General features: G+C 59.2%; 49 protein-coding genes and 5 pseudogenes (1 of these 54 running past the window's edge). 26 read left to right on the plus strand and 28 right to left on the minus strand.

Features of this window, described 5'->3' with window-relative positions; translation table 11 throughout:
* The 4 genes and pseudogenes from HBH25_RS20450 to HBH25_RS20465 all read right to left on the minus strand — a co-directional run.
* A pseudogene (locus HBH25_RS20450) lies at positions 1-837 on the minus strand (hypothetical protein); the annotation flags it as partial.
* Between the two features lie 5 nt (positions 838-842).
* The gene (locus HBH25_RS20455) at positions 843-1,844 is read right to left on the minus strand and encodes a tyrosine-type recombinase/integrase (RefSeq protein ID WP_168085783.1); all 1,002 of its coding nucleotides are present in this window, start codon (positions 1,842-1,844) and stop codon (positions 843-845) included.
* A 63-nt stretch (positions 1,845-1,907) separates the two neighbouring features.
* A pseudogene (locus tag HBH25_RS20460) lies at positions 1,908-2,150 on the minus strand (Y-family DNA polymerase); the annotation flags it as partial.
* Positions 2,137-2,568: a LexA family protein gene (locus HBH25_RS20465; protein ID WP_168085785.1), complete on the minus strand. Its 432-nt coding sequence runs from the start codon at positions 2,566-2,568 to the stop codon at positions 2,137-2,139. The gene HBH25_RS20465 and the pseudogene HBH25_RS20460, both read right to left, overlap by 14 nt.
* Before the next feature lie 283 nt (positions 2,569-2,851).
* On the opposite strand from HBH25_RS20465, the gene HBH25_RS20470 reads away from it, so the two are divergent.
* The 3 genes and pseudogenes from HBH25_RS20470 to HBH25_RS23845 all read left to right on the plus strand — a co-directional run bounded on the left by HBH25_RS20470 (position 2,852) and on the right by HBH25_RS23845 (position 6,396).
* On the plus strand, positions 2,852-4,318 hold the full coding sequence (locus HBH25_RS20470; protein ID WP_168085786.1) for a M10 family metallopeptidase C-terminal domain-containing protein: 1,467 nt from the start codon (positions 2,852-2,854) through the stop codon (positions 4,316-4,318).
* 188 nt (positions 4,319-4,506) lie between these two features.
* Positions 4,507-5,538 (plus strand): annotated as a pseudogene (locus HBH25_RS23840) (HAMP domain-containing protein); the annotation flags it as partial.
* 108 nt (positions 5,539-5,646) lie between these two features.
* Positions 5,647-6,396, plus strand: coding sequence for a methyl-accepting chemotaxis protein (locus tag HBH25_RS23845; protein ID WP_420708523.1), 750 nt, complete (start codon positions 5,647-5,649; stop codon positions 6,394-6,396).
* A gap of 55 nt (positions 6,397-6,451) precedes the next feature.
* Here HBH25_RS23845 and HBH25_RS20480 read toward each other — a convergent pair whose 3' ends face one another.
* Positions 6,452-6,889 (minus strand): winged helix-turn-helix transcriptional regulator, encoded by a 438-nt coding sequence (locus HBH25_RS20480; protein WP_168085788.1) that lies wholly within the window; start codon positions 6,887-6,889, stop codon positions 6,452-6,454.
* A 128-nt stretch (positions 6,890-7,017) separates the two neighbouring features.
* Between HBH25_RS20480 and HBH25_RS20485 the strand changes: the two genes are divergently transcribed.
* Positions 7,018-7,785: an SDR family oxidoreductase gene (locus tag HBH25_RS20485; RefSeq protein WP_168085789.1), complete on the plus strand. Its 768-nt coding sequence runs from the start codon at positions 7,018-7,020 to the stop codon at positions 7,783-7,785.
* 103 nt (positions 7,786-7,888) lie between these two features.
* Here HBH25_RS20485 and HBH25_RS20490 read toward each other — a convergent pair whose 3' ends face one another.
* Positions 7,889-8,620: an SDR family oxidoreductase gene (locus HBH25_RS20490; RefSeq protein WP_168085790.1), complete on the minus strand. Its 732-nt coding sequence runs from the start codon at positions 8,618-8,620 to the stop codon at positions 7,889-7,891.
* A 99-nt stretch (positions 8,621-8,719) separates the two neighbouring features.
* On the opposite strand from HBH25_RS20490, the gene HBH25_RS20495 reads away from it, so the two are divergent.
* A complete protein-coding gene (locus HBH25_RS20495; protein WP_168085791.1) occupies positions 8,720-9,115 on the plus strand; it encodes a winged helix-turn-helix transcriptional regulator in 396 nt (131 codons plus the stop codon).
* Between the two features lie 84 nt (positions 9,116-9,199).
* Complete coding sequence (locus tag HBH25_RS20500; protein WP_168085792.1) at positions 9,200-9,937, plus strand: IclR family transcriptional regulator; 738 nt, start codon at positions 9,200-9,202, stop codon at positions 9,935-9,937.
* Here the strand turns inward: HBH25_RS20500 and HBH25_RS20505 are convergent.
* The 3 genes from HBH25_RS20505 to HBH25_RS20515 all read right to left on the minus strand — a co-directional run bounded on the left by HBH25_RS20505 (position 9,930) and on the right by HBH25_RS20515 (position 13,377).
* Positions 9,930-10,850, minus strand: coding sequence for an amidohydrolase family protein (locus tag HBH25_RS20505; RefSeq protein ID WP_168085793.1), 921 nt, complete (start codon positions 10,848-10,850; stop codon positions 9,930-9,932). The two genes, HBH25_RS20500 and HBH25_RS20505, sit on opposite strands and share 8 nt — an antisense overlap.
* Positions 10,851-10,960: 110 nt before the next feature.
* Positions 10,961-12,328, minus strand: coding sequence for an MFS transporter (locus HBH25_RS20510; protein ID WP_229631988.1), 1,368 nt, complete (start codon positions 12,326-12,328; stop codon positions 10,961-10,963).
* Between the two features lie 77 nt (positions 12,329-12,405).
* The gene (locus HBH25_RS20515) at positions 12,406-13,377 is read right to left on the minus strand and encodes a hydroxyacid dehydrogenase (RefSeq protein ID WP_168085794.1); all 972 of its coding nucleotides are present in this window, start codon (positions 13,375-13,377) and stop codon (positions 12,406-12,408) included.
* A gap of 228 nt (positions 13,378-13,605) precedes the next feature.
* Between HBH25_RS20515 and HBH25_RS20520 the strand changes: the two genes are divergently transcribed.
* A complete protein-coding gene (locus HBH25_RS20520; protein WP_168085795.1) occupies positions 13,606-14,283 on the plus strand; it encodes an RraA family protein in 678 nt (225 codons plus the stop codon).
* 97 nt (positions 14,284-14,380) lie between these two features.
* On the opposite strand, the gene HBH25_RS20525 is transcribed toward HBH25_RS20520, so the two are convergent.
* From HBH25_RS20525 to HBH25_RS20540, 4 genes are all read right to left on the minus strand, one after another.
* Positions 14,381-15,733 (minus strand): MFS transporter, encoded by a 1,353-nt coding sequence (locus HBH25_RS20525; RefSeq protein ID WP_168085796.1) that lies wholly within the window; start codon positions 15,731-15,733, stop codon positions 14,381-14,383.
* A 55-nt stretch (positions 15,734-15,788) separates the two neighbouring features.
* Positions 15,789-16,709 carry an SMP-30/gluconolactonase/LRE family protein gene (locus HBH25_RS20530; RefSeq protein ID WP_168085797.1) on the minus strand — a complete coding sequence of 307 codons (921 nt, stop codon included), beginning with the start codon at positions 16,707-16,709 and terminating at the stop codon, positions 15,789-15,791.
* Between the two features lie 238 nt (positions 16,710-16,947).
* Complete coding sequence (locus tag HBH25_RS20535; RefSeq protein ID WP_168085798.1) at positions 16,948-18,972, minus strand: hypothetical protein; 2,025 nt, start codon at positions 18,970-18,972, stop codon at positions 16,948-16,950.
* 28 nt (positions 18,973-19,000) lie between these two features.
* The gene (locus HBH25_RS20540) at positions 19,001-19,420 is read right to left on the minus strand and encodes a type III secretion system chaperone (RefSeq protein ID WP_168085799.1); all 420 of its coding nucleotides are present in this window, start codon (positions 19,418-19,420) and stop codon (positions 19,001-19,003) included.
* A gap of 273 nt (positions 19,421-19,693) precedes the next feature.
* Here HBH25_RS20540 and HBH25_RS20545 point away from each other — a divergent pair, with 273 nt between their 5' ends.
* Positions 19,694-22,207 (plus strand): hypothetical protein, encoded by a 2,514-nt coding sequence (locus tag HBH25_RS20545; RefSeq protein ID WP_168085800.1) that lies wholly within the window; start codon positions 19,694-19,696, stop codon positions 22,205-22,207.
* Between the two features lie 165 nt (positions 22,208-22,372).
* A complete protein-coding gene (locus tag HBH25_RS20550; RefSeq protein WP_168085801.1) occupies positions 22,373-22,813 on the plus strand; it encodes a rhodanese-like domain-containing protein in 441 nt (146 codons plus the stop codon).
* Positions 22,814-22,826: 13 nt separating this feature from the next.
* Here HBH25_RS20550 and HBH25_RS20555 read toward each other — a convergent pair whose 3' ends face one another.
* Positions 22,827-24,167, minus strand: a complete 1,341-nt coding sequence (locus HBH25_RS20555) for an aminotransferase-like domain-containing protein (RefSeq protein WP_168085802.1) — start codon at positions 24,165-24,167, stop codon at positions 22,827-22,829.
* Between the two features lie 549 nt (positions 24,168-24,716).
* Between HBH25_RS20555 and HBH25_RS20560 the strand changes: the two genes are divergently transcribed.
* The 7 genes from HBH25_RS20560 to ampC all read left to right on the plus strand — a co-directional run bounded on the left by HBH25_RS20560 (position 24,717) and on the right by ampC (position 30,537).
* Positions 24,717-25,421 (plus strand): serine O-acetyltransferase, encoded by a 705-nt coding sequence (locus HBH25_RS20560; protein ID WP_168085803.1) that lies wholly within the window; start codon positions 24,717-24,719, stop codon positions 25,419-25,421.
* A gap of 5 nt (positions 25,422-25,426) precedes the next feature.
* Positions 25,427-26,212 (plus strand): alanyl-tRNA editing protein, encoded by a 786-nt coding sequence (locus tag HBH25_RS20565; protein WP_168085804.1) that lies wholly within the window; start codon positions 25,427-25,429, stop codon positions 26,210-26,212.
* A complete protein-coding gene (locus HBH25_RS20570; RefSeq protein WP_168085805.1) occupies positions 26,209-27,396 on the plus strand; it encodes an MFS transporter in 1,188 nt (395 codons plus the stop codon). Before HBH25_RS20565 ends, HBH25_RS20570 begins: the two co-directional genes overlap by 4 nt.
* A gap of 15 nt (positions 27,397-27,411) precedes the next feature.
* Complete coding sequence (locus tag HBH25_RS20575) at positions 27,412-28,347, plus strand: pyridoxal-phosphate dependent enzyme (protein ID WP_168085806.1); 936 nt, start codon at positions 27,412-27,414, stop codon at positions 28,345-28,347.
* 191 nt (positions 28,348-28,538) lie between these two features.
* The gene (locus HBH25_RS20580; protein WP_168085807.1) at positions 28,539-29,033 is read left to right on the plus strand and encodes a M48 metallopeptidase family protein; all 495 of its coding nucleotides are present in this window, start codon (positions 28,539-28,541) and stop codon (positions 29,031-29,033) included.
* A gap of 13 nt (positions 29,034-29,046) precedes the next feature.
* Entirely contained in the window at positions 29,047-29,343 is a 297-nt protein-coding gene (locus HBH25_RS20585) for a winged helix-turn-helix domain-containing protein (protein WP_168085808.1), read from the plus strand.
* Positions 29,344-29,388: 45 nt separating this feature from the next.
* Positions 29,389-30,537, plus strand: coding sequence for a class C beta-lactamase (ampC, locus tag HBH25_RS20590; protein ID WP_168085809.1), 1,149 nt, complete (start codon positions 29,389-29,391; stop codon positions 30,535-30,537).
* Positions 30,538-30,541: 4 nt separating this feature from the next.
* Here the strand turns inward: ampC and cynR are convergent, their stop codons facing one another.
* Complete coding sequence (cynR, locus tag HBH25_RS20595) at positions 30,542-31,474, minus strand: transcriptional regulator CynR (protein ID WP_168085810.1); 933 nt, start codon at positions 31,472-31,474, stop codon at positions 30,542-30,544.
* Between the two features lie 66 nt (positions 31,475-31,540).
* Between cynR and cynS the strand changes: the two genes are divergently transcribed.
* Both cynS and HBH25_RS20605 read left to right on the plus strand, forming a co-directional pair.
* Positions 31,541-32,008 (plus strand): cyanase, encoded by a 468-nt coding sequence (cynS, locus tag HBH25_RS20600; protein WP_168085811.1) that lies wholly within the window; start codon positions 31,541-31,543, stop codon positions 32,006-32,008.
* Positions 32,009-32,017: 9 nt separating this feature from the next.
* Positions 32,018-32,491 (plus strand): nuclear transport factor 2 family protein, encoded by a 474-nt coding sequence (locus tag HBH25_RS20605; RefSeq protein ID WP_168085812.1) that lies wholly within the window; start codon positions 32,018-32,020, stop codon positions 32,489-32,491.
* A 126-nt stretch (positions 32,492-32,617) separates the two neighbouring features.
* On the opposite strand, the gene HBH25_RS20610 is transcribed toward HBH25_RS20605, so the two are convergent.
* The 6 genes from HBH25_RS20610 to HBH25_RS20635 form a co-directional block, all read right to left on the minus strand.
* Complete coding sequence (locus HBH25_RS20610) at positions 32,618-33,991, minus strand: hypothetical protein (protein ID WP_168085813.1); 1,374 nt, start codon at positions 33,989-33,991, stop codon at positions 32,618-32,620.
* 762 nt (positions 33,992-34,753) lie between these two features.
* The gene (locus tag HBH25_RS20615; RefSeq protein WP_168085814.1) at positions 34,754-36,082 is read right to left on the minus strand and encodes an MFS transporter; all 1,329 of its coding nucleotides are present in this window, start codon (positions 36,080-36,082) and stop codon (positions 34,754-34,756) included.
* Positions 36,083-36,163: 81 nt separating this feature from the next.
* Complete coding sequence (locus HBH25_RS20620; RefSeq protein WP_168085815.1) at positions 36,164-37,099, minus strand: hydroxymethylglutaryl-CoA lyase; 936 nt, start codon at positions 37,097-37,099, stop codon at positions 36,164-36,166.
* Entirely contained in the window at positions 37,096-38,286 is a 1,191-nt protein-coding gene (locus HBH25_RS20625; RefSeq protein ID WP_168085816.1) for a CaiB/BaiF CoA transferase family protein, read from the minus strand. Before HBH25_RS20625 ends, HBH25_RS20620 begins: the two co-directional genes overlap by 4 nt.
* Before the next feature lie 105 nt (positions 38,287-38,391).
* Positions 38,392-39,306, minus strand: coding sequence for a LysR family transcriptional regulator (locus HBH25_RS20630; protein ID WP_168085817.1), 915 nt, complete (start codon positions 39,304-39,306; stop codon positions 38,392-38,394).
* A 222-nt stretch (positions 39,307-39,528) separates the two neighbouring features.
* Entirely contained in the window at positions 39,529-40,224 is a 696-nt protein-coding gene (locus HBH25_RS20635; RefSeq protein WP_168085818.1) for a haloacid dehalogenase type II, read from the minus strand.
* Between the two features lie 393 nt (positions 40,225-40,617).
* Here HBH25_RS20635 and HBH25_RS20640 point away from each other — a divergent pair, with 393 nt between their 5' ends.
* Both HBH25_RS20640 and HBH25_RS20645 read left to right on the plus strand, forming a co-directional pair.
* On the plus strand, positions 40,618-42,345 hold the full coding sequence (locus HBH25_RS20640; RefSeq protein WP_168085819.1) for a hypothetical protein: 1,728 nt from the start codon (positions 40,618-40,620) through the stop codon (positions 42,343-42,345).
* A gap of 421 nt (positions 42,346-42,766) precedes the next feature.
* The gene (locus HBH25_RS20645) at positions 42,767-44,116 is read left to right on the plus strand and encodes an MFS transporter (RefSeq protein WP_324616917.1); all 1,350 of its coding nucleotides are present in this window, start codon (positions 42,767-42,769) and stop codon (positions 44,114-44,116) included.
* Between the two features lie 28 nt (positions 44,117-44,144).
* On the opposite strand, the gene HBH25_RS20650 is transcribed toward HBH25_RS20645, so the two are convergent.
* Positions 44,145-45,044 carry a LysR family transcriptional regulator gene (locus HBH25_RS20650; RefSeq protein ID WP_168085821.1) on the minus strand — a complete coding sequence of 300 codons (900 nt, stop codon included), beginning with the start codon at positions 45,042-45,044 and terminating at the stop codon, positions 44,145-44,147.
* Between the two features lie 98 nt (positions 45,045-45,142).
* On the opposite strand from HBH25_RS20650, the gene HBH25_RS20655 reads away from it, so the two are divergent.
* Complete coding sequence (locus tag HBH25_RS20655; protein WP_168085822.1) at positions 45,143-45,769, plus strand: RraA family protein; 627 nt, start codon at positions 45,143-45,145, stop codon at positions 45,767-45,769.
* A gap of 15 nt (positions 45,770-45,784) precedes the next feature.
* Complete coding sequence (locus tag HBH25_RS20660; RefSeq protein ID WP_168085823.1) at positions 45,785-46,654, plus strand: NAD(P)-binding domain-containing protein; 870 nt, start codon at positions 45,785-45,787, stop codon at positions 46,652-46,654.
* Between the two features lie 3 nt (positions 46,655-46,657).
* Here HBH25_RS20660 and HBH25_RS20665 read toward each other — a convergent pair whose 3' ends face one another.
* Positions 46,658-48,454, minus strand: a complete 1,797-nt coding sequence (locus tag HBH25_RS20665) for a sensor domain-containing phosphodiesterase (RefSeq protein ID WP_168085824.1) — start codon at positions 48,452-48,454, stop codon at positions 46,658-46,660.
* Positions 48,455-48,591: 137 nt separating this feature from the next.
* Positions 48,592-49,629 (minus strand): LLM class flavin-dependent oxidoreductase, encoded by a 1,038-nt coding sequence (locus HBH25_RS20670; RefSeq protein ID WP_168085825.1) that lies wholly within the window; start codon positions 49,627-49,629, stop codon positions 48,592-48,594.
* Between the two features lie 171 nt (positions 49,630-49,800).
* Here HBH25_RS20670 and HBH25_RS23850 point away from each other — a divergent pair, with 171 nt between their 5' ends.
* The 4 genes and pseudogenes from HBH25_RS23850 to HBH25_RS20685 all read left to right on the plus strand — a co-directional run.
* On the plus strand, positions 49,801-50,895 hold the full coding sequence (locus HBH25_RS23850) for a cache domain-containing protein (RefSeq protein WP_420708522.1): 1,095 nt from the start codon (positions 49,801-49,803) through the stop codon (positions 50,893-50,895).
* A 320-nt stretch (positions 50,896-51,215) separates the two neighbouring features.
* A pseudogene (locus tag HBH25_RS23855) lies at positions 51,216-51,734 on the plus strand (methyl-accepting chemotaxis protein); the annotation flags it as partial.
* Positions 51,735-51,936: 202 nt separating this feature from the next.
* The gene (locus HBH25_RS20680) at positions 51,937-53,343 is read left to right on the plus strand and encodes a purine-cytosine permease family protein (protein WP_168085826.1); all 1,407 of its coding nucleotides are present in this window, start codon (positions 51,937-51,939) and stop codon (positions 53,341-53,343) included.
* Between the two features lie 214 nt (positions 53,344-53,557).
* Positions 53,558-53,851 (plus strand): annotated as a pseudogene (locus tag HBH25_RS20685) (REP-associated tyrosine transposase); the annotation flags it as partial.
* 63 nt (positions 53,852-53,914) lie between these two features.
* Here the strand turns inward: HBH25_RS20685 and HBH25_RS20690 are convergent.
* The 4 genes in view from HBH25_RS20690 to HBH25_RS20705 are tightly spaced (at most 6 nt apart) and all read right to left on the minus strand, a layout consistent with a single transcriptional unit that may run on beyond the window.
* Positions 53,915-55,048, minus strand: coding sequence for an ABC transporter ATP-binding protein (locus tag HBH25_RS20690; protein ID WP_168085827.1), 1,134 nt, complete (start codon positions 55,046-55,048; stop codon positions 53,915-53,917).
* Positions 55,045-55,866, minus strand: coding sequence for an ABC transporter permease (locus tag HBH25_RS20695; RefSeq protein ID WP_168085828.1), 822 nt, complete (start codon positions 55,864-55,866; stop codon positions 55,045-55,047). The genes HBH25_RS20690 and HBH25_RS20695 overlap by 4 nt, the downstream gene beginning before the upstream one ends.
* A gap of 6 nt (positions 55,867-55,872) precedes the next feature.
* Positions 55,873-56,775, minus strand: a complete 903-nt coding sequence (locus HBH25_RS20700; RefSeq protein ID WP_229631990.1) for an ABC transporter permease — start codon at positions 56,773-56,775, stop codon at positions 55,873-55,875.
* Positions 56,760-57,032: the final stretch of a polyamine ABC transporter substrate-binding protein gene (locus HBH25_RS20705; protein ID WP_168085829.1), read on the minus strand. Its footprint extends 756 nt past the window's final position; 273 of the gene's 1,029 nt are visible here — the last part of the coding sequence; its start codon lies beyond the right edge, outside the window — the gene reads right to left on this strand; the stop codon is at positions 56,760-56,762. Before HBH25_RS20705 ends, HBH25_RS20700 begins: the two co-directional genes overlap by 16 nt.

Below are 57,032 nucleotides of genomic sequence, written 5' to 3' on the forward strand. Positions count from 1 at the left end.
CAGGATCAGGCTATAGGTGGATTCCTTGGTCCTGGGCCTTAGAGTGGAGGTGTCACGCCAACGCTTACACCAATGCACCCATTCGGGATCAATCCCTTGGGTACTCTTTTCGCGCCAACCGACGTAATTACGCATCCGTAATGGCCGTTCAATGATGCCCAACGCGGCCAGGCCATGCGAGACCATGCCGATGTTGCGGGAGATGCTTTCAGTGCGGTTGGCCTGCTCCTGGCGCAACAGAGTTGCAGTAAAGCTTTCCAGGCGAGGGTCGCCATTTTCCAGCATCAGCAAGCCCAATACCTTGGACAGGGTCCGCGATTGGCTGCTGGCCGAATAGCCCAGCGCTACCAGCACCGATTGCAGGCGCGCCAATTCCTGTTTGACGAACACCTCGCCAAAAATCGTCATGGCATAGACGCTGGGTTGGCGGGCGTATGGTAGCCGTTGCGGCTGACTAATAGGGCCCAGATGGTAGGCAACGGCCGTCAGGTACGGTCGGGCCGCCAGGCTAGACCCGGTCAGGTGGACCCTCCATTGTGCTTCGGACCAGAGCCAATAGGGCCGCTGGCACTCATAGACGTGTTTCAGCAGGCGGGCAATGGCGCGCACGACGAACTCCTGCGAGGTACTGCTGCGGCGGGCAATGTCTCGAAGCGGATAAAATAGCTCGGGAACGTGTGCTGATAAATGCGCCCAGTCGACTCGTTGGCGTATTGTGCGGATAGCCTCACGCTGCGCAATAGAAATCGCTTCGGGCAATGGATACTGGCTGGCTTCGAAGGGTACGTAGTCGACGGGCTTAACAGGCGCATTGGGCACTGAGGTTTTCATCGTCATCCTCCTTAGATTGCAAACAAAATAGCGGCCAGCCGTTCATCCTGATTGGCCATCGACAGAGCCATCTTGGCGTTTAAATCGGCGCCGGACAGGTGCAGGTAGGCCACGGTGGTCTTGGGGTCGCGGTGGCCCGCGTAGGTACTGAGCTCATGCAGCTTCCAGCCAGCCCGCGCCAGGTGCGTCAGGCGCAGGTGACGAAAGCTGTGGGTACTGATGCCCGAGGTCTTGGCCTGCGCTGCCCAGGCTGCGACCGTTTTGCTCCAGGTCCAGCCACTCAAAGGCTGGCCGTGGTTACGGTCCGAGCATGAGCGAAACAACGCTCCGCCTCGCCAGCCAGCGGCTCGCAGTGCGTGCAGATGAGCCATCAGCAGCGAGGCGATGGCCGGGCTGTAACACACCACACGCGCGCGGCGGCTTTTGGTCGTTTCGGCGCGCAGCTGGATGAGCCGCTGGGCCACATCCAGGTCCTCGATGCGCAACGCGACCAGCTCGGCTCGGCGCAGAGCGCCGTAATAGGCCAAGGCCAACATGAGCCGGTCGCGCAGCGACCCGGCCTGAGCTATGCGCAGAAAGCGTTGCCAATCGGCATCGATGGGAACCGGCGGCAGTTTGACCAACCGAGGCACCAGGCCACGCGCGTAACCCATTGAGCCTGGGTCACCCGACCGATATTGGGCACGCGGTACCGGGTTGTGACTGCGCTGCTCCAGCAGCACCAGATGGTCATACCAAAGCCGAATGGCTGACAGGCGCTGCTGGAGGGTGGCATTGGCGATCGCCTGGGGCTGGCCTGGTAGCTGCGAGCCGATATAGCGAGTCACCTGTTCGAAGGTGGCGGCTTGCGCTTCAACATCTGCTTGCTCACAGGCATACAGATAATGGGCGAGGCCGCGTGCATAGGCATCAAGCGTAGCCGGTGCACGCCCGAGGTTGTGCAGAATCTCCAGCCATTGCAGCGCGCTGGGGTAGCGGGCCAGCACGGCTGGATAGCGTTTCGTGTGTGCCATGGATTGGCCTCCAGACCAGGGCAATAATGCCCTGGGCCAAAAAGCATTCCACGTAACTTACTACAGCGCGTAATTGCTGCTGAACGCCTTGATGCCGTGCCGGCTCAGCGTGTCTTTGATCTGGAAGTAGGGCGCCCCCATTTTGACGAAGGGCTTGGCATCGTAGCTGCGCGCAATTACACACCCATCGTTGTTCGAAAGCACGACTATCGGTGTCTTGGCCAGGTCAGGCCGAAAAACCCGTTCACACGACGCATAGAACGAATTGCAGTCCACCAGGGCAAAGGTAGGTTCAGGCGTACGCATGGTCGCGCACGCTGTAGCGAACCACGCCCCAAATGGTCATTTCATCGCTTTCCAGGATGTAGCGCGCTGGGTAGGCCGCATTCTCAGACTGGAGAATCAATTCACGGCCCTTATGATGCAGGCGCTTGCATACCGGTTCCCCGTTCAGCGCCGCAATCACGATGTCGCCATGCCGGGCTTCGCGGCCTCGATCCACAATCACCAAGTCACCCGTAAACAAGCCGGCGCCGTTCATGCTGTCGCCTTCGATCTTCACCAGGTAGATGTGCGGGGCACGAATGTCGAACAGCTCATCCAGGGAAATGTGCTTTTCGAAGTGATCCGCAGCGGGGGAAGGAAAACCTGCAGGAACGCGGCAGGCGAACAGCGGGAGGGGAATGGTAGAGGCCGCAAGGGAGCCGAGAATGGTAAAGGACATAGTGTCACCGCAAATAGCCGGTCAAAACCGCTCGGAGGCGGCGTCAGGTGAATTCAGGTTTTATACTGTACATTTTTACAGTATTACATGAGTTGTGGTTCGGCAAGGTTTTTCCGTACCGGCCATCGGCCTGCATGTGCCGCACCGAAAGGCCAGCCCGCCGGTACCAGGAACTAATTAGCCTTTTTGCGGGCAAAACCCGTTGAGCAGCAGCGCGCGCCCTGGCCACTCGCATGCACGGTAGTCGCTTTCGGCCACCCCTCGTATATCAAAGAGCCCTGCCATGCCCACTGTAAATGACGATGACATTCAGCAGATCAACCGTCCTGTCTACACCACCTTCACCGGTACCAGCGGTGACGACACCATCACTGGCACCGCCAAGCGGGACATCCTGATCGGTGGCGCCGGCGACGACACGATCACCGGCTTGGGCGGTTCTGATACCTTCATCGGTGGTGCGGGCGCCGACACGTTGCTCTCGCACCCCGGCGTATATCTTTCTTCACGCAACCAGTTCGTTTACACCGCGCTTTCCGACAGCTACTACGACGCGTCCGGCTCGCATTCTGACCTGATCGAACACTTCAGCGATGACAGCGACGTGCTCGACCTCACCGCCCTGGGCCTGGAACGGGTGGGCGATGGGCGCAATGGCGACCTGGCCGTGCGTTACGATGCCAAGGAAGACGTGACCTATGTTTATTCACTGGACAAGGACGCCAACGGCAACGCGTTCGAAGTGCGCCTGGCGGGCGATCACTCGGCGCTGAATACGGGCAACTTCGCGCTCAACTACACGATCGCACCGGGCGCGAGGTTTCCTTACTTTCAAAGTGAAAAGGAGTGGCATGTCACCGGCACCGACGGCGATGACGTCATCTCTACGGCCAAATATGCCAATACCTTCGACGGCGGTGCCGGGGCGGACACGGTCTACGCTAGCCAGTCTCGCACCACGGTGCAGTTCGATCAGGTCAGCGATAGCTTCATCAACGATGCCAATGGCACCGCTAGCACGGACCTGGTGAGTTTCTTCAAGGTTGGCAGCGACCTGCTGGACGTCTCCCGCTTGGGCTTCACAGGGCTAGGGGACGGTTACAATGGCACCTTGAGCTATACCTTCGACAAAGCGCTAGGGCAGGTGGTTGTGCAGTCATTTGAGGCCGATGGGCAGGGCAACCGTTTTATGTTGCACCTGACAACCTATGACAGCGGCGTTAACGGCCTGCTGGATGTGGACCGCTTCATCTTTGCAGGTGATAAAACGGTTGACCGAGAAAACGCTACCCTGACCGGCAATGACTACCGCGATACGTTCATCGCCGGTAGCGAGGGAGGCATATTGATCGGTCACGGTGACGACGACGTGCTGATAGCCGGAAAAGGGGCGGATACCTTCCGCTACTTGGACAAGAACGATAGCGTCCGTGGTGATAACGACCTGATCAAGGGGTTCGACACTACGCAGGATAAGGTTGACGTAGCGGCGCTAGGCTATACCGGGCTGGGCGACGGCACCGATGGCACGCTGAAACTGGTCTATGCCAAGGGGACCGACCGCACGTACCTGAAGGATTTCGATGCCGATGCCCAGGACCATCGTTTCGAGATCAGCCTGGAAGGGAATGTTGCGAAGACGTTCAGTACCGAGAACCTGGTAGTAGCCAATACGCCAGTGGTAGCAGACACGCATCAAGCAGTGGAGCTGGTGGGCGTACCTGCCGGCACGCCCTTACACACTGCTTGATCACCTAGCGTGGGCGTGGGTTTGTCTATCGCTCAGGTAGGCAAGCCCACGGGGTGTTCGCCGTAAACCGCCCACAAGGGCCGGCCAGATGCTCTACATCGGAGGTTTCTCAAGAAAACCAAACGGCTGCCGACAGGTCATTATCGCGCCATGTATTGGCGAGCTTGCTCTACGCTTCAGGGCGCACCATGACCAAACAGCTCAAATTCAGCCAGAAGATTCTCGGCGTCGCCGCCATCGTCATTATCATCGCCCTCGCTGCGTCCGCAGGTTTCAATGCCTACTTGCAGCGCCAAGCCATCGATCAGAGCCTGCGGGCCAACCTTTCCGAAACCGGTCGTGTCACCGCCGGTAATATTGCCTACTGGCTGGACGCGCGAATCAAGCTTATCGAAGCTGAAACCCAGGCCCTGGCGCGGGACAGCTCGCCCGAACAGCTGGTCGGCCTGCTTGAGCAGAAGGTCTACACCAGCAGCTTCCAGTCCACCTACTTGGGTACCGCAGACGGCACCTTCACCAACCGGCCCGCTCAGCCGCTTCCGGCTGGCTACGATCCACGCAAACGCCCTTGGTACCAGGCAGCCACTGCGGCCGGCACGACGGTACTGCTACCGCCCTACATCTTCGCCTCGTCCAAACAGCTGGGCGTGACCATCGCCGCGCCCCTGATACGTGAGGGCCAACTGGCCGGCGTAGTGGGGGGAGACCTCGACCTGTCTGCATTGGTGGCAATCATCACCTCGCTCAACGTGGGTGGCCTGGGTGAGGCCTTCCTGGTCGATGGCGATGGCAAGGTCCTGGTCAGCAGCCACGCCGACCAGGTGCTCAAAAGCCTCAAGGAGGTGTTCCCCGAGCAAACGCCTGGCCTGGGGGAGGGGCTCCACGAAACCACCCAAGGCGGTGATGCGCGCCTGGTGAGTTTTACACCCGTCCAAGGCTTGCCCTCGGTGAAGTGGTACCTGGGCTTGTCCATTGACCAGGCCAAGGCCTACGCCCCTGTCACTCAAGCGCGCAACCTGGCCATCGTGGCCACGCTGGTTGCCGTAGTGGCCATTATTCTGCTGCTGGGGCTGTTGATTCGCGTGCTGCTGCGCCCACTGCATGAACTCACCCGCGCCATGGATGATATCGCCGAAGGCGAAGGCGACTTGACCCGTCGCTTGCCGGTAACGGGCCGTGATGAGTTCAGCGCCCTGGCCAAGGCCTTCAACAAGTTCGTGACGCGTATCCATACTTCCATACGCGATGTTGCCCACAGTACCGGCGAGCTGAGCCAGGGCACCCGACGGGTGCTCGAAACTTCTCAGTCGTCCATGCAACAGTCCGATATGCAGGCGCAACGCACCACCAGCGTGGCGGCGGCCATCAACGAGCTGGGCGCTGCCGCCGAGGAAATCGCCCGCAATGCCGCTCACGCCTCAGGCGAGGCCAGTATCGCCCGCACCCAGGGAGAGGAAGGCCGCCAAGTACTCGACGAGGCGATGCAGGCCATGCAAGCGCTGTCGGCCAAAATCGGCACCAGCTGCGAACACATCGAAGCCCTTAACGGCAAGACCGCTAACATCGGCCAGATACTGGACGTGATCCGAGGGATCTCCGAGCAGACCAACTTGCTGGCGCTCAATGCGGCCATCGAGGCGGCCCGTGCCGGTGAGGCCGGCCGTGGCTTCGCGGTAGTGGCTGATGAGGTGCGCTCGCTGGCCAGCCGTACCCAGAGTTCGGCGCAGCAGATCCAGCAGATGATCGAGGAGCTGCAACACGGCTCACGCGACGCCGTGGCCCTGATGCAGGAAAGCCAGCGCCAGAGCGCTCACAGCATGGAGGTGGCCGAACAGGCCGGCCAGCGCCTGGGCAACGTAACCGAGCGCATTGGCGAAATCGACGGGCAGAACCAATCGGTGGCCACCGCCACCGAAGAACAGACCTCGGTCGTTGAGACACTGAATGTCGATATCAGCGAAATCAACCTGCTGAACCAGCAGGGCGTGGATAACCTGGAGGCCACACTGGCCGCGTGCACGGCGCTGGAGGCCGAGGCCGTGAGGTTGCAGCGGTTGGTGGGTGGCTTCCGCATCTAAAGTATGACCCGGAAGCCGGGCGTTGTTCGAAGGGGCGGTTATCGGCACCCATGGCCTAAACCGCCCCCGAACTCGCCTGTGCTTCAACCTGCACCTTGTAGGCCTTGCGTGACGCCTCTATGGTCTCCCGGTGCTGCTCTGCCCATAACCATACGCCGCAAAACGCCTCGGCCAGGCTCATGCCCATCTCGGTAAGCCGGTATTCCACCTTCGGTGGAACCACGGGGTACACGGTTCGCAGCAGCAGCCCATCGGCTTCCATCTGGCGTACCGTTTTAGTCAGCATCTTCTGGCTGACGTCGCCCACTTCGGCAGCCAGCTGGGTAAACCGCAGGCAGCCCTGTTCAGCCAGGGCTTCGATCACCAGCATCGTCCATTTGTCCGCAATACGGCTGATGACCTCACGCACCAATTGATCCAGCTGCGGGTCGGCCTTGTTGTGGCCGTGGGGCCATTGCGGAGGGCGTGAAGCGGGTTTCAACGGGGTGTTCATGGGCTTGGTTTCCTGGCGGTAAGTAGGGCACTTTTGGGTGCGTACTTCTCGGCTGCGGCAAAGAAACCTATGGTAGCTCAGGTCGCTCGGCACAGAGCGTATCGTTCCTCCTCAAACAGGAAACCCCCATGCAAACAACAGGCAATACCCTTCTGGTGACCGGTGGCGGCAGCGGCATTGGTTATGAACTGGCCAAGGCGTTCCTGGCTTTGGGCAACGAGGTGATTATCGCCGGGCGCCGCGAGTCGGTCTTGAAGCAGGCCGTGGAGGCCACTCCAGGGCTGCAGCACGTAGTGCTCGATATCACCGATGCGGCAGGCACCCAGCGCGTGGCCGAGCACTTGATCGCTCGCTATCCACGCTTGAATGGGGTGATTCATTCCGCGGGCATCATGCGTACAGAATCCTTGCGCGAAGGCGCTACGGCCCTTGAAGACACGGTGGCTACCAACCTACTGGGCCCCATTCGCCTGGACGGTTGGCTACTGCCGCATTTCCTTAAACAGCCCCATGCCACCATCGTAACGGTGACCTCAGGGCTGGCCTTCCTGCCACTGGCGCTTACGCCTAGCTACTGCGCCACCAAAGCGGGTTTGCATTCCTACACAGAGTCGCTGCGTTACCAGCTCAAAGACACCCCTGTACGTGTTCACGAACTGGCACCGCCTTATGTACAAACTGAATTAACGGGTGAACACCAGGCCAATGACCCTCAGGCCATGCCGTTGAAGGCGTTCATCGAAGAGGTTATGGCTATTTTCCAACAGTCGCCTGAGGCGGATGAAATTCTGGTAGAGCGGGTCAAGCCCTTGCGTTATGCCGAACAGAACGGCGCTTATGGAATGTTTTTCAAGGACTTTAACGATCAAATGGCTGCGGCTTGGCAGAGCACGTAGGGGCAGGGTGCTTGAAGTTGGGCGTGCCCGCAGGTAATTGCCGCTGCCTTTAAACGCCCGCAGCCTGGCGGCGGGCGTTCCAGCGCTCGATAAGGCTGTTGAGTCACACCTGTGCCATACCACCGTCGATACACAGCTCCGAGCCTGCCACAAAGCTGCTTTCGTCGCTGGCCAGGAAGAGCACGGCGGCGGCCACTTCTTCAGGTTTGCCCAGGCGTTTGAGGGGAATAAAGCCCAGTAGCGACCGTTTGATCTCGTCAGATGCTGCCGCCATCATGGGCGTATCAATAGGGCCTGGGCTTACCACGTTTACCCGAATACCCCGGTCGGCCAGTTCGTTTGTCCAGGTTCGGGCATAGGCCCGCAGCGCGGCTTTGCTCGCCCCATAGGTGCCATACCCTGGGGTACCGATGAAGCCGGCGATCGACCCTACCAATACCACGCTGGCGCCCTGGGGCATCAGCGGTAACACGCTTTTCAGGATGAGCAGTGGTGCGCGTGCGTTCACATTGAAGGTCTTGTCGAAATGCTCGGCCGTGGTATCGGCCAGCGACGCGCATTCGGAAATACCGGCGCTTATCACCAGGCTATCCAAGGAAGTTGCGGCCTGTTCGAGGGCCTGGACAATCAGGCCCACGTCCTCATGCTGGGTCACGTCCGCCTGTATGCCCTGCGCCTGTTCGCCCAATTCGGCCAAGGCGTTATTCAGAGAATCCGGGTTGCGACCGGTGATGAATACCCGTGCCCCCTCCTGGATAAAGCGCTTGGCCGTTGCCAAGCCGATCCCGCTGTTACCGCCAGTTACCAGCACTGTTTTTCCACTCAACCTAGCCATGGGTCATCCTCCACGATGCACGGATGATTACGATATATTTCGTATACTAAGTGTCAATTACGCACTTTGAAGAGCCTAGGTATACCCATGGAAACCCAGATGCCTGATATGCCCGACCACCTCTGTGCCCAGGTGTTGGCCACGCGCCCGGTGCTGGAGCAGATCGCGAACAAATGGTCGGTGCTTATTCTCACCGTGGTGTGCACTGAGCCTTCCCGTTTCAACGCGCTCAAGCGACGGCTGGGTGGCATTACCCACAAGGCACTGACCGAAGCACTTCGGCGGCTGGAGCGAAACGGGCTGGTGGCCAGGCGGGTGATCACCTCATCACCTATTGCGGTGGAATATTCCATCACCCCACTGGGGCGGTCGTTACAGGAGCCTTTTGCGGCACTGTTCAACTGGTCGGTGCTGCATCAACAGCAAGTGGAACAGGCTCAGCAGGCGTTCGATGCGCTCAAGGAGCAGCAGGAAAACAGGCGCGCCGATGCATAGGGCGCGCGTTATGTAGCTATCCGCCCAGTGCTATCGGATAATGGCAGCCTTTGCGATCCTGCCTGCTGCTGCCTGGAGCTATCGATGGTCAAGACCCGCCCCCGTCCCGCACTCAACGGCGTCGCCTCAGCTGACAGGGTGCTGACCGTGCTTTGTGCTTTCAAACTGGGGGATTCGGCGTTGGGCCTGGTGGAACTCACCGAGCGCACCGGGCTGGTCAAGAGCACTATCATGCGGCTGATGGTGTCCTTGGAAACCCATGGCTTTATCACGCGCCTGGCAGATGGTCGGTACATGCTTGCCAGTGAGGTCATGCGGCTGAATGCGGTGTACCAGGATGCACTGGACCTGGAAAGGCACGTGGTGCCCAGGCTTCATCGGCTTACGGATGAAACAGGGGAAACCGCTTCATTCTACGTACGTCACGGGGCCTACCGGCTGTGCCAGTACCGGGTCAACTCCCCGCACCGGCTACGCTTGCACCTGCAGCCCGGTGACATGCGCCCCATGGACAAGGCTGCCAGTGCCGAAGCATTGCGTACCCCTTACAGCCGCTTTGTGGAGGGGTTGGAGCCCTTCTATTCCAATGGTGCCACAGACCCCCATGCGTCCTCCATGGCGCTGCCCATCTACGGGCCGTTGAAAGAACTGGTAGGGGCGATCGTGTTGTCAGGCCCCTCTACCCGGTTAACGGCCGAGTATGCAAACAGCCTGCGCGACACCTTTGTCGAGATTGCCGAAGACCTTACGCGTAGTTTGGGAGGTAGGCCGTCCATGGAGCGCCAGCCTGCCCCTGACGACGCTTCCGCCAAGGTCATGTGAACCCATACAGGGCCACCGGGTTGTCCCTGAGTATGCGTTCACGGTGCTGTGCGTCGGGCGCCCACTGCAATAGCAGGTCGAGCAAATCGGCGTCGTTGGGTTTATTTGAGGGGACAGTGGGGTGAGGCCAGTCGCTGCCCCATAGCATCCGTTGTGGGTTGATACGCACCAGCTCCATCGCCACCTGGCTTACATCCGCGTAGCGGGGCGGGCCTTCCTTGGAGCGGATATAGGGGCCAGACAACTTCACCCAGGTGCGCTGGTTGTCCAGAAGCCGGGTAAGGGTGGCGAAGGCGGCAGACGCTGTGCCCTCGGGCTGTGGGACATGGCCCATATGGTCAATCACCAGCCGCGATGGCAACCGGGCCAGCCGGTGTTCCAGGTCCACCAGTTGAGTACCGGGCGCCACGACCTGGACGTTCCAGCCCAGCTCATTGACCCTCGCCGCCAAGGGTTCAAGGTCATCGAGGCTGGCGCCGCCGTAACTCAGGTTAAAGCGAATGCCCCGTACACCCTCAGCATGCATGGCCTGCAAGATAGCGTCCGACACGGCCCCGTCCACCACCGCCACTCCCCGCGCGCTGCCGCCTGCCTTGCGCAGGCCTTCGAGCATGCAGCGGTTATCCGTGCCGTAAGTGGAGGGCGTAACGATCACCATGCGCTTGAGGTGAAGGCGTGCCTGTATCTGGCCATAGTCTTCCAAAGACGCATTGGGAGGAAGCAAGGTGGCCCCCGGTGCGGCAGGCACATGATCGTCATACAGGTGCATGTGGCAATCCACACTGCCTGGCGGCGGCACCAGGGTAGACAGGTCGTTTCCGCTAGAGAACCGATAGCTGGCCAGGGCGTTGAGTGAAACAAGGGCGCCTGCAGAGGCGGCGCCAAGAACAAAGTGGCGGCGGGTGGTCGGCATGGGGGCGGGGTTCCGGTCGTAGTTCGCCACACCCCGGCACAGGGCGGGTGGCCTGGACTATAAAAAAGGGAGTGGGCCAAAGCGTAGTGGGCCACTCCCGGTAAAAAACGCTAGGTGTGCTGCAGGGCAAGCTGCATTACCCCATCAGCCGGCCTTAAGGGGCTCAGGGTGCTCGGCTTGCGTACGCTGGCGGGGCGGCCCATCAATAGCACGGCGATCCCGCCTGCTGCACACAGTACAGCCAGCGGCAGCATGGCGATGGCGTAGCTGCCGGTAGCCTCATGAATGGCCCCATAGGTGTTGACCATAAGGCCGCCACCGATAAGGTTGGCCAGTGCACCAATAGCCGCCAGGCCCGCCGCTGCAGTAGTGCTCGACAGCCAGTTGGACACCAGCGCCCAGAACGGGCCTTTCATGGAGTAGGCCCCTACCAGCACCATGGTCAGCAACAGCACGGTGGCAGGCAGTGACGAGGTGACCAAGGCCAGCAGCAGCCCAGCCGTAATCAGCAGCAGCGTTGCAGACGTGTGCCAACGGCGTTCGTTGGTTTTATCAGAGCTTCGGCCCCACAGGATCATCGCCACCGACGCGATGCCGTAGGGAATCGCATTCACCAGGCCGATTTCCAGGTTGGTCAGCCCGAAGGTCTTGAGCAGTTGAGGCGCCCATACACTCATGGTGCTGCCCGCCGCCGAGGCGCCGGAATAGATCAGGGCCATGACCCAGATGTCCTTGTGCTTGAGCAGTTTCCACAAGGACAGGTGCCCGATGTTGGCCTTGCGCTGGCGCTCCTCATCCAGCCGGCCGGTGAGCCATTGCCGTTGCTCAGTGGTCAGCCATTTCGCCTGTTCAGGCCGGTCCGTCAACACGAACAGGCAAGCGATACCTAACAGCACGGCCGGAATGCCTTCGAGCAGAAACAGCCAGTGCCAGCCCCGCATGCCCATCCACCCATCCAGGGACAACAACAGCCCAGACAGGGGAGACCCGATGAAGTTGGCTCCGGGAATGGCGACCATGAAAATGGCAACCATGCGGCCACGGTAAGCAGAAGGCAGCCAGTAGGTCATGTAAAGGAGCACCCCTGGGAAGAAACCTGCCTCTGCCGCGCCTAACAGAAAGCGCATCACGTACAGCGAGTTGGCACCTTGCACAAAGGCCGTACCTGCCGAGACCAGCCCCCAGGTGATCATGATTCGCGCAATCCAGATTCGGGCCCCGAATTTCTGCAAGGCCAGGTTACTGGGCACTTCAACCAAAAAGTAGGACACGAAGAACAGGCTGCTGGCGAACCCGAAGATGGCGGGCGTGAGGCCCAGGTCCTTGTTCATTTGCAGCGATGCCATCCCGATGTTGCCGCGATCGATGATCGCGATCAGGTAGCACAGGATCAGGAAGGGCAGCAGCCGCCAAGCGACGCGGCGCATGGTGGTGCGCTCCAGTTCGCTGATGGTGTGGGGCGCCTGTTGTAGGGCCATGGTGTTCTCCTATAGTTGTTTTTGCTGGAGATCAAGCGTGCAGCAGGTGGAGCTGACTCAGGCGTAAGGGCAGAGGCCTAGAGCAGGTGCCGGTTGACGATGCAGCGTGGGTCCAGCGCTTGGTTGTTCCACAGGCTCACCACCTGCTGCACGGCCAGCAGGCCCACCCGATCACGGGCTTCAGTGGTGTTGGCCCCTACATGAGGCGTCGCAACCAGAGTGGTCAAGCTCCACAGGTCGCTGTCTGCAGCAGGGGGTTCAGGGTGGAACGTATCAAGCCCGGCACCGGCGATTTGGCCGGTGCGCAGCGCGTGAACCAGTGCAGCGGTATCAATCAATTCGCCACGTGCGGTGTTGATCACGATGGCATTGGGGCGCATGCGCTGGAACTGCTCAGTGCTCAGAAGGTTACGGTTCTGCTCGGTAAGGGGGCAGTGCAGGCTGATCACATCGCAGGCTTCTACCAGATGTTCGAAGCTGGTTTCGCGTTCTACGTGGTCGCGCGCGGGCAAGGCTTGCAGGTAGGGGTCGTATACCCGGACCTTCATCCGTAGCGGGGCGACCAGGTCCATTAGAATGCCGCCAATGGCGCCTAACCCTACCAAGCCCAGCGTTTTGCCCGACAGCTCCATGCCATTGGCCGTGGCTTTGTCCCAGTGGCCTTGGCGCATGCGCGCGTCAAGGGCCGCTGTTTGCCGGGCCACGCTGAACATCAAAGCGAAGGCGTGTTCGGCAACCGACTGTGCATTGGCGCCCATGGCGATGGTGACGGGCACCCCATGCTCTGCGGCGGCTTGAATATCGATGCTGTCGTACCCCACCCCGTGCTTGGCAATGACCTTGAGCGCCGAAGACGCCTGGATCATCGCTTTCGTCAGCTTGCCCTGACGCACGATAATGGCATCGGGCTGTTCCTGCTCAATGATGGCAACCAACTCGTCGGCGGGCAGGTAGGGGGTGGTGGGTATGATCTGGATGTCCAGGCTCGCGGCATGCTGCATGGCGTCCTGGGTAAGCGCGGGGCCAGTGATCAATATCTTGCGGGTCATGGGTGTTCACCTTGTTGTTATGGCAGCGCGCCCAGGGCTCACCTGGGCCACCGGTAGGTCTGTACCTTAACCTAGCATAATGAAATGCCATTTCAACAAACAAGTTTGCTCAGTGACAAATGGCGTATAAAACCAAGCGTAAGGTGCTTGATGTGATATAAATGAAATGCCATTCTGAAAAACCAGAGCCTGGCTCGTTGGCACCCTATAACTTCAAGAGAAAAGCCCATGCCTATCGGATTCCGCGTCCTCAAAGCCGAACGTAAAGTCAGCGCACAGTGGGTTTCGCGCTACCGCGACGTGCCTGTCGCCAATGTGAGCGATTCCATGCACCGCATGACCGCCGGTGGGGCCCGCCTGCGCCCCATGCACCGTGAGGGCGTGCTGGCGGGCCCAGCACTGACCGTGAAGGCCCGGCCCGGCGACAACCTGATGCTGCATTACGCCATCGATATCGCCGAGCCCGGCGATGTCATTGTGGTGGATGCCGGCGGGGACCTGAGCAATGCGCTGATTGGCGAAATGATGGTGGCCTATGCCGAGAAACGTGGCGTAGCTGGCATTGTGATCAATGGGGCTATTCGGGATGCTGGAAGCATCGGCGCCGGTACGTTCCCCCTGTTTGCAGCCGGTATCTCCCATCGCGGCCCGTACAAGGATGGGCCAGGGGAAATCAACGTACCCATTGCCATCGACGGCATGGTCATAGAACCCGGCGACCTGGTGATCGGTGACGACGACGGCCTGCTGTGTGTGCCTTACGACCATGTGGAGGCCGTGTACGGGCGAGCCGCTGCCAAGCATGAGGCCGAGCTCAAGCAGATGCAGCAGATTGCCGAAGGTACCAACAGCCGTGCCTGGGTACTGGAATCGCTCAAGCAGAAAGGCTGCGAGTTCGCAGGCTAATCCCACCCGCTCCAATGTGCCTCAATCGCCCGGCCAATGCTTGAAGGCAACGCCGGGCGATTATTGTTGGCCTATCGATACGTCACGTCTCTCGCCTTCACGGAGCCGCCACATTGCCCTTGGGCTGACGGGTGCCTGACATCACAGGCTGCTCGCGCGCCGGGTCTCCCAGCCACAGCATCAGGCATGTGCCCAGCAGCAATACCGCAGCCACCGCGTAGAACGGTGCGGAAAACGACTGCGTAGCATCCTTGATCATCCCGATCAGGAACGGCCCGGCGAACCCGCCTAGGTTGCCGATGGATACGATCAAGGCCAAGCCGCCCGCCGCCGCACGGCCCGTTAAAAACGTAGAAGGGATAGCCCAGAACGTGGCCTGGAACGCCAGAATGCTGGCTACCGTGCCCGCCAGGCAGGCGACCTTCAGCACCGGATCCTCAGCCAGGGCGGCGCCTACCAAGGCCAGCGCGGCGAACGCCAATGCGCCTACCACATAGGGCAGGCGCTGTTGCGACCGGTTGGCCAGGCGGGCCCACACCGTCATCGCAATCGCGCCCAGGATATAGGGCAGGGTGGCGACCAGCCCGACGGTGGCATTTGCCATGCCCAGGCTCTTGATGATCTGCGGCATCCATAGGCCGATGCCGATGGACCCTACGATGCAACAGAAGTTGATGGCGGCCAGCACGAACACCTTGGGGTTGGTCAGCGCGCCACGCAGGCTGCTGCCATGGGTTGCACTGATGGTGAGTTGCTCACGGCGCAGGCGGTCGGATAACCACGCCTTTTCGCGGTCTGTCAGCCACCGGGCCTTGGCCGGGTGGTCCACCAGCACGAACAGGCAGGCCAGCCCTAGTAACAGCGCTGGAAGCGCTTCGACCACCAGCAGAAACTGCCAGTTTTTCAGGCCCAGTACCCCGTGCATGTCCAGTAACCAGCCCGACAGCGGTGAGCCGAAGATATTGGCCGTGGGAATCCCCAGCAAAAATGCTGCAGTGGCTTTTGCGCGCCATTTGCCTGGAAACCAGTAGGTAAAGTACAGGTACACCCCTGGCGTAAAGCCGGCCTCAGCCAAGCCCAGCAAAAAGCGCATGATGCTGAAGCTCACCGGGCCTGTGGCGAACGCTGTGCCCATGGAGATCAGGCCCCAGGTGATCATGATGCGGGCGATCCAGATACGCGCCCCAAAGCGCTGCATTAGCAGGTTGCTGGGGATTTCAAACATAAAGTAGCCGATGAAGAACAGGCCCGCCGCCCAGCCGAACATCGTGGCCGTGAGGCCCAGGTCCTTGTTCATGCTGATGGCCGCGAACCCCACATTGGTGCGGTCCAGGTAGCTGATCACGTAGCACGCGAAGATAAAGGGCACGATGCGCAGCAGCACACGCCGTAGCACCTGCTCGCCTTCCTGGTCTGTCAGCGCGGGAAGTAGCGTCACGTCTTGGGTCATGGTCGACTCTCTTATGGTTATTGTCGAAACACGGGGCGTCAGCTGTGAGGAAACATCAGCTGTGGGAGAACATCGGCAGGCCCGCGACCGGGGCAGGTGCCTTCAATATCGAACCGGACTCGGATTCAGTGATGTAAAGCGTGGCATCACCAGGGCCGCCAAAGGCCAGGTTGGTGTTGCTGATGCCCTCGCACGACACCAGCCTGGCAACGGGCTCGGCTACCTTTGAAAGCCGCCATACCGACCCGAAACCGGTATGGGCTACGTACAGGTTGCTGTCTGCATCCAGGGCCAGGCCATCCGGGCCGCCCAGCCCGCCGTGCAGTTGGGCAAACAGGCCCACCTTGCCGATGATCGAGCCGTTGCCCAGGGGAATGCGCCACACCTGCTGGGCCCGTGTGACGGCGATCAGCAGGTGGTTGAGCGTCGGGTCGAACACAATGCCATTGGGGCTGGGCACGTTGTTGAGCAGGCAGGTGAGGGTGCCGCCGCTGTCCAGTTTGTACACCCGCCCGGAGGGGTCCTGCAGGCCGGTTTGCCCTTGGTCGGTGAAGTACAGGTCGCCTGTAGGGGAGAACACCAGGTCGTTTACGCCCTTGAAGCCTTCTGAACCCGCCGACTCCAGGTACGGCCTGATCTCACCGCTGCGTGCATCCAGCACCATGATGCCGCGCTTGTAATCGGTGATGAATAGTCGGCCGTCGCGGTGAATCTTCAGGCCATTAGGCCAGCCATCGTATTGGCAGATCAGGTCCCAATCGCCTGAAGGGCTGATTCTGAAGATCCGCCCGTAGGGGATGTCGGTGACATACAGGTTGCCGTCCCGGTCAAAAGAGGGGCCTTCGAGAAACGAATCGATCATTCGCCCTTGCCGGTTGGCATCTGCCCAAGCTGTACGGCGGGGCTGGCGGTAGCGGTCCGGTAGCCGGGTGAACACGGTTGTTTCAATGATGGGCGGGGCGGGAAAAAAGCTCATTGGCCTTCCTGGAGCCGCTGTCTCGCGGCGGTTTTTTGTATTTATGAAATGGCATTTCGAAATCTACACCAGGCATGACGCAAGTGCGAGATGGGGGCGGGCCGCCGGTCGAAAAGGGAGAGGTGAGCGCACGTGGGCGCCGGGGGAGGGAAGGTCCGTAAGGCCAGGGCGCTGAGCGTTGCGGCAAGTAACGCACCCGCTTCCTGGCTGTGGTTTTAATGGCTCATGGCAGCCGCACTTAATGCTGGGCGTGATCGCGTAGCTGGGCCGCCCGCTGCTCGGCCATCTGTGAGGATTCCGCGACCGTCTCCAGGTCCTGGTCAGCGGCAGGCTGCTGCCGTGGTCCGCTCATGCGCAAACTGTAGAACTGGTCAATGTAGGTGCGAATCTGGTGGGGCTGCAGCGGTGGCATTTGCCCATGTTTTTCGCCCATCAGGCGCCACGCAATAAAGTTGACCACGGACGCCACGGGTACCTGCATTCGCGCACCTGGGATCTTCGCTTTGTCGTGGTGCGATTCAACGATGTAATCCAGGCAGCCCTTGAATAACCCCTGTAGGCGGTTTTGCTGACCACGATCCAACAGGGCACCGTCTCCATCTTTGACCGGCAGGCAATACATCCCCGCCCAGCCGTGGTAGGCACTCACTGCTGCCTCCCGCTTGGTGAGGGCATCAGTGCCCTCGAACACCGCCATCTCCAAGCGGTCAGCCAGGGCCGGCTCCAGTTCGCCAGCACCGCCGTCCACGGGCGTGTTGGCGCCTCGGCGCAGCGCATTGGTGCCCATGAGAATAGTGACGTTGGAAAAATCCAGCAGGGTTTCAAGGGCGATGGCTTCCAGCTGTTTTCGGCTGGGGTCTGTAAGGCGCTTGATGCCATCCATGTCGTCGAGGTCGGCTTCGTCCAGCAGCAGGATCGGGTTGGTGCAATTGGCGCGGTTGAGCAGCAGGCCGATCTTGCCCATGGCATCGGTGTCGGCGGTGACGAATTCGTCCTGCTCCAGGGCGGACCACTCCTTGGCCATCAGGGCATTGATACCCCCGGCCTGTTTGTCTGGCATCACCAGGCTTTGTACTGGCAGGCCCAACAGCTCGGGCAACACATGCTCGGCATAGCGGCTCTTGCCCGTGCCGGGAGCACCTGCCAACATCATCATCTGCTTGTTCACCGAGGGTACTTCGGCCCAGCGGTGCCAGTCGTCGCTGTCTTTAAGGGTAAGCATGTTGAAGCCGGCGTCGGCCTTGTATTCGGGTGGCAGCTCACGTTCCAGGGAGCGCGCGGCAATGCCCAAGGTGAAGCCGCTGAGCTTGTCGCGCAGTTCCGGGGGGTAACGGTTCAACTGGTGCTGCATGCGGGCCAGCAGGTCAGCGCGGCCAGCGTCGGTTTTGACCGCCTGGACCTCCTGCGTTTTCATGGGCCGGCCAATCATGAAGTCCTGCCGCCAATGCATCATGCCTCGGATCAGCCCGTAATTGACCTTGTCGCCTTTTTTGGCCGCCGCAAAGGCCTGTAGCAGGAAGATATCGATCTTGCGGCAACTGGTCTGGATGTGTTCGGGCAGTGTCTTAAGGTAAGCCGCATTCTGCGCCTGGCGCCGCAGGTGGGTCTTTTCCAGGGCTTCGGGGTAGCTGAGCTTGGCCTTGGTGGTGACGGCCTCGCGCACGCCATTGAGCAGCTCCTTGCCTTCCTGGTATACCGGCGTGAGCATGCCCATGGCGGTCAGGCCCCGTGCAGTGCCCTGCTGGTCACGTGGTGCCTTGGCCTGGATCAGCGCATCCACTGCGGTGTAAGCCCCATATACGGCCACGCCAGCCACGGCCCCTCGGGCCAGCGCCTTGCCGGTTTCGGTTCCGGCTTTGTGCCAGTTGAAGCTGTTGGCCAGCACGTCATCCACATCTTGTTTAAGCGCGTGATCCAGCTCGCCATAGCTGGCGGCGGCCTGTGCCGGTGTAGCCGGGCGTTCAGCCAGCTCAAGATCGACTTCATCGCCTACCGGGCGATAGGAGGGTGCGTGCTGTCGCCCAATCGCCGGTAGCCATTGGCCCACGCTTGCGGCGGCGTCGCTCAGGCGTTGAATACTGCCGGTTATCAACTGAGCACCTACCCTGGAAGAGGGTGCTGCCAGCCGGCGAGTGCCGCTGGCCTCGGCGATGGGCTCGCTGGGTTCGGCACATGCGCCTATAAGGGGATGGCCAAGCTCAGTGTCATTGACCTCGGTAGGCTGGGCACGTACGAGGCGTGCCAGGTTAAAGGTGTAAGTCAAAACGCATCTCCTTGAATGAATACGGCTGTCACAACCGCAGGCCTTGGCTCGCCAAGTGCTGACGCGCGCTATTACGGCAGGCCGTCAATTCATTGATGGCAGCGTCAAGGGTTTCTATGTCCAGCTCGTGGGTTGAAAACCGCATCTGGAGATAGACCTGTGCGTGTCGGGGATGCATGGCCATAACAGGGCCTGCTGAGAGGCAGTTCAGGGCAAGTAAGGCCCGGTACAGTTTTGTTTCGTCCACACTGGTGGCGCCCAGCCGCCCGTGACTGCTCAAAGGCGTGTACAGGTGAAGGGCTTGCTGCGGCTCGCTCCATTCGAAATAAAGAGACGTGCCGTCCGCCAGGGCCATGCCGGCGCAGCCGTTGTTACCTAAGGCAAGGTTGCCGACGCGGTCACGCTGGCCCAGCGAGTGCAGCAGTTGGTTGATGGCTTTGATGCTCATGTGTCGTCCTGAATGGCCTAGAGGAAATAGGCAAAACCACGTGCACAACGGGCGTCTTCTACTTATTAATGAGAATTGTTACCGTTTGCGCGGTGTGTGTGGTCGGGATTCAGGGGTTGGTTCCAACCCCGTTGCCACAGCTTAAGCACGGGTGTTCCAGGCGTACCTAGCTAAGTCCCTGCGAAAGGGAAATGGAACTATATGTTATACAGTAACAACATAGGGGTGTTCGCTAACTGCATCTCATGCCCCTGTTGGCTGGAGTTCTCTGCCATGCGCCTCACCTCAAATACCGACTTCATTCAGCGGCTCAACCACCATATCGACCGCCCTGGCCAAGCCCCCCAGCTCACCCTCGAAGCCACCACCAGCTCGGGCGTTGCCCACACTGGCGAGGCCACCTTCGATCAGGTGCGAGGCTTTACCACCCTTGGGGCCCACTTGGGCACGGCCTTGGGTGCGGAATGGGCACGCAACCTTCACTCGCGACAGTTGGCCTTCGCGTTGGGCAAATTGATCAATGCTCGCCGGGCCGACCTTCAACGCCCTCGCCCTGTAAACGCTGCGACCAGGGCGTGCGGGCAGCAGCCCCTAGTGGAAGAAGGGCTTGATGCCCTTAATCGCAGCGTTGCCTTGGCTGAGGACATTCACCGGCTGCTTGAACAAGCGCCTCGGGATTGGCCGCTTCGTGGGGCGTGCGAGAGCGTTCTGCGAGGCGCAGACGACTTGCACGCCGTGTGGAAGGGCCCACAGGCCGCAGCCCCTGCGGCCCACGTGCATGAGGAAGGGCACAGCCACGGCCATGACCATGGTGGCGGCGCCATTGTGGTGGACGTGGACGAGGCCATCCATGGGCTTTATGCCGCGATCAGCTACCTGGTACAGGCCATGAAGGGGGGCGGCCAGGAAGTGGCCAAGCAATTCAGTGAAGAGGCACAGGCCCTGGCTCATGCCCCATTGGAATGGGTCAAAGAGCAGGGCACTCCACATGGCGTAGCCGATTTCGCCATGGGCGTCAGTGTCGGCGGGGCACTGTTGCCGTTTTCACTGCTGGCCATGAAAGCCGGTGTGGAAGAAATTCACGGCGCACGCCATGAGCACAAGCGTTTGGGTAAGCTCAAGGCGCAGTTGCTTGAACGCCTGGATCAACTCAAGCCTGTGCAGAGCGGTGGAACACAAGGTCCGGAAGGTATTCAGCGGTTGCAGGTGGAACAGCAATTGGACGCACTGGCTTTCTCCCAGCAGCAAAACGCCGATGGTGGGAAGGTGGGTGTGTTTTCGCTGTCCTCCGGCGCAGCCATCGCCGCCAAGGTAGGGCTGGAAACCGGGGCTAAGTCGGCGTTCATCGCAACCAGTGGTGCCGCGGGGCCAGCAGCGGCCACTGCTGCCGCCGGCATTGCCGGAACCTTTGCGCTTGGTCCGCTGGCCGCCGGCAGCGCCGTGGGCCTGGGCGCTTACATGGTGCACAAGTCAGCGGCCAAGGCCAAAGCATTCAGGGCTGAAAGGGAGGAAACACTCTGCGCCCATCAGGGCCTAAGTGAAGCGCAGCGCACAGGACCACTGAAGCACTACGGCGACTTTCTCGAACAAAAGCTCAACCAGCACCAGCGCTTCTACGACAACTACCGAGACTGGAACAAAGGCTTCCTGGCGGGCAGCGGCATCTATACGGCCGGCACCCTGGCCAAGGTGGGCATGGTAGCGGCCGTTGGGGCCGGTGCGGTGGCCCTGGCCGAACCCGCCACGCTTGGCACTGTGATCGCTTTGGGGGCCGTGGGTGGCGCAATGATGGGTGCCAGCTCCCACCAGTTTCTATCCGGGCACGGCCGCCATCACCGCTATGAAGGGTATTTCAAGAAAGACGACCTGGAGCTGGACCGCCACTTTCTTGCCAGCGCTGACCTGCTGTGCCTGAATGACACCCAGTCCGGGCCTTTGGCAGGCCTTGAGCTGCGGACCGATTTCCACCAGCACCTCTACCACCGCGAAGCCTGCCGCCAGGACCTGCTTGAGCGTATTTCCGGCGAAACCGGCAAACGCTTCACTGGCCGCTATACCTACACCGCTGATACCGAGGCTACACGGGAAAAGCGTGGGGAAAAGCCCGGCAAACGTGAGCGCGTCAAAGCCCAGCTTACCCAGCGCAAGGAAAACACCGCTGCCAGGCTGTCAGCGGCCAAAGCGTTTGGCAGCTCATTGGCAAGCGGTAGCGTTAAACGTGCAACTCAGGCAAGCCGCGACACTTGGAACGCGCAGCGTACCGCGCTCAGCAAAACCCATGTGGCGCAGTGGTTTGCCCAGAACGAGGCTGGCGAGCCAGGGAGCATGATGAAGGCCATGCTCGACCCGCATTTGGCCATGGTGCAAAAGCGGCTGGACATCAAACTGCGCACCTATGCTGCCGTCAAGGTGCAGGGGGAGGGGGGACTATCGCTGGAAGATGGTCGAAAACTACGCGATGTGCTGGTCGGCTTAGACAAGGACCTGGAGCAGGACGACCTGCTGTACCGGCAGTTGACGCACTTGCGCTACAGCCTCGACCAACCGGGAAATGAAGACCAGTGCAGTGAGCGGATCGGGCGCTTCATTGCGGTGCAAATGGGCAAGCCGTATGACGAGGCACCTGTACCGCTAGAGCAGCGCCATCGCGCATTGGCCCATCATCTGCTCGACGAGGCGCCCACACGCTACCGGGACCTGCGTGGCATGCTACTGGAAACGGAACTGGAAGCCACTCGCCTGCGTGGGCGCTTTCATAAGGCAATGACGGCTGAGCACAACGTTTAGCCGTTGGGCTGTCTGTGAAGCCGCGGCAGAGCACGTCCCGTCTGCCGCCGCCCTAGGTAAAGCCTATTGGCGTAAAACTACCGGTTAATGTCGAGTGAGCCTCTGCCTCACGGCATGCCACAACGCTAAGGTAATGCCACAGCCATGCCCAAGGAGCGCTGCACAATGCCTAGCCTGATTTCTCAAACTCCTGCCGCCTCACCGGCTGAAGCGTTCACGCACTTTAATAACCGTTTACGCTTTGAAAGCGATTGCTCGGATGTCTACCACAGCCAGCAGGCGGGCGACATTGATTACGTGCTAGCTGATGTGCGCAACCCTGCAGCCTTTGCAGCGGGGCACGTGCCGGGGGCTATCAACCTGCCTACCCGAACCCTTACGGCCGAGCGCCTGTCCGCGTTCCCGGGCGACACGCTGTTTGTCGTGTACTGCGCCGGGCCCCATTGCAATGGCGTACACAAGGCCGCCGTGCGGTTGGCACAGCTGGGGTACGCGGTGAAGGAAATGATCGGCGGCGTGACCGGCTGGCTGGACGAAGGGCTCCCATTGGCACGTGACAGCGACAGTGGGCGCACTTCCGGTACTGGGGTGGCGTGCGATTGTTGAGTGCGTATAGCGATCACACTGAGAAGTGTTTCTCTAGCGTATCGGAGAAATACGTGCAATTGATACGCGTAAAACGCCGGTGATCTAGCGTCACTGAGAACGCCGAACCTGGCATTAACAGGATGTTTTTTTGCTCCAGTTTCTTTATGAAGCACTGCAAGTCAGGAAGGTCGGGATGATAGGCCCAGATAAACATTCCGCTCTCCGGAGTAATATCGAATCGCCAGCCGTTTGTGCGTAATAGCCGCTGCGTCTGCGTCTGGTGCATGATCAGCTTCTGTTGAACCTCTTTCATATGCCCTACGTAGGTGCCATCGGCCAAAATAGTATTGATAAACCGTTCGCAAAACGCTGGAACCGCGACACAGGTTAATAGCTTCAAGCGCGTTAGCGGCTCTATGAGAGTTTGTGAACAGGCTATGTAGCCCACCCGTAATGATGCAGAAAGGCATTTAGAGAAACTGCCGATATAAATGACGCGCTCCAAATTGTCCAATTCGGCAAAGGTTCGACGAACGACGGGACTAAAATCGCCATACACATCGTCTTCGACAACCAGAAAATCATGCTTGGCGGCAAGGCACAAGACTTTGAAAGCATTGCCGGGGCTGATGTTGCCGCCGGTGGGGTTATGAAAAGTACTATTGCAGAAAAAAGCTTTGATTTCGTGTCCAGCTAGGTACCTTTCCATCTCGGAGGTGTCTGGGCCGTCTGGAGTCCGCGGTACTCCCACTACATGCCCTCCGGCCAACCGGATCAGCTTGATCAGGTTGCCATTGCCTGGCTCGTCTACGAATACGTGATCTCCCGGTTGGATCAATAACCGTGTAACAAGGTCCAAAGCCTGTGTTGCTCCTACGGTTGTAAGCACTTGGCTTGGTTGGATATCAATACGGGTGACACGTTTCAAGTAAACGCATAGCTGCCTGCGCAACGGTAAATATCCGGAGACGTCACCGTAATCGGCCAGCGAGCGCTGCTCCAACCGCGCCGTACGACGAATGGCCTTGGCTAGTAGTTCGGAGTCACGCCAAGCAGGCGGTAGCCATCCGCATCCCAGTTTCAAGTAATGCGCCTCTCCTTGTAAAAGTTTAAAGAGCGGATCGCTGATCATGCATTCGGTTGTGCGCACGTCAGGGAGTAGCCCTGACCCTCTGCTCACGTAATAGCCTCGGCCAGGGTGGGCCTCAAGCATGCCTTCACTTACCAGGCGAGCATAGGCCGACACGACATTGTGATAGCTTACCCGCGCTGCTGAGACAACCTGCCTTATAGATGGCATGCGTTGTCCGGGCGACCACTCGCCTGCTTTTAGGCGTTGCTCAAGCTCGTTATGAAAGGTTTTCGAGGTCATTGAGGCTTCTAGCTCTTCACAGAATAAAAGGGTGCAACAACGTTCACGGTCCGGATAACACATAGGGCTGTAGCTAAGATGCTCCAGGCCTTCATATCCTCCACCTTTGCTTACCAAGGGGGGCAAACAGGCGCGGAGCTCCTTGGACAAAGCCGCCGCTGTTACGCCAGGTAGGAGATTGGTGAGGGAGTACGGCAGCCGCAGCCTTCATGGATGGCCTGATGTACAAAAACGTATAGAGCAGACCAGAGGTTGAAGCCCCGAGTGGGTGTTTGAATTCGTAGCTTTTTGCCATTAAGGAAGCCCTGTCATAGATAGCTGATTACTCTACTGATTCTGACAGCTAGCGCGACACTAAAGGGTTTCAACGGATTTCAGGAAAAGCAGGGGAATTGATAGAAAAATAATCTAACAGTTAGCGGTAAATCATGTTAACTGTGCGCCCGCTTTGAGCATGCAAGTGGAATAATGGATTTGCTGGTGCTCACATCAAAGAATGCATATTCAGAATAAATCGCGATTGGAAAACTGATCGAGTTGCTAATTACTATGGAAATAAAATCAGACTTGACCTGGGCGCGTCCTGCAACGCCCGACCAAGATTCACTCCAGTTAGTGAAAAACCTCATCGCTGCTGCCTTGCTGGAGTGCTGCTCAATTGATGAACTGAACGCGCTTAAAAAAACACCCCTTATTGAGTGCGTTGCCGAGCAGGCTAACGAAGACTTACTTGCATTCGCGCGTAAGGACCCTGCGGCGGGTTGTGATCCGATCTTCATTGCAAGGACGTATACATCTTATGCAGCAGTGATGCATTATCGATTAGCCCGCTGGATATACCTCAATGCAGCGAAACGCTCCACGCCACTCATGCGTTCGCTAGCTGCCATTGTCTCCAAGCGGGGAAAAATGCTTTCCGGTGCAGAAATTCATTTCCATAGTAGCATCGGCGCTCGATTGATTATCGACCATGGCGTTGGCACCGTGATTGGCGAAACCTGCACGATTGGCGCGGACTGTTACATTCTCGGAGGTGTCACCCTGGGTGCCCGGGGTATAGGTACGAATGCATTGGCCCTGCGCCACCCTCAACTTGGCAGTCGAGTGCAAATAGGCGCGTTTTCAAGTGTGCTAGGTTGCATAAGCGTTGGCGATGATGCATTCATAGGGCCTGGGTGTATTATTACAGAAAATGTTCCAGCCAAAGCTCGCGTACAGCTAAAAACATCTTTACAGGTCTTGATTCCGGAATAAATCATATGGCTATAAAAAGTAAAGTGCTGCGTAATACGGAAAAGCTGTATTATAAAGATCAATATCTGATGTCTACTATCACTGAAGTGGTACGTGTATACCCAGAGGCTATTGAGCTTGCCAGTACAGTCGCTTATCCAGAAGGAGGAGGGCAAGAGGCTGATTTTGGTACTATTACCCTACCTATTGGCACCGTACGATTTATCTGGGTCAAGAAGCTTTATGGTTCCCCAATCCAGCTGAAAGGATTTAAAGGGGGTAAAGTTGGCGGAATCATACTTCATATGATTCACCCCGATGACCTCTATCTACTTGCCCATGTTACAGAAGGCATGAGCGCCGGAGTCAAAATCGACATCATACGCCGTGAGTGGTTGACACTATCCCACAGTGCCAGCCACTTCCTGTATGCCGCAGCCGTTAGTCTTCGTGAGGACCTAAAACAGTGGACCATTGGCTGCCACATAAAAGAAGATTCCGCACGTTTTGATTTCATGGTTCAGGAAGTATTCTGCGCTGACGATATTGCTGAGGTGGAGCGCAAGGCAAATGAATGGATTTTCTGCAATGGAGTGATTGAAAATCATGCGGTTCAAGGTATTGAAGACGCACGTCTCTGGAAGTATCAAGGTATCGAGATACCTTGCGGGGGTACGCACCTAGATCGCCCCCGTTTGATCGGCGCTTTGAGCGTGCATAGAAAGCGTTTAGGCAAAGGAAAGGAAAGGCTGACTTGTAAGTTCCCCTACGCCGAAATCGACTTGTCTCTTTATCACGAGACGTCGGTATGAAAAATGAGTTGCCCCGCTATACGTACCTGTACTTCGTTGCCCAATCCATCAATCTGACAACTGCAGTTATGTCAGTCACAATGGCCGCTATAGTCGGCTCAACCCTAGCACCTGTAGCCGCACTGTCGACAGTACCGTACGGCTTCCAGTTTCTTTTCTTGCTACTGGCTACATACCCAGCTTCCAGGTTGATGAGCAGGATAGGAAGAAAAAAGACTTTCATACTTGGCGCTATACCCTTGGCAGGGTCAGGGTTCATTGGTTTTTGGGCAGTGGAAAATAAAAATTTCGCGATGCTGGTATTGAGCCATTCAGCACTTGGAATATACATAGCAGTCGCGAATTTCAGTCGTTTCGCTGCAGCTGATAACCTTAATCCGAGCTTGAAGCCCAAGGCCATTTCCTTGGTGGTGGCCGGCGGTATCATTGCTGCTGTGGTGGGGCCGACACTTACCGAACTGTTCAGGGAGGTTGGGGGTTATTCCCTCTTTTCCCTATGCTATGCCTCTTTTATAGGCTTGGCCTTTTTATCGTCGTTGGTCGCCACTTTTTTACCTAAAAAAGTTGTGGTAGCTGTATTTCAGAGAGAAAGTGGCAAGGCCGCCGCCTTACAGGCACCCTTGACAACGCGAGAAATTGGGATAGCCATAGCAGTTGCAGGGCTAGGTTACGGGGTAATGAATTTGCTTATGATACAGTCTTCCCTACATATGAGGGGCATGGGCGAAGATTTTTCAAATATTCGTATTTCGATTCAGTGGCATGTATTAGCCATGTTTTTGCCTTCGTTTTTTTCTGGTTCAATAATTCATAAATTTGGAGAAAAAATAACCCTTTGTGCAGGGTTGGTCATGCTTGTAGGTTGCACATTAATTAATATAGGATCAAGTACTTACATCATGATGGTGTCATCGCTAATCATACTGGGATTTGGTTGGAATCTTACTTATATTGGCGGCGGTGCCATGCTTGCGCGGCCCCTTATGGATTTATCTGCGGCTACGAAGATGCAAGGTAAGAGCGATTTAGCCATCGCGATATGCGCGACAGTAGGGGCTTTTACGCCCTCGTTATTATTCGATATCTTGGGTTGGGAAGGGACCAATATCCTTTGCATGGCGCTGTGTATTGTATTGTTGTGGGGCACCATTAAGTTGCTAAAAAATAATCATTCGCCGGGTTGATAGGTTGAGAAAAACATGAGCAAACTTGTTAGGGTTGGCGATAGAATTTTTACTAAGCTGGAAATGAATAATCCCGGAGGGAGTCATAAGTATCGTGCTGCCAGCCTTATCATCGAAGCAGCAGTACTTAGTGGTGAAATTACCCCGGGCCTGACAACTGTCATTGAGAAAACTGGAGGTAACTTTGGGCTTGGTTTGGTAGCCGCCTGCTTTAAATACAACGTTTTGGTAGAGCTGGCGGTAGGTTTGGGCTGCAACAAAAATAAAAGGGAGCTACTGGAGTGCTTTGGCGCAAAGCTGATCGGTTTGGACATGCTAGCCGCCGGAGCATCACCAAAAGACGTAGTTCACCATCACCTTAAGAATCAGGCTGAGATGGGAAAGTCTTACTACTATACGGATCAATTCAATAACCATGCTGGTGTCGAAGCCCATCGCTACCATACTGCCGCTGAACTCGCTCATCAACTTACAGAAGCAGGTGCTGGGAAAAAACTGCTGTTTGTTGGTTGCGCAGGCACTGGTGCAAGCTTTACTGGGCTTACGCTCGGCCTTAAAGACCACGGGTTTGACGTTAGCACTGTTCTCGTCGATCCCTCAGGCTGTGATTCAAAAACAGGCATTTTCCTGCAGCATCGTCTGGAAGGGGCTGCCGTGGGCGTATGTCCACCTTTTCTGGACTGGGCTCTGGTAGATAGCCGAAGTTATGTTGAGCGTGACGAGATGCTGGCGGCACAACGCTGGTTCTATATGCAAAGCGGAATCTTTGTTGGAAATACTGCCGCTGCATGCCTATCAGCGGCCCTACGTTTGGCCGCTGTCAAACATAATAAAGAGACCTCTCTGGTAACAATTGCCTATGATACTGGACTATGGTATCGGGATTTACAAAACTCTTTAGCGGCCAGCGCTGCAGACAGAGAACTATCGGGTTGTGGGCAAACGTTGTGAGTCCCCAAGGAAAATCTGGATCTGGCCCCTGATTATTTCACTAGACACTTGGATAATTGTAGTTGCGTGATGGCCAAAGAGGGTAGGTGCGGATAGGGTCCGCCAATACAGACCCTGCAAGCGAAGGCGACTGCAACCCCTGAGACACCTGAGATACACTAGCACCTCCTATCTCCAACCCCATTGCCGCCATGCCCCCGCTTAAATACCTGCAAGCCTATCCCGCCGCCCTGCAAGCCCAGGTGCGCCAGCTGATCGACCAGCAACGCCTAGGTGATTACCTGCAACAGCGCTATCCCGAGCGGCACGAGGTACAAAGCGACAAGGCGTTGTATGGCTATGTGCTGGACATCAAACAGGCGCACCTGCGCAACGCGCCAAGCCCCGACAAGGTGCTGTTCGATAACCGTCTGGACCTCACCCATCGCGCCCTTGGGCTGAACACGGCCATCTCCCGTGTTCAGGGCGGCAAGCTCAAGGCCAAGAAAGAAATTCGTATTGCCGCCTTGTTCAAGGAGGCCGCACCACAGTTTCTGAAAATGATTGTGGTGCATGAGCTGGCGCACCTGAAGGAATCCGACCACAACAAGGCGTTCTACCAGCTCTGTGAACACATGCAGCCTGGCTACCACCAGCTGGAATTCGACCTGCGGGTCTACCTTACCTGGCGTGACCTCGCCACCTGACCGGACGTTGCCCATGGATGCCAGTAAAACCCGCACCAGTTTCTATCGCCGCCTGTACGTGGCTTACCTGATTGACAGTGGCATAGCGAGCAGCATCCCTGCGCTCACAGAGGTAACGGGCATGCCGAGGCGCACCGCCCAGGACACCTTGGCTGCCCTGGCAGAGCTGGATATCGTGTGTGAATTCGAGCAGGCTCAGGGCGCGCGCAATCACAGCGGCTGCTACCGAATCCGTGACTGGGGCGCCATCGACCGGAGCTGGGTCGAGCACAACCTGGATAGGTTGAAGGCCGTGCTGCAGTACCCTTGAAAGCGCCTCAGTGCCTGGCCTGAACCCTTTGGAGCAGCTTTGTGTATGAACCGTTTTCTGCTATTGACGCTAATGTTCCTAGCGCCGCTTTCCGCGGGCGCAGCCCCGCCTGACATCGATACCCAGGTCACAGCCATCGCTCGTGCGCTCATCAAGGCTCAAGACTTGCCAGGGCTCGCCATAGGCCTCAGCGGGCCGGGGACCGCCCGCCGGTTTTACTACTTCGGCGTAGCTGACCGCCGTAGCGGCCAGCCCGTGGAGGCCAATACCCTATTTGAAATTGGCTCCTTGAGCAAAACCTACGCCGCTACGCTGGGTGCCTATGCAGCGGTAACCGGCCACCTGCGACTGGAGGCGCCCGCAGCGCAGGTGAATCCTGCCTTGGCAAAAAGCCCCATTGGCAGCGCCACGTTACTGCAATTGGCAACCTACAGTGCTGGGGGGCTTCCCTTGCAGTTTCCTCAAGGCATTGATAATGAGCGCCAGGCCACTGCGTTCTACAAGGGTTTCCAACCGCTGTTTCCTATAGGAAGCCAACGCCTGTATTCCAATCCCAGCATCGGCCTGTTTGGGGCCTTGGCTGCACAACGCTTGAACGCGCCTTATGCCCAGGCGTTGCAACGCAGGGTGCTCACACCATTGAAGCTGGAGCACACCTACCTTCAAGTGCCAGCAGCCGCCCAAAACCATTACGCCTGGGGGCACGGCAAACAGGATGAACCCCTGCGCGTGAACCCGGGCGTCTATTCCGAGCAAGCGTATGGCATCAAGACCACGGCAGGTGACCTGCTGAGCTTTGTAGACGCCAACCTTGACCCAGGCGCGTTGCCATCGCCTCTGGCCCAGGCGATGCTTACCACCCAGCAGGGGTATTATCGCAGTGGCCCCATGACGCAAGGCCTGGGATGGGAAAGCTATGATTACCCGCTACCCAAGGCCACGTTGCTCGCCGGCAACACGCCTGCCATGGCCCTGGAACCCCGGCGGGTCGACTGGCTGCCATCGCCGGTATCAACGCACCACGCTCGCTTGTTCAACAAGACAGGCTCTACCAATGGCTTCGGGGCCTATGCGCTGTTTGTACCGACACGCCGGGTCGCCGTGGTGATATTGGCCAACCGCAATTATCCCATTGCTGCACGGGTGGATGCGGCTTACGACTTACTTGAGCTGATGGATAAACCTTCCAGGTGAAACGCTACCGTCGGGGTAGGCTTTGCCCAAGCGTCACCCATTCATCGAGCAGTTTCGCAAAGGCCGCCGCAGCCGTGCTTTGGTAGGCGCCTTTTCTGCGTAACAGCGCCACGGTGCGGCTCGGAAGCGGTGGGAGGGTAGCCATAGTGCGCAAACCGGTTTGATTACGCACTATGGCCTCAGGAAGGATGGTCACCAGGCGGCCTTGCTTGACCACCTTAAGCACGATGGCAATGGAATCGGCTTGCAGCAAAACCTGTGGTTTGAACGCAAGCGCCTGGCACCAGGCATCTATCAACGTGCGCGTGGCAAAGCCCTTTGCCAACAAGGCAAATCGCAAGGGTGGCAGGTCATTGGAGGCTAGCGGGAGGCTCACCCGTGGGTAGGCGTCAGCGGCCACCAAGCACAGGTGCTCCTGGAACAACGGCTGGCTATCGATGTCAGTGTGCTGATCCAGCGTAAACCCTATCGCCAGGTCGAGCGCATTGCCGACCAAGGCCTCTGTAATCTGCTCAAGTGACAGTTCCATAAGGGTGATGGCAACCCCAGGGTACAAAGCATTGAAGCGGTCAATCAATGGCGCTACCAGGTATTCGCTGAAGGTGGGCGTCACACCCAGGCGCAGCTGGCCCTTGGACAGGTCGCTGACATCCAGCATCGCACGGCTGCCGGCGTCCAGCTCCAAAAGGGCACGGCGCGCGTGCTCCAGGTACACGCGCCCTGCATCAGTGGGGACAACGGCTCGCCCACTGCGATCAAACAGCACAACGCCCAGGTTGCTTTCCAGTTGCCGAACCTGTTGCGAAAGGGCCGGCTGAGACACATGCAACGCCTCGGCGGCACGGGTGAAATTGCCATGATCTGCAACGGCCAGGAGGTAACGCACATGACGCAACAGCACCGCTTCACCATAAGGTAGGGTTATTGAAGCCATCATAAACGAGTCTTGGCTATTATAAAGCGCAAGCGAGATGCTGTATCCAACGCCCTTAGGAGAATGGACATGCCCCACAGCGACAGCTCCAGTTCGCCACGTGACACCCTTACCCAAAACGTTTTGCAAGCCAAGGCTGCGAAAAACCTTACCTGGGCTTCCCTAGCCGAGGGCACGGGGTTAAGCGTGGTCTACGTGACCGCCGCCTTGCTTGGCAAGCACCCCTTGCCGCACGCCGTTGCCGAAGTAGTAGTAGAGCGGCTTGGGCTGGAGGCCGACGCCGTGGGCCAACTGCAAACCCTACCGATGCGCAGCAATGCTGAAGACGTGTCCAGTGACCCGACCATTTACCGCTTTCACGAAATGATTCAGGTGTACGGCACCACCCTCAAAGCCCTGGTGCATGAAGAATTCGGGGATGGCATCATCAGCGCGATCAATTTCAAGCTGGATATCAAGAAGGTCGAAGACCCGGAAGGCGGGGCGCGTGCCGTGATCACCCTGGACGGCAAATTCCTGCCGTACAAACCATTCTGAGGGCGAGACATGACAGAAGAAAAACGCTTGCCGTTGCCACCCTTTACGCTAGAGAGCGCCATCCAGAAAGTGCGGGGCGCTGAGGACGGGTGGAATTCACGGGATGCCGCCAAGGTGGCCCTGGCGTATACACCGGACACCTACTGGCGCAACCGTAGCGAATTCATCAACGGCCGTGCCGAGGCTCAAGCCTTCCTTGAGCGCAAGTGGCGCAAGGAACTGGACTACCGGTTGATCAAGGAACTGTGGGCCTTTACGGATAACCGTATTGCCGTGCGGTATGCCTATGAATGGCATGATGACTCGGGCAACTGGTTCCGCTCTTACGGTAACGAAAACTGGGAGTTCGCCGCTAACGGGCTTATGCAGCGGCGCTTTGCATGCATCAACGACCTGCCGATCACCGAGGCCGAGCGCAAGTACCACTGGCCGTTGGGGCGGCGCCCGGATGACCATCCTGGCTTGAGCGACCTAGGCCTTTAACGGGCTTTACCTGCCGCGCGCATTGCGGCAGCCATGGAGGCAGCCCGTTTATTAGGCTGACCCAGCTCTGGATAGACAATACATAAGCGTTCCAGGCGGGTCAGCGTCTTGCTTTAAGGCATGAGCCTATACCTCTTCGCGTGGCAATAACTCGAATGAACGCCGGTTTAGCTGGGGAGGTAACGCCACAGCGTCTCTGCGCTGCTGTTTCATGGCAGTACGCGGCATTGCCCCTTTGGCGCGTGGGCCAGATAGCTCTCCCGCCCCAAAGTCGACCACCCCGGACCCGCTGACACCTACAGGTTGTTGGTGGAACCGCTTGTGGATCATGTCAGCCGCCGGCTTCTTGTAATGGTTAGTGACAATGGAGGCCGCTGGCCACAGCCCCAGTACCGGTAACATAACCACAGCCCCCCCTAGTTGAGTCAGCGCCAGCCTGCTCGCCGTTGAATAGTTTTGAAGCGCAAGAGACGTGGCGATCTTGGTCTTGGCAATAAAGATCGAGGCGATGCCGCCTGCTAATGGGACGGCTTCGGCCACCAGGTTTTCCAGAGTGAATACCGCCTGCAAAGCGCTAGTGCCATCGGTCATGATGTCGATCGGTACTTTCGAGGCCCGTACCAGGGCATTTTTGGCCTGATGGTTCAGGCTGGTCTTCTCCAACTGATCCAGGCGGTCAATGAAGTCACGTCGGCTTAACAGCGCTGAAAAATCGGCTATCCCGTTTTTATGGGCAAAATGGCCTAGCCCCAGGTAGGCACCGGCGCCCGCCATCATGCCGCCAGCAGCCGCCACGCCTGTGTCAATCTTGGACACGGTGGCTTCACTTAGCACAAGCGATGCAAGCGGGGATATGAAGATGCGGGCCACGTTGCGCGCGGTATAGCTGATTTGGAAGGACAAAGCGGCCTGGCCTACCTTCTTGCCCAAGCCAATCTCGGCATCAAGGTTCTCCACGGCCTTTTGCATGGCTGTGGACATTTCACCTTGGTGGTGAACGATATGCACCTTATTGGCTTCTGGGTCATAACTGAGCGAAGGGGTTTGGTCCGCTTTGTTGATACGTAACCAGTAGGCATCGTGTATTGCCCGGCTTAAGGCTTCACCACCGGCCGTGTCGAAGATCGCGCTGATGCTACCTACGATGTAACCCTTGGTAAAGGTGTCTGTCACTAGAGCGCCGCCACTGAGGGCAGGCACCAAGTCGGTTAGCGCGCTCGCTATGGCAAAAGGCGTGGACTTGGCCGCTCCTACAGTCGCATCAGCCCACTCATCCAGTTTCTTGCCCTTCTGTTCCAGTGTTTCCAAGCGGTTGCCCGTGTAACCGTGCTCAGTCAACTCGATGATGCGATTGGCGACATCATCGTCGAAGGCAGGTAGATCCACATCTTCTGACGCGGTGCGCCAGCGGTTGTAAGCATGATCAACAGTGCTACGCACGCCATCGAAGCGTTCACGGTCGGCTTCGCTCAGTGCTCGCCCTGCCCGAAACGCTTCCAATTTGATTTGGGCGTCTGCCGTACGCGCGCGCGCGGCTAAAGAGGTTCCAGTAGCCCCAACATGCCTGGCAGGCTGTGGCACAGATGTACCCTCAAGGCGAGGTGGCGTTTCTGTCGCGGCTGGTGTGTGAGAAACCTCACGTTCTGGCTTAAAGAATGTACGGCCAGCAAAAGGCTGTGAAAACGAATGGGGGTTGCGGTAATTCATAAGTGTTCGCTCACTGGGTTGTTGCTTTGTCTATTCCTGAGCAGCAGGCGGGGACAGGTAGCCTGAGTGCTGGCAGGTTGTAAAAATAGCCGTGAGGTGTCCCTGGGCAAGTGCATAGGCACAAACGTGTTGCCCAGGCGTTACGGCATTGATGAAGGCATCGCTCCATTAGCGGCCGTCGGCTGACCAGTTTGTGAGCTGGCTGTCAGTGCGTCGGTGTAGTTGGCCCGGACCTGAGGGGTCGTGATCGAATCCAATGGATAGGCCTGTACAGGGTGGGCGAGGAGAAGCCTATTGCTATTTATCAGCCTGTGATCAGTCACTGTCATGTTGGAAAATCTCGTCCGTTAGAAGTCCCTGTATGGCGATTTCCGCGAACCGGTTCCCATTTTTCGAGTATTTTCATGAGGCTTTCATAAAACTATGCTGTGCCCCCTTCAAGGTGAGGCCGTAAGCACATGCGTCTTGCTGGACGTTCGGCTAGCCCCCGCCTAGGGTGCGGCTGGCAAGCTCAGGGCAGCGCACGGCAAGCCGCCCTGGTCAAAAATTGCGCTGCTATCGGTGGTCCAGCGACCTCAACGCCTGCGGCAACCCCCACATCAGCAGGGCGCCGGCCAGCAGGCACGTGCCACCGATCACATACAGCGCCGGTGTTGTGCTGCCTGTGAGGTCCTTGATGTAACCCACCATCACGGGGCTGACGATACCGCCGAACTGGCCCAGGGTATTGATCAGCGCGATGCCGCCGGCCGCCCCTGCGCCTGCACCGGCCAACAGCTTAGGGGGCAGGGCCCAGAAGGCTGGGATAGAGGCAATGATGCCGCTGCCCAGCAGCGCCAGCGACACAGTCAGCAACACCGTATGGCTGGCGAACACGCCAGCGCTGAAGAAGCCCAAGGCGCCCATCACCACCAAGCCGCCTACGAATTTGCGCCGTTCGCCGGTCGCGTCGGATAACCGCCCAACCACTACCATGGTGACGGCGCCGAAAATGTAAGGGATGGCGGTCAATAACCCAATGACCGTGGGGCTTTCTGTGCCGGCGCTGCGAATCAGTTGGGGGGCCCAGAAGTTAAGCCCATAGGAGGCCACCTGAATCAGAAAGTAGATCAAGCCCAGCATCAGAAAGCCTGGGAGTTTGACGGCTGACAGCAACGAGCCGTGCTGCTGGGGGGCGTGGTCGCTGATACGGCTGGCCAGGTAGGCTTTTTCGGTGTCGGTCAACCAGTGGGCATCTGCGATGCGGTCCTTGAGGGTAAACAGCACCAGCAGGCCCAACCCCAGGCAGGGCAGACCACCGAGCAGGAACAGCCAGTGCCAGCCGCGCAGGGCCAGTAAGCCGTCCATATGGCCCAGCACCAGCCCCGACACCGGCGCACCGATCAGGCCGGCGAAGGCGGAGGCCAGGAACAGCGTGGAGGTAATGCGGCCGCGGTAATGCTGGGGAAACCACAGGGTCAGGTAATAGAGCACACCTGGGGCAAAACCAGCCTCCATGGCCCCGATCAAAAAGCGCAGCGCGTAGAACTGCCACTCTGCGGTAACAAAGACCATCAGTGCCGTAGCGACGCCCCAAGACATCATGATGCGCGCTATCCAACGCCGGGCGCCCACCTTGTACAGCATGATATTGCTCGGCACTTCGAACAGTACATAACCCACCACAAACAGCCCTGCGCCCAGCCCGTAGGCGGTATTGCTCAGGCCCAGGTCAGCTTGCAGCTGGAACTTGGCAAAGCTGATGTTGATGCGGTCGAAGAAGGCGAACAGGTAGCAGACCATGATCAGCGGCATCAGGCGCCATGCCACTTTTGCGATCAGTGCTTTCTCATTATCGGCCACAGCAGCGGCGCCACGGCCTTCTGAAACTAGAGATGCGGACATGGGTGTTCTCCAGGCGAGCCCCCGGTGGGCTGCTCTATTTTTGTTGTTGTCTGGTAGGCGGCCGTGGCCGCCTGGCCCCGCTCACGCCACTGCTGACGGCAGCGGGTGAAGGTCTTGATTGCGCCCGGCCTTTGCCACTTGCCCTGGCATGTCATGGCCGAGCAAGGCGGGCAGGGTGCGGGAGAGTTCGATCAGGTGCGGCAAGTCGATGCCCGTCTCGATGCCCATTTCGTCGCACAGGTTCACCAGGTCTTCAGTACAGATGTTGCCAGACGCGCCCGGTGCAAACGGGCAACCGCCCAGCCCCCCCAGGGAGGCATCGAACCGCCGGGCGCCTGCCTCGTATGCCGCCAGCACGTTGCTCAGGCCCAGGCCACGGGTATTGTGGAAATGCAGGGTCAATGCCGCTGAGGGCAGTTGCTTGAGCACCTGCTTAACCAACCGGTACACCTGGCGCGGGTTCGCCATGCCGGTGGTGTCGGCCAGGGTCACGCCCTGTAGGCCCAAGGCCTGGTAGGCGTCGATCAGGCGCAGCACTACGGTTTCGTCGATGGGCCCTTCGAACGGGCAACCGAAGGTGGTGGCGACGGTGCCATTAAGGCGCGTTCCCTGGGCCTTCGCCAAGGCCACTACCTCTGCAAACCCTGTCATCGACTGCTCTCGGGTCATGCGCATGTTGGCCAGGTTATGGCTCTGGCTGGCCGAAAGCACCAGGTTCAGCTCGTCTGCCTTGGCGTAAAGCGCCCGTTGCGCGCCCTTCAGGTTGGGGATCAGCGCCACATAAACAACGCCTGGCCGGCGTGTGATGCCTTGAAACACCGCCTCACCGTCGCGCAGGGCCGGAATGGCCTTGGGCGACACAAAGGCCCCGGCCTCGATCCGGGTGAAGCCGGCCAGTGAAAGTTGGTCGATCAGCCTGATCTTGTCTGCAGTGTCCACCCAGGTTGGTTCGATTTGCAGGCCGTCCCGCGGTGCGACTTCCTGGATAACAATGCGCTCTGAATAATCGGTGATCATTGCACAACCCCTTCGTCTTTCAGCCGCTGGATAACGCTGTCGCTCAGGCCCAATTCGGCCAGTACAGCCTGTGTATGCTGCCCCAGGGTCGGCCCCTGCCAATTCACGACGCCTGGTGTGGCCGACAGCTTAGGTACGATGCCGGGCATTTTCACCGCCGCACCGCCCGGTAATTCGGTGTCCAGGATCATGCCCCTGGCCTGGTAGTGGGGGTCGGCCACGATGTCGGCCACCGAGTAGATACGCCCAGCAGGCACTTGTGCCAGTTCCAAGGCCTCAAGCACCTGGGTGATGGGGCGCTTGGCGCTCCATTCGCTGATGGCCTGGTCCAGCAGGTCGCTCTCTTGGGCGCGGCCATCGTTGTGAGCGAAGGCCGGGCGCTCGGCAAGGTCGGGGCGGCCAATGGCGGTCATCAAGCGCTTGAAAATCGGGTCACTGTTGCCCGCGATCACCACGTAGCCACCGTCTGCCGTGGGGTAGGTATTGGAAGGCGCGATGCCGGGCAAGGCGCCACCACTGCGCTCGCGTACGTGCCCCAGCATGGCGTATTCGGGTACCAGGCTTTCCATGACGTTGAACACGCTCTCGGCCAGGGACACGTCAACGACCTGGCCGTCGCCTTGGCCGCTCTTTACCCGTAGCAAGGACATCAGTGCGCCCATCACCGCATGCATGGAGGCCAGCGAGTCACCCAGGCTCACGCCCACACGGGCAGGGGGCGTATCGGGGTTGCCGGTGGTGTAGCGAATACCGCCCATGGCTTCGCCGATGGCACCAAAGCCAGGCCGGTCGCGGTAGGGGCCGGACTGGCCGTAGCCAGAGATGCGTACCAGGGTCAGCTTGGGGTTCAGCGCATGCAATACATCCCAGGCCAGGCCCAGCTTTTCCAAGGCGCCAGGGCGCAGGTTTTCGATCAGCACATCAGCGCTTTCAGCCAAGTGCTTGACGATCTCGATGCCTTCGGCCGATTTGAGGTTCAGTGCCAGGGATTTCTTGTTTCGCGATTGCAGGTACCACCAGAGTGAGGTGCCTTCGTGCAGCTTTCGCCACTTGCGAAGGGGATCGCCTTGGCCGAGGGCTTCGATCTTGATCACCTCGGCCCCGAACTCGGCCATCATGCGTGCGGCGAAGGGGGCCGCTATAAGCGTGCCGATTTCAATCACACGGATACCGCTCAGTGCAGTCATGGCGCAACCTCGATGGTTCTTGGAATTTGACCCAAGCCTAGAGGTTTCTACGCGCAAGGTGCCAACCGTGCATTGGAAAAAGGCGTTCGCGCTTTGCGAACGCTCTCAAAGAGGTTGCGGTGATTGCAGGTGGTCGAACAGCAGGCGGCTCACCGGTGACAGGCCATTGCGCTCCCGGGCTATCAACATCAGGGTGCGGTGGGCCCAGGGGTCACTCAGCGCCACCACCGTCAGCCCCAGGCCTTGGCCGAACAGCTCATAGGCCCTGAGCGGCAACACCCCGATGCCCATGTTGGCTTGGACCATGCGGCACACGGCATCGAACCCCGGTACGTGAATGCGCACTCGTAGGGGTGTACCCAGCGCTCTGGCGGCTGCGTGAGCCCGCTGATTGATTGAACTGGCCTCGTGCAGGCCGATGTGGTCGTACGCCAGGGTGTCGGCAAAGGCCACCTGGGTGTGATGGGCCAACGGGTGATCGCCGCGCATGACCACCGCCAGCCGATCAGTGCGATACGGCACACTGCACAGGCCCTGGGTGTCGCTGTCCATGGAACAGATACCCAGGTCGGCCACGCCATCGATGATCCCGTCCACAACGCCGTTGCTAGGTCGCTCCTCCAGGTCGACCTTCACCTGGTCATGGGTTGACACGAAGCGGTGCAGGTCCTCTGGCAGAAACTCGATAATGGCCGAAAGGTTGGCCAACATGCGCACATACCCCCTCAGGCCTTGAAGGTGCTCGCCAACTTCGATGCCCACTTTGTCTACCTCGGCCAGCATGCGACGCGCGTGGTGCAGCAGTGTTTCTCCGGCAGCGGTCAGCGCCATGCCCTTGGCGGTACGCGAGAACAGGGCGATACCCAGGGCGCCCTCCAATTCCATCAAGCGCTTGCTGGCGGCCGACACCGCAATGGCCTCACGCGACGCTGCACGGGTGAGCGTGCCTTCCTCGTGAACCGCGACGAAAAGCTGGAGGGTGAGCAGGTCCAAGCGCCGGATCAGCTGGCTGTGAAGCATAGGGTCAACTCTGAGGGAACCAAATAGGAGGGCCTCACCACCTAGTGGGCAGACACGGTTGTGTGCCTTACCACCACCTAAACATGAGGTGCATCATGAAAAAGGTAAGCATTGTAGTGTTCTCTGTGCTGATGGCCTGTGCTGGCGCCAGTTACGCGGACGGGCCCCATAGTGGTATTGGCCAGTGCCCGAAAATCATCTGTGGCTAGCCTGGGCACAGGCTCATGGCGTTAGCAGTGCTGGCAGCCCGGACAGGTCTTTCAAGACAGCATCAGGCTGCCAGTCCGCATTGAGCGGTTCGCCCTTGCGGTTAATCCACACGCAGCGGATGCCCAGCTCCTTACACACTTTCAAGTCCGAGAACTGGCCCATGGCGACATGGACCGTTTGCTCTTTGGTAACCCCCATCACTTCATGTGCATGAAGGAACAGTCGGTGGTCGGGTTTGTACGCTTGTGCCTGCTCTGCCGTAATCACAAAGTCGATAGGCGTACCCAAAGCGCTCACCGTGCCGGCGATCAGTTGGTCAGTGGTGTTACTGATGATCGCGACCTGGTAACGCTCTCGCAGGCAAGCCAGCACATCGGGCACCTCCGGGTGAGGGGGGATCCTGCCTAGGATTGCCAGCAGGGTGTTCATGTCCTGGGCCGTGGCCGTGTGCCCGGCTTCCTCAAGCGCCTGCTCAAGGCCCGTACACAGTACATTGTCATAGGTACAAAACGGGGACTGCTGCTGGCGCTCGACTGTGATCGCCCGTAGCCGATCAGCTAATGCCAAAGCTTGCGCGTGTGGAGGCGTGGCTCCCTGGTGCCTTTCAAGAAGGGCAGCGGCGGCCTGTTGCACGGCATGGTGCCATTGAACCAGGGTACCGTAGCAGTCGAAGGTAATGATCTTGGGCGGGGGGGCAAGCGTTAGCATCCAGCGTCTCCAGGGTGTAATAGGCAGGAAGGCCCTGTACTGGATAACCTACCTGCTGCTGCCGTGTCAAAAGCATGCGCGGGCAGGGCCTTTCTGACAACCTTGCAAGCACAGAGGCGTATATGGATGGGCGGCGTCCACTTCCCCGTGGTCGGCCGTGACCGAGGCACGAGGGTGGGCTATCGCCTGGCACTGGACCCTGCTGGAGCGGTGATGGCGCGCACCTGGTGCATTGGAACCGCACGCGCTTATCAGCCACTCAGTTGCAACGTGCTTTTCACTCCAAAGGTGACCGGGTCGAGTCCTCAAGGGAGTGGAGCAGGCGTGTGGGTATTCTATCTCGTACGCCCCAGTGAATTCGAAGCCTGCCGGTTCGCTCACTCAGGAGGCTACATGATGAATATCAATCCCAGCATCACCAATCCAGCCATACAGCATCATTCCACCACGGCGCCTGCTCTCCCGGTGCCGGCGACACCCGCCGCGCGGGTGACGGACATCGCTCACGCGACCCAAGTAATGAACGATAAAGCGGCGTCACTAGAGGGGCATTTGAACCTTCGAGGCAGGGAAATGCAGGGGCGGCTGCAAACCTATTTTCACCCGCACCGCGCCACTGCCGGCTCCCAGGAAGAAAACAACCGCGACAACGCTGAACTGGGCCTCATTACCAACGACCGCGCGCTGAGGTTGCAGCAGAAGGGGTATGGCCTCGCGCACATGGAGAAAGCGGAGAAAAATGCCAAGAACGTGGACCTGATGCTCACAACCATCAGGGCCACAATGGGGGGCAGCCCCTTCTCCGGCTTGACCCTTGCGACCAACCTGCACCCGGATACGCTTAATCATAACCCTCAAGATACGCCGTTGAAGGACATCGCCCTGCAGAACGTTTTGGCTTCCTTGTATGCCTCGGCAGCGGATGTCGGCAGCAACCCGTTGTTGAAAGGCTTCAGGCCGGAAGAAACCTTGAACCCAGGCGCGGAAAACGTGCACCCTTCTCTTGCGGCTTCTCGCGCCGCGATAACCGCGGCCCACGACAAAGGTGCCCTCATGAGCGCCGCCATGGAATTAGCTAAATGGGGAGGCACGTTCATGGCGCGTAATACAGCCGTGTTCGGTGTGCGCGTAGGGTTGGAATCAACCGGCAAAGCGAAGCTGGCAACGGACATCGAGGATATCCTGCGGCCGTTGACGGCGGTCATCGCAGGCGTGGCCATCGCGCACTATGACCAGTACCTAGACAGGCAAAGGGGTATCGCCGGGCCGGCCATGCTGTATGGCCGTCGCGACCCCGTACCTGAAGGCAGTGCCCCCAAGGACATTGAACAGGATGAGGAGTGGCTGAAAACCTTCGAGAGCCTGCAGACCATGGATTGGCTCTTCTCCAAGGACACACTGACGGATGTTTCCGACCGTGCTGGCAAAGGCGTCGCTGGCTTCGCCAATGCGGCGCTCAAGGGCGAAGTATTCAGTGAGCTGGGGCAGTTGCACAATCAGGCTGCAGCCGGGGCGTTGGCCGCCAGCTTTGCCGCCTATGGGGTGGCTCCGGCGGCCTTGCGCCAACTGATGAGCGCCCACAACTTCAGTCCGGCCCAGATCGTAGCCGCCGCCGATGGGCTCAAAGAGGTTCTGGGTGCGGCCGCATTCGGTATCTGGGCGTTCGTCGACAAATTAGTGGCAGCGATTACGAGCAACTTGAACAAGTCGGTCAACGAAAACGATCAGGTCGCAAAGGGTGTTACCAAAGGGCTTAATACTGGCGGGCGCGCTGTCGCAGCGATGGCGTCCAAAGGTGCTAATGTTGTAGTGGACGTTACCCAGGCCTCCAGACGGGGCCTGCAACGCACCGGTGATTTCATCGCCGACAACTCGCGATCGGCAGGCAGTGCCATGTCCAGTGGTGTCGGGACTGCGGCCAACTACACAGGTCAGCAATTGCAGAGCCTGAGGAACCGCTTTGGCCGGCCGAACAATTCAAATGCTGCTCCAACGCAGAACATTCCGATGACCACTCTGCAGCCTTCGAACCCGGGGCAAGCCGCCACGTCCGGCCCCGTTCAGCCCTCCAGCTCGGCCCCGCCTGCTACGGACCAGCCTCGTGGGGATGACGCGGTCTGATCCTATGTCGGTCATAGCAGCCGTCGGGGGCTATGGATGCCCCAGAGCTTTACGTAGCGTTTTGCACATCCCCGAGCCGCTGCACGCTTTTCGCTTTTCCCTCCTCAGGTTGGCCGTCGGCCCCACTGACTGACCTGGCCGCTTCAGCGAAGCGTCAGCAGATGATTTATGCCAGTTTCAGGGTGGCGAACAGGTTATCGCGGGATCCACTGCGTTGGCACAGGTCGAGCAGCATCACCTCTGCTCGTAGTGATTAGCAGCTTCGGGATGCAGGAGACAGTGGTGAATTTAGCATTTCGAGCTCTTGTTCCTTATAGGAATGGATGGCTGTGCTTATTTATCGCTTTTATATCTCCAGCAAACCTTGACTATTGCCAGGGTCCAATAAACACAAGAAACAGAGGGCCCTATGGCGGAATTCGTGACCACTCAGGCAACTGATCAAGCAGCAGCGGCAACTCAGGTCAAGCAGTCCAGATACCGCTGGGTGGTGCTTGGGGTCATTGTGCTGGTGTACATGCTGGCTGCGGCAGACCGTGCCAATATCGGCATCGCACTGCCGTATATACAGAAAGAGTTTGGGGCCACCAATGCGCAGGCCGGGTTGCTGGTCAGTGCCTTTTTTCTGTTCTATTCCCTAGGGCAGATTCCAGCAGGCTTCGTGCTCAGCCGCCTGGGCGTTCGGCTCGTGGCGCCGGTGTCTATCGCAGCCACCTCCGTGGTCACGCTGCTGATCGGAACAGCCCATAATTTCCTGTTGCTGAAGGTCTACCGGTCAGCCCTTGGCCTGGCGGAAGCGGCGCTGCCGTTGTCCATGCTCAGCACTATCAATCGCTGGTTCCCGCCAGGAGAGAAGGGCACGGCCACGGGTGCGTTTCTATCGGCGGCCAAAATGGGCGCAGTGATTGCTCCGCCCATTGGGGCTGCGCTGATCCTGCTGGACGGCTGGCGCACCATGTTCATCGCCTTTGCCATCCCTGGCGTGATCATGACCCTGGTGTGGTGGTGGATGGTGCCCAACGAACCTCGCTCATCCAAGCGCGTCAACGACGCCGAAGCCGAGCATATCGAAGGCCAGGCGGCAGTGCGCAGCGGGCCAGTGCAGGCACACAAGCACTTCGGTGCGTGGGACAAAGCCCTGCGCTACAAACCGGTTGCCCCCTTGGAAACATCGCGCTCGGTGTTCAGGTCCTGGAACGTATGGGGCTGCGGCCTGGGCTACCTGTTGATGACGGGCGTGGTCAACGTGCTGCTGGCCTGGCTGCCTAAATACCTGGGCGAAGTGAAGCATTTTGAACTGATGCAAGTAGGCTTTGTGGCTGCACTGCCTTTTGTAGGCGGCGTGCTGGGCAATATCGTCGGGGGCTGGCTCTCAGACACACTGTTGGCCCGCCGTAGAAAGCCCACCATGATGCTCAGCGCCGTGGCCACCTGCGCCATGATGATCGCATTGGTGTACGCGCCTAATGGCCTGCTCGCGGTGAGCCTGCTGCTGTTCGGGACTGGTTTTTTGCTGAACGTGGGGTATTCGTCTTTTTCCGTGTATTCCATGAGCCTGACCACACGCGCCACCTACCCGGTAGCCGCGTCGGTGGTCAATACGGCGGGCCAGGCCGGTGGTGCCATGGCGCCGCTGGTGGCCGGCCTATTGTTGGACAGTTATAGCTGGACCGCCGTATTCCTGTTCCTGGGCGTGTGCTCATTGGCTGCTTTGGCCTTTGTGCTGACCATTTCAGAGCCTGCTTCAAGGGCGGAGCCTGCCCAGGCGTAACGGGCCGTAAACGCCTTGCTGGCAGCGCTCAACGCTGCAGTTGGGTAGAGAAGTCACACAGCGTCGCCGCTAAAGCCGCCACCTCTGCCACAAAAGACGAGGGGCGATCGTTGCGGTACATGGCCATGTAGGGAACAGGCGGCAGCTCGGGTTCAGTGTGGATGACGGTGAGTTTGCCGTCATCCACGAACGGCCGGAAGCACTCCAGCGGCAGGTAGGTCACACCCAGCCCGGCGCTGGTCAGGCCCAGCATGGCCATCAGGCTGTCTGAGGACAGCGTCTGGGGCAGGTCAATGCCCCGTGCCCTCAGCCAGGTGTTGACGAACAGGCCAGAGCCGGACTTTTTACCCTGCACCAGCATCGGGTACCGGGCCAGCTCGGCCAGTGATACCGTCCCTGAATGAGGGATAAGCCCAGGGGCGGCCATCCAGGCATTTTCCACGTGGGCCAGGGGCAGGCTAGTCACCTCAGGTGCCGTGAACGTGTCGGGGATGATGATCAGGTCTATCAGGTCGTCCATCAGCCGCTCGTGAAGGTTGCGGCTCATGTCCACTTCAGGGGCCACCGTAAGGCCGGGGTAATCAGCGACCAACCGGGTGACCAGCCGAGGCAGCCACGTCCAAGCGGTCAGTTCTGTCACGCCAAGCCTGAGCCGGCGTGTGGTCACATGGGTGCCATCTTTCAAGGCCGTGATGCGGTCGGCCAGGCCAAGCATTTCCCGCGCAATCACCAACAGCTCTTCTCCCGCGGTGGTCAACCGTGCGCCACGCTGTGAGCGGTCGAACAGCTTGAGCCCGGTGGAGGCTTCCAGTTCCTGTACCCGTTTGGAAATGGCCGACTGCGTGGTATTGAGCTGCTCAGCGGCGCGTTCGAAGGTGCCTAGGCGCTCGATCCAGTGAAGCGTCAGGAGCTGCCGCAAGTTGATCATGTTCATTCCTGCTGGGCATGTATGGGCATCCCATAATATCGCTTTTTCTATTCCCATACGGCTTTATCCTCGAACGACTTGCTACCCGAGGCGTACCCATGACCCTGACTGCTTCAATTCCCGATATCGATACACTGGTGGCAGCGTTCTCTCGCACGTCCACTTCGATCATCAGCGATTGCCTGGATCGGCTGCCGGGAGCGCCCTTGCAGCCGTTCCACCGCATAGAGGGCACCATGGCAGGCATCGCGCTGACCGTGAAAGTGCCTGCGGGTGACAACCGTGCCATTCACCAAGCGCTCGAACTCATAGGCCCGGGGCACGTGCTGGTGGTAGACGGAGGAGGCGATGTGAGCCGGGCGCTGATGGGGGACATCATGGCCGCCATCGCCCAGAAGCGAGGGGCGGTGGGTGTGGTGGTGGATGGCGCTATCCGCGACCTGGCGACCATTGGCCGAGGCAGCTTTCCGATGTTCGCGCGTGCGGGCTACCATCGGGGGCCTTATAAAAACGGGCCGGGTGATATCAATGTACCGGTAAGCATTGGCGGCTTGATCATCTCACCAGGGGATATCGTGGTCGGGGACCATGACGGGATCGTAGCCTTCCCCGCTGCCCAGGCGCATACCCTGCTGGAGCAATGCCTGGCAACAGAACGCAAAGAAGCGGACATGATGGCGCAAATTGCTGCCGGAACCTACAAAGGCGCCTATGCCGCCCATTGAAGTGGACGATAAATAATGAAGATTGCAATCATCGGTGCTGGCGAAGTCGGCCTGACCTATGCACGCCCATGGGTGGCGGCTGGTCATCAGATTGTGCTGTGCGACCTCAAGCCTTCCTCGCTCGCCAGTGCATTCGCTGACGAGCAGGGGCTGGCGCTGTTCACGTCCATTGCCGAGGCTGTGTCTGGCTGCGAAGCGGTGGTGTCTTGCGTGTTCGGCACTGTGTCGCTGACCGTGGCGGAGCAGGCCTTCGCAGCCATGCCCCCAGGGGCCTTGTACGTGGACATGACCACGGCAGACCCTGCTCAGATCCGCCAGGCCGCGGGCATCGCGTTGGAACGTGGGATTGACTACGTGGACGTTGCTATCCTGGGGGCCATTGCCTTGACCCACGAAAAAACCAACCTGCTCGCGGCTGGCGCTGGAATCGCCCAGGCCCTGGACCTCTATGCCTCAGCAGGTGCGCCCTTGAAACAGGTTGACGGGGGCTCGGCTGGGGATGCCGCAGCGTTGAAGATCCTGCGCAGTGTGTTCACCAAGGGGCTGGAAGCGCTGACCATAGAGTGCTTCATGGCGGCGGAACAGCAGGGCGTGACCGACCAGTTACATGAGGCGTTGAGCGACATTGACCAGGCCAGCCTCCAGTCGTTTCTAGGCACCTTGATCCGTACCCACGTGGTGCACGCGCCTCGCCGTCTCAAGGAGGTGGAAGAGGCCGAGCGCCAGCTTCAGGCCGCCCATATGCCCGTGGCAGTGCTCCCGGGTGTGAAAGCTTTGTTCCAACGCACGTCAGAGCAAATCGCCGCTGCCCCTCTGGAGACCGCTTCGCCCACTCTGGAGCAGGCGTTCACCTGGTTGTTCAAGGCTAACGGCGTCAACCGGTAGCCTTTACAAGGCAGTGGCGCTGGTGGCGCGGCCTGGGCGCTGAGCCCGCCACCGTTCGAAGGCCTGCAACTCCATGGGGCGCGCGAGGTGATAGCCCTGTACCTCATGGCAGCCCACCTGCTCAAGCAGGTCCAGCGTGGCCGCTGTCTCAACGCCCTCAGCCACGATGCGATACCCCAGCTGTGACCCCAGCTCGATAAGGGTTTCCACCAGCCGACGGTCTGTTTCATCCTGGGTGATGTTGCAGATCAGCGAACGGTCCAGCTTGATGGCCGTGGCGGGTAGTTGTCGCAGGTAAGTCCAGTTGCTGTAGCCCGTGCCGAAGTCATCGATGGCCACATCGATGCCAATCAGGCGCAGCCGTTCCAGCTGCTCTCGAACCTGCTCAGGGCTTCTGCATAGGGCGCTCTCGGTGAACTCCAGTTCCAGCAGGCGCGGTGGCAAACCGCTCTCGGCGAGCAGGCCTAGCAAGGTGTCGGTGAAGTGGGGGCCATCCAGGTCTACGGCGGAGACGTTTACTGACACCTTCAAGCTGTTGCCTGCCCGGTGCCACTTCACGGCTTGCGCCACTGCCTGCCGAATAACCCATAGGCTTAAAGGGCGGATCATGGACGTTCGTTCAGCCAGCGGCACGAATTCGCCAGGGCTTACCGCACCCAGGAATGGATGTTCCCAGCGCAGCAATGCCTCAGCCGACAGCATCTGGCCGCTCTGCGTATCGAAGCGTGGCTGGTAGGCCAGGCGCAGTTGATCCGAGCTTTGCAAAGCCTCGGCCAACGCGCTCAGCAGCAGGAACGTGCGTTGCTGCGCCCGCCCCAGGCCTGCCTCATACCAGGCCCAGCCTTTGCCATTGACGCGGGCGTCATCCGAAGCCCCAATCACCTTGCGTACCCAGTTAGGCATGCCGGGTTGCTGGTAATCCAGCTCAATAGCGCCGATGCCGATCTGGGTCTGGATAGGAATGCCCTCACACATCAAGGGCCGCTTGAAGCGCTGCGCGATACTGTTAAATAGCGCATTGCTGGCAGCGCTGGGGCCGCCTTCCATGAAAAACCCGATCCGGGTGTGGCTCATCCGGTAAATAGGTGTTTGAGCGGGTAGCAGCTTGATGAGTTCGGCATGCATCGCCCGCATCAGGTGCAGTGAAAACTCATAACCCAAGGCTTTTACAATGTCGTTGAGCATCTGCGGCGCCACCATATCGATGGCCACCAGCGACTGCAGCGGCTGGTGGCGCCGTGCCGCAATGTCGTGCTCCAGACGCAACGGGTTCAGCAACCCCGTGTGCTGGTCATAGAAGGTAGAGGTGCGCAGCCCGGTGATTCTGTGCATTACCAGTGAGGCAAAGCGTTTCAATACTCCAACATCAGTGGGGCTCAAGGGAGGCCGTGGCTGGGTATCGATCACACACAACGTACCCAGGCCCAAGCCGTCTTCGGTTTTCAAAGGCATGCCGGCGTAAAACCGGATATAGGGCGAGCCTGTTACCAGCGGGTTGTCCTGGAAGCGCTCATCCAGCGTGGCATCAGGCACCACAAAGGCATTGTCGTCCAGAATGGCGTAGCCACAAAAGGACATCTCACGTGGCGTCTGTTTTACGCACGTACCCCGGCTGGCCTTGAACCACTGGTGCTGGCCTTCAAGGATGGAAATCAGCGCAATGGGTGCTTTGAAGTAAGCCTGTACCAGGTCTATCAAGTCCTCGAACACAGGGTCTTGGGTGTGCCCATCAAGGCACAGGCTCGCCAGGCGGCGCAGCCGGGCGGCTTCGTTAATAGGGGTAGGGGCGGGCTGGGTCATCGAGGCACATCCGGGGCAGGCAAGCAGAAGAAAAGGCGTGATATCAGATTGCCCTCTTGCGCAAAATATTAGCGCGGCATCTTGTTTGCTTCAATCACCGCTGGTCTGTACTGCTGAGCCTGCCCCTTTGCCGAGCTTTACCTGAAAGCAGGCACCACTTGATCGATAAACAGCTTAAGGGACTGCTTTTTCTCATGGTGCGGCAAGCTGTTGTCGCACCAGAAGCTGAACTCGTCCACGCCCAGCTCCTGATAGTACTGAAGGCGTTCGATCACTTCGGCCGGGGTGCCGATCATGGTGTTCTTGCGAATGTTGTCTAGCTGGAATTCAGGGCGCTCGGCAAATTTGGATTCTGGGCTGGGTTGCAGGAAGCCATTGACCGGTGCTTCCTTGTTCCCAAACCAGGCATCGAAGGTGCGGTAAAAACGTGATATTGCTTTGGCCCCTACTTGCCAACCGTCAGGGTCGTCTTCGGCATGAATATGGGTATGGCGAAGCACCATCAATTGCGGCCTTGGTACGTCCGGGTTATTGGCCAAGGCGGTGTCGAACTTGTTCTTGAGGTCCACCACTTCCTCGTCGCCTTTCATCAGCGGCGTGACCATCACGTTGCAGCCGTGTTTGACGGCGAAGTTATGGGAGTCCGGATCCCGCGCAGCGATCCAGATGGGCGGCGTATTGATGGGCTTGGGCACACTGGTGGATAGGGGGAATTTCCAGAGCTCGCCGTCGTGAGCGTAGTCACCTTCCCACAGTTTGCGCACCACTGGCACCATCTCGCGCAAGGCAGCACCGCCACTGGCAGCGAGCATGCCACCGGCCATGCGATCGAACTCCACTTGGTAGGCGCCGCGGGCCAGGCCCACTTCCATACGGCCGTTGCTGATCACGTCCAGCAGGGCGCATTCACCTGCCACCCGCAAGGGGTGCCAGAAGGGCGCGATGATAGTGCCGGCGCCCAAGTGAATGGTGGTAGTACGCGCGGCCAGGTAGGCCAGCAAGGGCATTGGGCTAGGCGAGATGGTGTATTCCATTGCGTGGTGCTCGCCAATCCACACGGTACTGAAGCCCCCGGCCTCGGCCATCAGCGTGAGCTCAGTCAGGTCTTCGAACAGTTGCCGATGGCTGACCTGCTCGTCCCAGCGCTCCATGTGTACGAAAAGCGAAAATTTCATCTTGGCTTACCTATGCTTTTTGTGTATGTCGCCGATGGCGTTAACAGGCGACACAGTGGATTAACCAATTTCCGGAGCAGCCTGTATCACGGCCCCAATCGGTATATTGGTATACCATAATATGGTTTATCGCAAGGCATTTTGCCTTTGCGCCCCCGGGGGAATGCCTAGATGAACATCAAGCAGAAACTGGTACTGGCGTTTGCCATGATCGCCGCGTTGCCTGTTGTACTGGTCGCGGCGGTAGTGGTGTTCAACCTTCGGGACAACGCGCGTGAAGGGTTTGAAACCAACAGCGGGCGGGAGATCCGCCAGGTCGAAACGGCCATGCAGCTGTTTTTCGAAGGCATTGACCAGAACATAACGCTGCTGGCGAACTACCCTGCTTTCCAAGGGCTGGAGGGCCATTTGTCCCGCTACATGGCCAACGATCGCACGGTGGGTGACCAGGATGGCCAGGCATTGCCGATACTGGATCAGATGCTCAAGTCCCACCCTGCCTACGCGTATGCGTCCATGGGCAGCGTGGACGGTGGCTATGCCTCCAAACCGGACGGGCAGCTGGACGACTATGACCCTCGCAAGCGGCCCTGGTACCAGGCTGCCATGGCCAAGCCCGGCCAGGTGGTGCACACCGCGCCTTATTACTGGGCGCCGGACAAGGTCGTGCTGCTTGGCATTGTGCGCACCGTCGACGGGCCGAAAGGGGTGCCCACGGGCGCGGTCGGTATCGACGTGTCCCTGCGCCAGCTCACTGACCTGGTGGGGCAGATCAAATTGGGCGACAACGGCTACGTGATGCTCGCCACGCAAGACGGGACCGTACTAGTGGACCCTAAGCAGCCGGATCACAACTTCAAGCAGCTGTCAGCGCTAGGCGGTGCGTACGAAACCCTAGACAAGCAAGGGCGCGGGCTGAGCGAGGTGACGCTGGACGGCCAGCCCTACCTGGCCAACGTATTCCCTTCGGACAAGCTGGGCTGGCGCTTCATCGGCCTGGTGCCCAAAGCGGAGGTGATGCAAGGCGCGGTGTCCCTGACCTGGCTGATTGTGATCATCGCAGTGGTGAGCGCACTGGCTTTCGCCCTGGCGGGCAGTGTGTTCGCTGGGCTGCTGGTACGTCCGATCCATGCGGTAGCCACCGGGCTGGAAGGCATTGCCCAGGGCGAAGGGGATTTATCCAAGCGGCTGGACGTGCGCGCCAAGGATGAAACAGCCCAGTTGGCTGGGTGGTTCAACCGGTTCCTTGGCGCCATCGCCAGATGATCCAGCGCATTGGCCAGGCGTCCGGGCAGATCCACCAGTCCTCCCAGGATTCGATCAAGGTGGCCGAAGACCTGGCGCAGACGGCCGACCGGCAGCGTGTAGCGGTAGATATGGTGTCTACGGCGTTCCATGAAATGGTTGCCACCTCCAACGAAGTGGCGCGCTCGTGCAGCCAGGCAGCGGAGTCGGCGGACAATGGCCAGCGCCAAGTGCGAGACGGGCAGATGCAGATCGACCAGGCCGTGGAACGGGTAGGGCGCCTGAGTGGCGAGATCGAGGTGTCTGCCGATGCCATGCGCCAACTGCGGCAGGAAAGCAGCGACATTCAGTCGATCCTTGGCACCATCAGTTCCATTGCCGAGCAGACCAACCTGCTGGCGCTTAACGCCGCCATCGAGGCGGCCCGGGCAGGCGATCAGGGGCGTGGTTTTGCCGTGGTGGCCGATGAGGTTCGGGCGCTGGCGCGGCGCACAGCCGACTCCACCGGCGAGATCGACACCTTGCTGGGCAACCTGGCCCGGCGCACCCAGTCCATGGGCGAACAGATGGATGCCAGCCTGCGCATGTCAAAGGACACTGTTCAGTCCATCAGTGAGGCGCGAGGCAGCTTCGAGCGCATCCGTGAATCGGTAGACGTGATCCGGGACATGAGCACCCAGATCGCAACGGCGGCGGAGGAACAGCACCAAGTCGCTGAAGACATCAACCGTAATATTGGTGACATCCATGGGGATGCCCAGCGCGTTGCAGAACTGGCTGAGGCCACACGGGGCGAGGCCACGCACCTGACGACGTTGTCTGAGGAATTGAACGGGCTGGTGCACCGGTTCAAGACCTGAACCCCGTTTCACCGCTAGCGCAAAAGGCGCCCTTCCGGCAGTAGCTTGAGCCGGAGTGGCGCCTGCAGGCCGTCTGCAACCTCAATTTATGATTGAGGTTTTTGGAATACCATAATACGGTGTATCTCGTTGGGTCCATCGCTGACCCTCTTGGTTTGGTTTCATACAACTACAACAACCAGAACAAACGACGAGATTGCGCATGTCTGAACAGACCCGCAGTACCCTGATCGAAAACCATACGGTCGACCAGGTGCCACGCTCGGCTCGCCACGGTAACGTGCGTGACCTGTTTACCCTGTGGTTCAGTACCAACATTGCACCGCTGCCCATCGTTACCGGCGCCATGGTGGTTCAGGTGTTTCACCTGAACCTGGCGTGGGGGCTGCTGGCCATCGTGCTAGGTAACCTGTTAGGCGGCGTGGTGATCGCTTTGGCCTCCGCCCAAGGGCCGCGGCTAGGTATTCCGCAAATGGTGCAAAGCCGTGGCCAGTTTGGCCGTTATGGCGCGTTGCTCATTGTGTTCTTCACCGCGCTTATCTATGTGGGCTTCTTTATTTCCAACATCGTGCTAGCAGGCACGTCCATTCACAGGCTGGTGCCTGCCATGCCCCTGGAAGGCGGCATTCTGGCCGGTGCACTGGCGGCCACGGTGATTGGGGTAGTGGGTTACCGTTTCATCCATACGCTGAACAAAATAGGCACCTGGGTTATGGGCCTGGCGCTGCTGGCTGGGTTCACCATGGTGCTGACTCAGCCCTTGCCCGCAGATTTCTTTACGCGCGGCGCGCTCAATGTGAGTGGGTTCATTGCTACGGTGTCGTTGGGTGTGATCTGGCAGATCAGCTTTTCCCCCTACACCAGTGACTACTCTCGCTACCTGCCACCGACCGTAGGGGTATGGCGGCCCTTTATTGCGACTTACTTGGGCGCCACCCTGGGTACCATCCTGTCATTCTCGTTCGGGGCTGTCGTCGTGCTGGCCAGCGCGCCCGGCACCGAGGCCATGCAAGCTGTGGAGCAGGCAACAGGGGTGTTAGGGCCAGTGCTGATGGTGCTGTTCCTGCTCAATATCATCAGCCATAACGCGCTTAACCTATACGGCGCCGTGTTATCGATCATCACGTCAATCCAGACCTTCGCGGCTGGGTGGACGCCTACGGTGAACGTCAAGGTGTTGCTGTCAGCGGTGGTGCTGGCCGCCTGTTGCGTCACTGCCCTTGGGGCCTCGGCCGACTTCATCAGCCACTTCATCAACCTGATTCTGGCGCTGCTGCTGATACTGGTGCCCTGGGCCTGTATCAACCTGATCGACTTCTACCTGATCAAGTACGGCTATTACGACGTACCTTCGCTGTTCCAGGCCGACGGCGGGCTGTATGGGCGTTTTGATGGTTATGCGATCGCAGCCTATGCCGTTGGCATCATGGCCCAGTTGCCCTTTGCCAACACGGCGCTGTTTGTGGGGCCGTATGCGAACCTGGTACCCGGCGCGGACCTGTCCTGGGTAGTAGGGGTGGTAGTGACCTGCCCACTGTACTTCTGGCTGGCCTACGACCAAGCCGCTGTGAAAGCACGACGTCAGCAACTGGCGTTGGCGCAGGAGTGAGTGGGCACGCTCGGTCATCCTGAACGGGTAGTACGCCATTGCCTCTTGGGGTAAACCGGGCCCTTTGCCAGGGAGGCGCTGCAATGGTTGCTCACCTGTACCGCTCTGCCCAGTTGCGACGCGGGCGGTGTTCGCTGCCAGGCGGTATTTACGTGATAACCGTGTGTGTGGCCCAGCATCGTCGGGCTTTTTTGAGTGAGCACACGCACAGCCGGTTATAAGGGCCATACAGGCAGAGGCCAAAGCAGGTTCGGCTAGCACTCTGGCGTGGGTGTTGATGCCGGATCATTTTCACTGGCTGCTGCAGTTGGGCAATGCCGATTTGAATCATGTGCTCAGGCGCGTGAAATCCCGCTCAACCCTTGAGTTCAAGCGCGTCCAAGAGTTGCCCTGGGCCCTGTGGCAGAAGCACTTCTACGACCGGGCGCTTCGAATGGACGAGGAGGTGGCTGCAGCCGCCCGGTACGTGATCTGCAATCCGTTACGCCGAGTTTCGACGCACCTGTAGGCGCCGGGCTTGCCCGCGCTCTGAATACCGCCGCGCAGGCAAAGCCTGGCGCCTACGGGGAGATCAGCCCTTCTTCAAATCCCCTTCGGCCCATTCGCTATACACGCAGGCATCAGCTGCGGCCCAGCGCACGCAAATGGCCGTTCCGGGCGTTAATACCTGCCCGTTGGAAGACAAGGCCTTGACGGTCAATGCGGTGCCGCCTGCGGTCACGGCAGTACAGGTCTGGCTTTCACCCAGGAACAGCACTTCGCTCACTGTGGCAGTTACTTCGTTCCAACCGGCAGGCAGCGGCGAGGCGTGGGCAGCCGACAGGCTAAGCGCTACTGCTTTCTCTGGCCGCACCATCAATAGCAAAGGCTGCTGCGGTGAGGCTTCAACGCCTGGCCGGATGGCCAACGCGTGCCCCTCGAACATAGCTATTGCACCGCCACTTGCACTCACCTTAAGGAAGTTCGAGTTACCCAGAAACGATGCCACGAACGCATTGGGGGGGTTCTGGTACAGCTCGATACCACTGCCCAAGCCCACCACCTTACCCTGGCTGAAAATCGCAATCCGCTGGGACAGGCGCATGGCTTCTTCCTGGTCATGGGTCACGTACACAATGGTGATACCCAGGCGACGGTGCAGGTGGCGCAATTCGTCCTGCAGGTCTTCACGAAGCTTTTTGTCCAGCGCACCCAAAGGTTCGTCCATCAGCAGAATGCGCGGCTCGTACACCAAGGCTCTGGCGATGGCGACCCGCTGCTGCTGGCCCCCAGACAGCTGCGCGGGGCGGCGGTGGGCGAAGGTTTCCAGTTGCACCAACTTGAGCATGGCGTCTACGCGTGCGCACTGTTCGGCTGCGGGCAGTTTACGAATGGCCAGCGGGAACGCGATATTGTCCCGCACCGACAGGTGCGGGAACAGTGAGTAGCGCTGGAACACCATGCCGATGTCGCGTTTGTGGGGTGGCACGTTTACCAGTGACCGGCCAGCCACCTCGATTGCGCCCGAACTGGGCGTTTCAAAGCCCGCCAACATGGACAAGGTAGTGCTCTTGCCCGAGCCGCTGGACCCCAAAAAAGTGAGGAACTCGCCGTCCTCTATCTCCAACGACAGGTCGCTGACGGCAGTGAAATCACCGTAATGCTTGTTCAACTGGCGCAGGCTGACCAGGGTGCCTGGCGGGTTGGGTGTGAGGATGGCGTTCATTTCAACTCCAGGGCACGGGTTTCACTACGCCGGCGCAGGCCGGCGGCGATTAGCATCACCACAACTGACAAGCCGATCAGCAGCGTCGACGCCACCGCGATCACGGGGGTGAGGTCCTGGCGCAGCGTGGTCCACATTTTCACCGGCAAGGTTTGCAGGGTAGGGCTGGCCATCATCACGCTGAGCACCACTTCGTCCCACGACACCAGGAACGCAAACAGGCCCGCGGCGACCATGCCGGGGCGGATGCCGGGGAAGGTCACGCGGAAAATGGCTTGAAGGCGCGACGCACCGCAAATCACGGCGGCATCTTCGATGGAGCGGTCAAACAGCTTCAGCGCATTGATGATGGAAATGATGGTGAACGGCAACGCCACAATCACATGGCTCACCACAAAGGAAAACAACGTGCCGTTGAGCCCCAGCTTTAGAAACAGGGCATACACAGCCACCGCAATGATCACCAGCGGCACAATCATCGGCAGGGTAAACAGCGCATAGAGCAGATCCCGGCCAGGAAAACGCCCGCGTACCAAGGCAAAGGCACTGGGCACGCCCAGCGCCACGGCACATACCGTGGTCAGCACCGCCACCTTCAGGCTGGACCAGGCGGCGGCTACCCACTCTTCATTGGCGAAGAACTGCGTGTACCACTTCAGCGTCCAGCCCGGTGGCGGGAACACCAGCCACTGCGAAGACCCGAACGACAGCAGCACAATGAACACCACCGGCAGCAATAGAAACAGCATGATTACGCCGGTAGTGAGGTACAGGCCCCAGCGCAGTCGGGGCGGCATGGCATTGGCAGTCAGCAGCATGGGCGCTTACCTCCCGTTGACGGAGCCGACCGGCGATTCCGGTTGCAGCTTCAGGTAGATGTAGAACAACACCAGGGTGATCAGCACCAGCAACGCTGCAGCGGCACTGGCCAGGCCCCAGTTAAGGAAGGACTGCACCTGCTGCACGATAAACTCCGGCAGCATCATGTTTTGCGCACCGCCCAGCAGGGCCGGTGTCACGTAGTAACCCAGCGACATCACGAACACCATGAGCGCGCCGGAGAACAGCCCAGGCCGGCACAGTGGCAGAAATACCCGTGTGAAATTAGTCCAGGCGTTGGCGCCGCAAATGGCCCCCGCCTGCAGCACCATTGGGTCGATGGCTTGCAGGGTTGCCTGTAGCGGCAGCACTATGAAGGGAATCATGATGTAGGTCATGCCGATCACCACACCGGTAAGGTTGTGCACCATCTCCAGAGGCTGGTCGATGATGCCCAGGGCCAGCAGTGCCTTGTTCACTACGCCAGAGGCCTGCAACAGCACCAGCCAGGCGTAGGTGCGCGCCAGCAGGCTGGTCCACATGGACAGCAGCACGACGTTCATCAACCAGCGGCCCCACCCACGGGGCACCAGGGTAATCACCCAGGCCAACGGAAAGCCCAGCAGCAGGCTGAACACTGTAACCAGCCCAGCCACCGAGAAGGTATTTGCCAGCACCCGCACATAGGCTGAGTTGGCAAACAACTGTTGGTAGTTACCCAAGCCAGGCGTTGGTTCCAGCACCCCCCGTAGCAGCAAACCGATCAGGGGTGCAAAGAAGAACAGCCCTAGGAAAGCTAGCGCAGGCAGCAGGTTGGCGCTGCCACGCCAACGTCGCTCGGTGGAACGGGCAGGCGTGGCGTCCTTAGCAGCCAATGGCAGACCGCTCACTTCTACTTGACCAGCCATTCGTTCCACCGTGTCGCGATAGCGGGCCCGTTCTTGGCCCAGTACGCGTAGTCGAGGGTGATCTGGTCCTTGGCGTAGGCGGTAGGCAGGTTAGGCGCCAGGGTGGAATCCAGTTGGGGGATACTGTCGTTGTTCACAGGTGCATAGGCGGTAAGGTTGGAAAAGTCTGCCTGGCCCTTGGCGCTGCTGGCGGCCGCCAGGAACTTCATCGCAGCGTCCTTGTTTTTCGTGCCCTTGGGCACAACCAGGAAGTCCGC

This window comes from Pseudomonas quercus (genome assembly GCF_012033695.1).
In the GTDB taxonomy this organism is placed as follows: domain Bacteria; phylum Pseudomonadota; class Gammaproteobacteria; order Pseudomonadales; family Pseudomonadaceae; genus Aquipseudomonas; species Aquipseudomonas quercus.

Excerpts from the sequence above, each read along its gene's own strand:
- HBH25_RS20550 (WP_168085801.1), top strand. The coding sequence starts at position 22,373 with ATGCCTAGCCTGATTTCTCAAACTCCTGCCGCCTCACCGGCTGAAGCG.
- HBH25_RS20700 (WP_229631990.1), bottom strand. The coding sequence starts at position 56,775 with ATGGCTGGTCAAGTAGAAGTGAGCGGTCTGCCATTGGCTGCTAAGGAC.
- HBH25_RS20625 (WP_168085816.1), bottom strand. The coding sequence starts at position 38,286 with ATGACTGCACTGAGCGGTATCCGTGTGATTGAAATCGGCACGCTTATA.
- HBH25_RS20580 (WP_168085807.1), top strand. The coding sequence starts at position 28,539 with ATGCCCCCGCTTAAATACCTGCAAGCCTATCCCGCCGCCCTGCAAGCC.
- cynS (WP_168085811.1), top strand. The coding sequence starts at position 31,541 with ATGCCCCACAGCGACAGCTCCAGTTCGCCACGTGACACCCTTACCCAA.
- HBH25_RS20575 (WP_168085806.1), top strand. The coding sequence starts at position 27,412 with ATGAGCAAACTTGTTAGGGTTGGCGATAGAATTTTTACTAAGCTGGAA.
- HBH25_RS20555 (WP_168085802.1), bottom strand. The coding sequence starts at position 24,167 with ATGACCTCGAAAACCTTTCATAACGAGCTTGAGCAACGCCTAAAAGCA.
- HBH25_RS20690 (WP_168085827.1), bottom strand. The coding sequence starts at position 55,048 with ATGAACGCCATCCTCACACCCAACCCGCCAGGCACCCTGGTCAGCCTG.
- HBH25_RS20560 (WP_168085803.1), top strand. The coding sequence starts at position 24,717 with ATGGAAATAAAATCAGACTTGACCTGGGCGCGTCCTGCAACGCCCGAC.
- HBH25_RS20490 (WP_168085790.1), bottom strand. The coding sequence starts at position 8,620 with ATGGCTAGGTTGAGTGGAAAAACAGTGCTGGTAACTGGCGGTAACAGC.
- HBH25_RS20620 (WP_168085815.1), bottom strand. The coding sequence starts at position 37,099 with ATGATCACCGATTATTCAGAGCGCATTGTTATCCAGGAAGTCGCACCG.
- HBH25_RS20545 (WP_168085800.1), top strand. The coding sequence starts at position 19,694 with ATGCGCCTCACCTCAAATACCGACTTCATTCAGCGGCTCAACCACCAT.
- HBH25_RS20570 (WP_168085805.1), top strand. The coding sequence starts at position 26,209 with ATGAAAAATGAGTTGCCCCGCTATACGTACCTGTACTTCGTTGCCCAA.
- HBH25_RS20585 (WP_168085808.1), top strand. The coding sequence starts at position 29,047 with ATGGATGCCAGTAAAACCCGCACCAGTTTCTATCGCCGCCTGTACGTG.
- HBH25_RS20680 (WP_168085826.1), top strand. The coding sequence starts at position 51,937 with ATGTCTGAACAGACCCGCAGTACCCTGATCGAAAACCATACGGTCGAC.
- HBH25_RS20540 (WP_168085799.1), bottom strand. The coding sequence starts at position 19,420 with ATGAGCATCAAAGCCATCAACCAACTGCTGCACTCGCTGGGCCAGCGT.
- HBH25_RS20485 (WP_168085789.1), top strand. The coding sequence starts at position 7,018 with ATGCAAACAACAGGCAATACCCTTCTGGTGACCGGTGGCGGCAGCGGC.
- HBH25_RS20655 (WP_168085822.1), top strand. The coding sequence starts at position 45,143 with ATGACCCTGACTGCTTCAATTCCCGATATCGATACACTGGTGGCAGCG.
- HBH25_RS20635 (WP_168085818.1), bottom strand. The coding sequence starts at position 40,224 with ATGCTAACGCTTGCCCCCCCGCCCAAGATCATTACCTTCGACTGCTAC.
- cynR (WP_168085810.1), bottom strand. The coding sequence starts at position 31,474 with ATGATGGCTTCAATAACCCTACCTTATGGTGAAGCGGTGCTGTTGCGT.
- HBH25_RS20670 (WP_168085825.1), bottom strand. The coding sequence starts at position 49,629 with ATGAAATTTTCGCTTTTCGTACACATGGAGCGCTGGGACGAGCAGGTC.
- HBH25_RS23845 (WP_420708523.1), top strand. The coding sequence starts at position 5,647 with ATGCAGGCGCAACGCACCACCAGCGTGGCGGCGGCCATCAACGAGCTG.
- HBH25_RS20470 (WP_168085786.1), top strand. The coding sequence starts at position 2,852 with ATGCCCACTGTAAATGACGATGACATTCAGCAGATCAACCGTCCTGTC.
- HBH25_RS20615 (WP_168085814.1), bottom strand. The coding sequence starts at position 36,082 with ATGTCCGCATCTCTAGTTTCAGAAGGCCGTGGCGCCGCTGCTGTGGCC.
- HBH25_RS20640 (WP_168085819.1), top strand. The coding sequence starts at position 40,618 with ATGATGAATATCAATCCCAGCATCACCAATCCAGCCATACAGCATCAT.
- HBH25_RS20665 (WP_168085824.1), bottom strand. The coding sequence starts at position 48,454 with ATGACCCAGCCCGCCCCTACCCCTATTAACGAAGCCGCCCGGCTGCGC.
- HBH25_RS20565 (WP_168085804.1), top strand. The coding sequence starts at position 25,427 with ATGGCTATAAAAAGTAAAGTGCTGCGTAATACGGAAAAGCTGTATTAT.
- HBH25_RS20515 (WP_168085794.1), bottom strand. The coding sequence starts at position 13,377 with ATGACCCGCAAGATATTGATCACTGGCCCCGCGCTTACCCAGGACGCC.
- HBH25_RS20480 (WP_168085788.1), bottom strand. The coding sequence starts at position 6,889 with ATGAACACCCCGTTGAAACCCGCTTCACGCCCTCCGCAATGGCCCCAC.
- HBH25_RS20530 (WP_168085797.1), bottom strand. The coding sequence starts at position 16,709 with ATGAGCTTTTTTCCCGCCCCGCCCATCATTGAAACAACCGTGTTCACC.
- HBH25_RS23850 (WP_420708522.1), top strand. The coding sequence starts at position 49,801 with ATGAACATCAAGCAGAAACTGGTACTGGCGTTTGCCATGATCGCCGCG.
- HBH25_RS20495 (WP_168085791.1), top strand. The coding sequence starts at position 8,720 with ATGCCTGATATGCCCGACCACCTCTGTGCCCAGGTGTTGGCCACGCGC.
- HBH25_RS20630 (WP_168085817.1), bottom strand. The coding sequence starts at position 39,306 with ATGCTTCACAGCCAGCTGATCCGGCGCTTGGACCTGCTCACCCTCCAG.
- HBH25_RS20695 (WP_168085828.1), bottom strand. The coding sequence starts at position 55,866 with ATGCTGCTGACTGCCAATGCCATGCCGCCCCGACTGCGCTGGGGCCTG.
- HBH25_RS20455 (WP_168085783.1), bottom strand. The coding sequence starts at position 1,844 with ATGGCACACACGAAACGCTATCCAGCCGTGCTGGCCCGCTACCCCAGC.
- HBH25_RS20465 (WP_168085785.1), bottom strand. The coding sequence starts at position 2,568 with ATGTCCTTTACCATTCTCGGCTCCCTTGCGGCCTCTACCATTCCCCTC.
- HBH25_RS20650 (WP_168085821.1), bottom strand. The coding sequence starts at position 45,044 with ATGATCAACTTGCGGCAGCTCCTGACGCTTCACTGGATCGAGCGCCTA.
- HBH25_RS20605 (WP_168085812.1), top strand. The coding sequence starts at position 32,018 with ATGACAGAAGAAAAACGCTTGCCGTTGCCACCCTTTACGCTAGAGAGC.
- HBH25_RS20505 (WP_168085793.1), bottom strand. The coding sequence starts at position 10,850 with ATGCCGACCACCCGCCGCCACTTTGTTCTTGGCGCCGCCTCTGCAGGC.
- HBH25_RS20520 (WP_168085795.1), top strand. The coding sequence starts at position 13,606 with ATGCCTATCGGATTCCGCGTCCTCAAAGCCGAACGTAAAGTCAGCGCA.
- HBH25_RS20525 (WP_168085796.1), bottom strand. The coding sequence starts at position 15,733 with ATGACCCAAGACGTGACGCTACTTCCCGCGCTGACAGACCAGGAAGGC.
- HBH25_RS20500 (WP_168085792.1), top strand. The coding sequence starts at position 9,200 with ATGGTCAAGACCCGCCCCCGTCCCGCACTCAACGGCGTCGCCTCAGCT.
- HBH25_RS20660 (WP_168085823.1), top strand. The coding sequence starts at position 45,785 with ATGAAGATTGCAATCATCGGTGCTGGCGAAGTCGGCCTGACCTATGCA.
- ampC (WP_168085809.1), top strand. The coding sequence starts at position 29,389 with ATGAACCGTTTTCTGCTATTGACGCTAATGTTCCTAGCGCCGCTTTCC.
- HBH25_RS20510 (WP_229631988.1), bottom strand. The coding sequence starts at position 12,328 with ATGGCCCTACAACAGGCGCCCCACACCATCAGCGAACTGGAGCGCACC.